Below are 53,604 nucleotides of genomic sequence, written 5' to 3'. Positions count from 1 at the left end.
TGATCTCGTCCATCCCCGAGGCGTCGATCAGCGCGCGTCGCTCGATCCCTTCGGCGTGGCGGGCGAAGAGGTCGGACAGCACCCCCCGCACCTGCCGCCCCTTCTCGGTCAGCCGGACCCGCACCGAGCGGCGGTCGATCTCGGACCGCTGGTGGTGCATGTAGCCGAGTTCGACCAGCTTCTTCAGATTGTAGCTGACGTTCGAGCCCTGGTAGTAGCCGCGCGACTTCAGTTCACCCGCCGTCACCTCGTTCTCGCCGATGTTGAACAGCAAAAGCGCCTGGACCGAGTTGATCTCCAGCATCCCAAGCCGTTCGAATTCGTCCTTGATCACGTCCAGAAGCAGCCGGTGCAGGCGCTCGACCAGGGCCAGGTTGTCAAGGTAGCAGGACAGGAAGGCCTTCTGCGACCCATCCAGCACCGGGGCATAGATTGTCATTCCGTTTCTCCACCGTTCTCACGGCGACAGAATCGGCACAAACAGAAAACATTCCGTAAACTTGCGCGGAACGTCCGTTAGTTTCCCGCCCTCAACCGGGCTTCGGCGAAGGCAGCGATCCGGTCCAGAAGCCCGGAGAAGGCTGCAGGCGGCGCGGCCTGGCCCAGGATCCAGGCCATCAGGTCCTGGTCGCTCTCGGCCAGAAGCGCGTCGTACAGGTCGAGTTCATCCGGAGTCAGCGCCGCCAGACGTGCGTCCGCGAAGGGGCCGAGCACCAGGTCCATCTCCTTGGTGCCGCGCCGCCAGGACCGCATCTTCATCCGCTTCAGGCGCGCTTCGGCCGTCTCGTCCATCTGCCGTCCGTTCCTGCTTGATCCCCGTCAGGCCGCAGCCTAAGTCAGGCCGGACCGAAACTCCACCACCGAAAGGCGCGGCAATGGCCTTCCTCTCCGACACGCTGGCGCGCGTGAAACCCTCGCCCACCATCGCCGTCACCACCAAGGCGGCGCAGCTGAAGGCCGAGGGGCGCGACGTGATCGGCCTTGGCGCGGGCGAACCCGATTTCGACACACCCGAGCACATCCGCGAGGCCGCGAAGCGGGCGATCGACGCCGGCAAGACGCGCTACACGGCGGTGGACGGCATCCCGGAGCTGAAGGCAGCGATCTGTTCCAAGTTCCTGCGCGAGAACGGGCTGACCTACACGCCGCAGCAGATCTCGGTCGGGACGGGGGGCAAGCAGATCCTCTTCAATGCGCTGATGGCGACGCTGAACCCCGGCGACGAGGTCATCATCCCCGCGCCCTACTGGGTCAGCTACCCCGACATGGTGCTGCTGGCCGGCGGCACGCCAGTGCCGGTGGTCGCCGGCATCGAGACCGCCTTCAAGCTGACGCCGGAACAGCTTGAGGCCGCGATCACGCCCCGCACCAAGTGGTTCATCTTCAACAGCCCTTCGAACCCCACGGGCGCGGGTTATACGCGGGCCGAGCTGAAGGCGCTGACCGATGTGCTGATGCGGCACCCCCATGTCTGGGTGATGTCGGACGACATGTACGAACACCTCGTCTTTGATGATTTCGAGTTCTGCACCCCGGCCGAGGTCGAGCCCGGCCTCTACGACCGCACGCTCACCTGCAACGGCGTGTCCAAGGCCTATGCGATGACCGGCTGGCGGATCGGCTATGCCGGTGGGCCGGTGTCGCTGATCAAGGCAATGGGGACGATCCAGTCGCAATCGACCTCGAACCCCTGTTCGGTCAGCCAGTGGGCCGCGCTGGAGGCGCTGTCGGGGCCGCAGGATTTTCTGGCCGACTGGCGGAAGGTGTTCCAGGGCCGGCGCGACCTGGTGGTGTCGATGCTGAACCAGGCGAAGGGCATCCGCTGCCCGAAGCCCGAGGGCGCCTTCTATGTCTATCCCGACATCTCGGCTCTGATCGGCAAGGCGACGCCGGCGGGCACCGTCATCAGCAACGACGAGGTCTTCGCGACCGCGCTGCTGGAGGAAACCGGGGTGGCTGTGGTGTTCGGTGCGGCCTTCGGTGTCTCGCCCAATTTCCGGATCAGCTATGCCACCAGCGACGAAGTGCTGCGCGAGGCCTGTGCCCGCATCCAGAGTTTCTGCGCAAGCCTGGTCTGACCCGGGCTTGACGAGTCGGCGCGGCTCGGGAAGGAATGGGCATGCACGCCGGGGTTGTCCGGGTTCATTTGGCAGGGCATAGTTTCAAGCATGACCGCTGACCTTCCCGACTACTATTTCCGGGTGCGCGAAAACGGAGCGGTCGTGTTCCGCGTCGGAACCGAGAATCGGCAGCGCCGGATCGAGATGGACGAGATCGCCACGGTCAACGTGAAGAACGGCAACATCAAGCCGCATGGCGAGGTGGAACTGACCGGGGCGGACCGGGCCGCGATCGGGGAATGGCTGGCCGCGCGCCAGGCGCAGCTTGCCGCGCGCGAGGTGGACGACATCCTGCGCACGGTCGATCACCTGAACCTGACGACACAATGGGCGCAGTCGCGGGCCACGGATGCGCAGCTCGAGGCGGTGACGGATGCGCTGTTGCTGGCGATGCACGACCTGCGCTCGATGCTGGTGAAGCGCAAGGCGGACCGGCTGGGCAAGGCGGAGTAGCTCCTCCTCGTTCGACTTCATCTCCTCGTCGGGATCGTGCGACGAGGAGACGAAGTCGAACGAGGAGCGGCAGATCAGATCTGCTTTTCGGGCATCTGCACTCGCAACCCGTCCAGCGCGTCGGTGACCTTCAGCTGGCAGGTCAGGCGCGAGCGGACCGGATCGGGATGCCAGGCGAAGTCCAGCATGTCGGATTCCATGTGGTCCTTGGGCGGCAGGCGGTCCACCCAGGCGGGATCGACATAGACATGGCAGGTCGAACAGGCGCAGGCGCCGCCGCAATCGGCCTCGATCCCCGGGATGCCGTTGTCGCGGGCACCTTCCATCACGGTCAGGCCGTTCGGGACTTCGACCACATGTTCGCGGCCATTGTGTTCGACATAGGTGATCTTAGCCATGACTCGTGCTCTCCCGGGATCGTCTGACGTGACATAGGCCAGTCCGGAGCGATTTGCCAGAGGGGCGGCGGGCTTGCCTTGCGCCGCGCATGTTCTAGTATTGTTCGCATGACCCTGGTGCTTTCCCCTGCCCCACGCGGCAGCTCATGGCCGCGCCCGCCCAAGGCGCTGCCGGCCGCCCGGCTGGGCGAGCCTCCGGCGGGGGCGCGGGTGACGGTGGCGGGGCTGGTGCTGGTGCGACAGCGGCCGGGCACGGCGAAGGGGGTGATCTTCGTCACGCTGGAGGACGAGACGGGCACGGCAAACGTGGTCGTCTGGGCGCAGGTCTATGAACGATTCCGCCGGGCGGTCATCGCGGGGCGGCTCTTGCGGGTCACGGGCCGGCTGCAACGCGAGGCCGGTGTGGTGCATGTGGTGGCCGATGTGATCGAGGACCTGTCGGGCCTGCTCGACCGGCTGCTTGACCCCGGCTTCCGGCCCGACGGGGTACGGGCGGGCGACCAGCCGTAACCCGCTTGCCGACATCAGATCGGGCCAGGGACCTTGCCGCTTGCCCGGCCGCCTCCCCCTGCCGTCCCGCTCTTGCCCCCGGCGGACGGCCGGCGGGATGCCTCCCACCGGCCATGAGCCGCCTGCGGCAGAACCTATTCGATCGACAGCGCCACGAAGCGCGGGTCGCCCCCGCGACGGACCAGCAGGAGGACCGACTTCCGTCCGCCGTCCTTCGCCTCCTTGATCCGGTCCTCAAGATCCTGCAGGCGCGTGACCTTCTGCTGCCCCACCTCGGCGATGATGTCACCCTCGACGAGGCCCTTGGTATAGGCCTCGGAGGCCGGATCCACCTTCATGATCACCAGACCCTGAGCGGAAGCGTCCAGTCCAAGCCGGGTCCTGGTATCGTCATCCAGCGGCGCCAGCGTCAGGCCAAGCGTCTCCATCTCCTTCGGGCCGGTATCGGCGGGGGCAGAGGCCGGTGTCGCCTTGCCTTCCGCCTCTTCGCGACGGCCGAGCGTGACCTGCAGGGTCTCGGTCTTGCCATCGCGCAGGACGATCACCGGCACCGCCTCGCCGATCGGCGCGTCGGCCACCCGGCGGGTCAGGTCGCCGGCATCCGCCACCTCCTGCCCGGCAAAGCGGGTGATGACGTCGCCCGGCCGGATGCCCGCCGCCTTGGCCGGGCCGTCCGGGACATCCGCCACCAGTGCGCCGGCGGCAGTATCGAGCCCCATCGATTCCGCGATTTCCGGCGAGATGTCCTGGATCTTGACCCCAAGCCAGCCGCGCCGGGTCTCGCCGAACTGCTTCAGCTGATCGACCACCTTGCTGACCACATTCGACGACATCGAGAAGCCGATGCCGATCGACCCGCCGTTCGGCGAGAGGATCGCGGTGTTCACGCCGATCACCTGCCCGTCCATGTTGAACAGCGGCCCGCCCGAGTTGCCACGGTTGATCGCCGCGTCGGTCTGGATGTAGTCGTCGTAGGACCCCTGAAGCTCGCGCCCGCGGGCCGAGACGATGCCGGCGCTGACCGAGAAGCCCTGGCCGAGCGGGTTGCCCACCGCCATGACCCAGTCGCCCACGCGCATCAGGTCGGAATTGCCGAAGCTCACGAATTCCAGCGGCTTGTCGCTTTCGACCTTCAACAGCGCGATGTCGGTCTTGGGGTCGGTGCCGACCAGCTTCGCCTTCAGCTTGTTGCCGGAGAAGAATTCGATGGTGATCTCGTCAGCGCCCTCGATCACATGGTTGTTGGTGACGATATAGCCGTCCTCGCTGATGACGAAGCCGGAACCCAATGCCTCGGACCGCTGCGGGCCACGCGGTCCCGGACCGCCGAAGTCCTTGAAGAAATCCTCGAAAGGGCTGCCTTCGGGCACAATGGGCATCCCGTCTGCCGGCCCGGCAACCATGGCGCTGGTGGTGATGTTCACCACGGCGGGGCTGATCTTCTGGGCCAGTTCGGCAAAGCTTTCGGGGGCACCGAAGGCCTGCACCTCGCTGGCAGGGGCAACACTCAGTCCAAAGCCCAGCACCAGCGCCAGAAGCGTGCTGGACCGCAGGGCAGAACGGATGGAAGGCGTGAGGTCGGGCACGATGCGAACTCCTGTTCTTCGGATCTGGCGAAAGGGAGGGAGGGGTCACCCCGGCCCTCGCTCGTCGCCGCAGACAAAACAGTTAGGCAAAGGGGTTCGCAATGCAAACCCCGTCGCGCTGTTTCAAAGGGATGTGAACACAATATTCGCGGCCGGACACACGTCAGGACGATTTCGCCAGCCAGACGACCAGAACGCCGATAGCAAGGGCTCCAAGCCCGACCATCCGCCGGCGATCCGGCGACAGCAATGCGATCAGGCGCAAAGCATCCTCCACGCGCCGAGGGGCCAGTGCCAGCACCAGCCCCTCGACCGCCAGCACCAGACCCAGTGCCAGGAAGAACTCGCTCACGGCACCGGCGGTGCCGCCGGTGCCGCGCCCGCACCCCGATCCGACCGCAGGTAGTGGAAGAATTCGCTGTCGGGCTGCATCACGATCGAGGAATTGGCCCCCTTGAGGCTGGCCTCGTAGGCCGCCAGCGAGCGGATGAAGGCGAAGAACTCCGGATCCTGGCCGTAGGCTTCCGCGAGGATGCCGTTCCGTTCGGCATCGGCCTCGCCGCGGATCACCTCGGCCTGGCGCCGGGCATCCGAGGTCAGTTCGATCACCGTCCGGTCGGCCGCCGCGCGCACGCGCTGCGCGGCCTCGCCGCCACGGGCGCGTTCGTCCGCGGCCTCGCGGTCGCGTTCGGCCCGCATCCGGGCGAAGGTCGCCTCGAGGTTCTGTTCCGGCAGGTCAGTCCGCGTCAGGCGGACGTCGATCACGTCGATCCCCAGCGCCGCGCCTTCGCGCTTGGCGATGGTCAGGATCTGGTTCATCAGCCCGGCCCGGTCTTGGCTGAGCACCTGGTCCTGGGTCGCATTGCCCAGCACCTCGGGGATCGCCTGGCTGAGGATGTTGCCGAGCAGTTGCTGCGCCCGGTCCTCGCCACCGGTGCCGACCGACTGGCGGAACTCGATCAGATTGACGATGCGCCAGCGTGCGAAGGCGTCCACCACCAGGCGGCGGTCGGACAGGAGGGTGACCTCGATCGGCTGGGTCTGCAGGCCGAGGATGCGGTCCTCGTACAGCACGACATCCTGAAGGAACGGGATCTTGAAGCCGAGGCCCGCATCCTCCTTGACCTGGACGACCTGACCGAACTGCAACACCAGTGCCTTCTTGCGTTCGTCCACGATGAAGAGCGAGGACAGGACCAGCACCAGCAGCACCACGAGGGCGGAAAGAGCATAGATCGCCCGCATCAGTTCGACCCTCCGGTAGCTGCGGCCCCGGGCGCCGCGGCCCCACGACCAAGCTCGTTCAGGGGCAGGAAGGGCACCACGCCCTGACCGCCGCCATCGGCCCCGGCCACGCCGTCGAGGATCACCTTGTTCATGCCGCCAAGCACCCGTTCCATCGTTTCCAGATAAAGTCGCCGCCGCGTCACGTCGGGCGCCTTCACATATTCGTTGTAGACCGAGATGAAGCGCGCCGCCTCACCCTGGGCCGAGTTCACGGCTTCGGCCCGGTAGGCTTCGGCCGCCTCCAGAAGGCGGGCCACCTCACCCCGGGCGCCCGCAGTCACCTGGTTGGCGTAGGCATCGGCCTCTTTTTCCAGCCGGTCGCGTTCCTGCTGCGCCGCCTGCACGGCGCGGAAGGCGTCGATCACCTCGCGCGGGGGCTGGGCAACCTGAAGGTTGACGCGGATCACGCTGATGCCGGCGTTGTAGCTGTCGAGCGTGGCCTGCACCGCCTTGCGCAGGTCCGAGGCGATGACGCCGCGGTCGCGGTTCAGGATCGGCGAGAGTTCCGACCGGGCAATGATGTCGCGCATCGCGCTTTCGCTGACCGCGCGGATGGCGACTTCGGGGTCGGCCAGGTTGAAGAGGTACTTCTCGGGGTCCGAGATGTTCCAGACCACCTGGAAGCCGATGTCCACGATGTTCTGGTCGCGCGTCAGCATCAGGCCGGAATCGGTGCGACCCGGGCCGGTGCCGATGTCAGTCGTCCGCTCGCCCGTCACCTGGACCTTTTCATAGGTCACGACCGGCCAGGGTGCGAAATTCAGGCCGGGATCGCCGACCCCCGCGCTTTCACCGAGGAACAGTTCGACCGAGCGTTCTTCGGGCCGGACGGTGTAGAAGGACATGAAGGACCACACCGCGACGATCGCCAGAAGGCCGAGGCCGACGCTTTGCCGGGTGAACAACGGGCCTTCCGGGTCGCCGCCCGGCCCACCCGTTCCACGGTTGCCCCGCCCGCCCATCAGCACGCGCAGCTGTTCCTGGCCGCGCTTCATCAGCTGGTCGATCTCGGGGATCTGCCCGCCGCCCGCTCCGGGCCGGCCGCCGCGGCGGTCGCCGTCGTCGTCGTTGTTGCCCCTGCCGCCCCGGTCATCCCCACCCGAGCCGCCACCGCCGCCCCAGGGACCGCCACTTCCTGCCATTGAACCGAACCTCTTCTTTCCGTTTCCCCTAAGCTGGTCATATCCAGCCGGAAATCAACCCGTCCCGGCTGCCTCTCAACCCGTCCGCACCGGTTTTCGCATCGTCACCAGCTCCTCGGCCATGGTCGGATGCACCGCGCAGGTGGCATCGAAATCCTCTTTCGTCGCGCCCATGCGGATCGCGATCGCCGCAAGCTGGATCATCTCTCCCGCCTCGGGCGCGACGATGTGGCAGCCAAGAACCCGGCGCGTCGCCTGGCTGACGATCAGCTTCATCATCACCCGGTCCTGCTTTCCTGCGAACAGAGTGCGCATCGGCCGGAAGGCGGTGGCATAGACCTCGATCGGCTCGCGCTCGCGAGCGGCCTCTTCGGACAGGCCCACCGTGCCCATCTCGGGCTGGGTGAAGACGGCCGAGGCGACGAGGTCGTGGTCGAAGGTCGTGGGTTTCGCGCCGAAAACGGTGTCGGCGAACGCATGGCCCTCGCGGATCGCGACTGGGGTCAGGTTGATGCGGCCGGTCACGTCGCCAACGGCAAAGACCGAGGGCACTGCGGTCTGGCTGTAGGCGTCCACCGGGATCTCGCCATTGCGGCCAAGGGTGATCCCGATCCCTTCCAGCCCGAGGCCGGCCGTGTTCGGGCGACGCCCGGTGGCGTAGAGGACGAGGTCGAACTCCCGCTCGCTGCCGTCGGTCGCCACGGCACGGATGCCGGAGGCCGCCTTTTCCAGCCGCATCACGTCGGTGCCGCAATGGATGGCGATGCCCGCAGCCTGCATGGCATTGGCGACATGGCCGCGCGTCTCGTCATCAAAGCCGCGCAGGATCTGGGCGCCGCGGTAGTACTGGCTGACCTCGACTCCCAAACCATTGAGGATACATGCGAATTCGCTGGCGATATAGCCACCGCCCACCACCAGAGCGCGTCGAGGCAGCGCGGGCAGGTGGAACATCTCGTTCGAGGTGACCGCCAGCTCGCGGCCCGGAATGTCCGGGACAAAGGGCCAGCCGCCGGTGGCGATCAGGATATGTTTCGCGGTGAACTCTTCCCCCGAGGCGAGGCGGACGCGGTGCGGGTCCACGATCACCGCGCGCGCGTCGTGGACGGTGACGCCCGCGTTCTTCAGCGTGTTGCGGTAGGCGCCTTCCAGCCGATCGAGCTCGGCCTCCAGCCGGCTGCGAAAGCGCGCCCAGTCGAAGCCGCCCGCCGTCACGTCCCAACCGTATTCACGCGCCTCGGCCATGGCTTCGGGATAGGCGCTGGCGAAGACCATCAGCTTCTTCGGCACGCAGCCCCGGATGACGCAGGTGCCACCCATCCGGCTTTCCTCGGCGAGACCGACCCGCGCACCATGCTCGCCCGCAGCGACACGCGCCGCCCGGACACCGCCGGACCCGCCCCCAATGACGAAAAGATCGTAGTCGAAGGCCATCTCCGCCACCCTGCCGTTGCCGCGCGACAGAGCTATGCGGTCTTGTCCCGGAACGAAAGCCCCCGCTGGCGCAATTCGGTTACCGGCTAGTCACGCGCTCAGTCGAGATCGGCAAAGATGTTGCGGCTTTCGGTCAGATCGACCGACCCGTTCTCGACCCGGCCCGAGTTGATGTCGCGCACCGTCACCCGACCGTCGCCCTGCCCGATCACGACCACGTCGCAGATGTCGATGAACAACCCGTTCTCGACCACGCCGGGAATCTGGTTCAGCACCAGCGCCAGCTGCCGCGGGTTGCCGATCCGCTTCAGGTTCAGGTCCAGCAGGAAATGCCCCTCGTCGGTGCGCAGCGGCACATCGCCCGCCATGCGCAGGCTGACCTCGCGGTTCATCACGTCGAGGCTGTAGAGCGTCTCCTCGATCAGCGCCTTGGTGGTCTGCCAGCCGAAGGGGATCACCTCGACCGGCAGCGGAAAGGCGCCAAGCTGGGCCACTTCCTTTGCCGCATCGGCAATGACGATCATCCGGTCGCTGGCCGTCGCCACGATCTTCTCCTGCAAGAGCGCCGCGCCGCCGCCCTTGATCAGGTTGAGGTTCTGGTCGAATTCGTCCGCCCCGTCGATCGTCAGGTCCAGCCACTTCACCTCGTCCAGGGCGACAACCCTGAGCCCGCAGGACCGGGCAAGATCCGCGGTGCGCGTCGAGGTCGCGACACAGGTCACGTCCAGCCCGTCGTCCCGCACCCGTTCGGCCAGGCAGCGAACCATCCAGGCGGCGGTCGAGCCGGTGCCGAGGCCCAGCTTCATCCCCGAATCGACGAAATCCACCGATCGCCGCGCGGCGACGAACTTGGCCTGGTCGATCGGTGACATCTCGGCAGCCATGTGACACTCCCCTCTTTGCCCCCGCCATACCGCAAAGCCGGCGGCAGGGCGAGTGTCTTGTGTGCCGGCGGCCGGGCTCCCGGCACTTCTCAGGTGTCTGACCCGGCCAGCGCCAACCCGCGCGAGATCTCTTCCCGGGTGACGCCACCATCGCCGTCCGCATCGAAGGCCAGAAGTCCACGCAAAAGCGCTGCTTCGTCCTCGTCCAGCGCCCGCAGCGCGGCTACCCGACCCGCCGCCACCAGTTCCGCAGGATCCACGCTACCGTCGCCATCCGCATCCGCGGCGAAGAAATCGCGATCCATCCGCCCGCGCTGCCCTGCCGCGGCCGCCCGCCGGGCGGTCGCCAGTTCCAGCCGGTCGATGGACCCGTCCGCGTCCAGATCCAGCGCCAGGTAGCGCCGAAGCACCGTCGCGCGCGCCGAGGCACGGGTCAGGGCGACATGCGCCTCGATGCCTTCGGCGGACAGCACCCCGTCCTCGCCATGGCCGGCGATCAGGTCCTCGATCATCGTTTCCACCCGTGCCGGTGCGCGGGCAATCGCCTCGGCCAGCGACGCGGCATCGGCCTGGGCGCATCGCGCCGCCGCAAGCAGTCCCACCGGGATCAGCATCAGTATCCGGATCATGCGACTCTCTCCCGACTTCCCATGAAGATTGGCCGAGCAAGGTTGACGGAAGGTGAACAGGATCGGGTTCCGAAGTGCGCCCCCGGATCGCGGAGAGTCGCTTTTTGCGCAGTCTTGTGCGCAGAGTTGCGTGATCCTGTGCCGGACCCGGAAATCGCCCGCCGATGTACACGCTGCACTATGCCCCGGACAATGCCTCGCTGATCGTCCGCCTCGTTCTGGACGGGGCCGGCATTCCCTACCGCACGGCGCTGGTGAACCGGGCGATCCGGCAGCAGGACAGCATCGCCTACCGCGCGCTGAACCCGACCGGTCTGATCCCGACCCTGGAGACGCCACAGGGCCCGATCGCGGAGTCCGGGGCGATCCTCCTGTGGCTGGCCGACCTGCACCGGCTGGGCCCTGTGCCGGGCGATCCCGACAGGCCGGTGTTCCTGCAATGGCTGTTCTTCCTGTCGAACACGGTCCATGCCGACCTGCGGCAGATCTTCTACCCCCACCAGTATGTCCCTGCGGACGCCCGGGCCGCGCATGCCGAGATCATGGCGGCCCGGATGCTGCGGCATTTCGGCCTTCTTGACACCGCTGCTGCCCGGCATCCGCGCCTCTTTGCCGCCGGCAAACCCCTCGGGGTCTACACCGCCATCCTGACCCGCTGGTCGGCACTCTATCCGATGGATGGCCCGCGCTGGTTCCGGCTGTCGGAGTTCCCCGCGCTCGCGGACCTCGCGCAGGCCCAGGAGGCGCGGGTAGAGACACCGGTCGTCGCCCGGGCAGAAGGGCTCGGCCCGCATCCCTTCACCCGGCCCGAACATCCGAACCCTCCTGAAGGAAGCGTGCTGTGACCCTGACCTTGCACCATGCGCCCGACTTCGCCTCGACCATCGTCCGCTTCGCGCTGGAAGAGCTGGAACTGCCGCATACCCTGGCCATCGTCGACATCGAAGGCGGAGCGCTGGCCAGCCCGGAATACCGCAGGGTGAACCCGGTAGGGCTGATCCCCGCGCTGGAAACCGACGACGGCCCTATGTTCGAGACGGCGGCGATCCTGCTGTGGCTTGTGGACCGGACGGGTCGACTGGGGCCGGGGCCGACCGAACCGGACAGGGGGGCCTTCCTGTCCTGGCTCTTCTTCACCTCGAACGCGCTGCACCAGGCGGCGCTGGCGATGTTCTACCCGCACCGGGCAGCCGGCGAGGCGAATTCCGCCGCCGCCCAGGCCGCCGCACAGGAACAGATCGTGGCGCGGCTGGGCCTGATCGAGGCGATGCTGGCCGCGCAATCACCCCGCTGGCTGTCGCCCGACCATCCGGGCGTGATGGGCTACTACATCGGCGTCCTCGTGCGTTGGCTGATCCTGTTGCCGCCCGCGCCCTACGGCATCCGCATCGACGATTTCCCGCATCTGAAAGCCGTCCTCGCCGCGCACGAGACGCGCCCTGCGGCCCTCCGAGTCGCGGCCTCGGACGGCCTCGGCCCCACCCCCTTCACCAACCCGGGTTCCTGATGTTCCTTTCCGTCTTCGACATGTTCAAGGTGGGGATCGGCCCCTCCTCCTCGCACACCATGGGCCCCATGGTCGCCGCTGCGCGCTTCCTCGAGGCGATGCGCGCCTCGCCCTTCCAGTTCCGGGGCCTGCGCGCCTCGCTGCACGGCTCGCTCGCCTTCACCGGGGTCGGCCACGCGACCGACCGGGCGACGATCCTCGGCCTCGCCGGGTTCGCGCCCGACACCTACGACGCCGACAAGGCCGAGGCCGCGCTGGCCCGGATCAATGAAACCAAGGTGATTGAGGCCCCGGGCCTCGGCACACTCGCCTTCGACCCCGCCAAGGACCTGACCTTCGACTACGGTCCCGCGCTACCCGGCCATGCGAACGGCATGATCCTCAAGGCCACCGACGCCCAGGGCGACGTGATCCTGGAAGAGACCTACTATTCCATCGGCGGCGGCTTCGTGCTGACCGCCGCCGAACTGGCCGAGGCCGGCGGCGCAATGGCCAAGGCGCGCGCCGACGTGCCCTACCCCTTCGAGACGGCCGCTGAGATGCTTGAGATGGCGCGCAAATCCGGCCTGACCATCGCCCAGATGAAGCGCGCGAACGAGCTGAAGTTCCGCTCTGCCGCCGAGCTGGACGCCGGGATCAGCCGGATCTGGCAGGTGATGGACGATTGCATCTCGCGCGGGATGAAGGGCGAGGGGATCCTGCCCGGCGGCCTGAAAGTCCGCCGTCGCGCCAAGGGCATCCATGACGCCCTTCTGGCCGAACGCGGGCTGAACCTGACGCCGCCCCACACGATCAACGACTGGATGTCGCTTTACGCCATGGCGGTGAACGAAGAGAACGCCGCCGGGGGCCAGGTCGTCACCGCGCCCACCAACGGGGCGGCCGGGGTCGTCCCCGCCGTCATCCGCTACTGGCTGGACCATGTGCCCGGCGCAAGTGTCACCAAGGTCGGCGACTTCCTCCTGACCGCGGCGGCGATCGGCGGACTTTGCAAGCACAACGCCTCGATCTCGGGCGCCGAATGTGGCTGCCAGGCCGAGGTCGGCAGCGCCGCCGCCATGGCCGCCGCGGGCCTCTGCGCCGTCCTCGGCGGCACGCCGGAACAGGTGGAAAATGCCGCCGAGATCGCGCTGGAACATCATCTCGGCATGACCTGTGATCCGGTGAAGGGCCTCGTGCAGGTACCCTGCATCGAACGGAACGGCCTTGGCGCGATCAAGGCCGTCTCCGCCGCCTCTCTCTCGCTGCGCGGCGATGGCCAGCATCTCGTCTCGCTGGATGTCTGCATCGAGACGATGCGGCAGACCGGACGCGACATGCACGAGAAGTACAAGGAAACCTCGCTCGGCGGCCTCGCGGTCAACGTCCCGAACTGCTGAGGCCGTGGAAGCCTCCGGCGGGAGTATTTGGATAAAGGGCAAATCAGCTTGCCCTTTCGCAAATACTCCGGGCGGTGCCGATGGCTTCGCCACCGGTTCGAGAAACCGGAGGCACGGGTGGAACCCCCATCGCCCGAGGAGGAGGGCGAAGGCCCGACGACGAGACGAAGGGCTCGCGCGTCAGCGCACCTTGCGGAACCCGCCCGAAGACCGGCGATGTCGCTTTCAGGCAGGCGAGGCGGGGCGGCAACTTGTAGTCAGGTCGGATGACCCGCGACACCACCCTCCAGGGCGTCCTCCTGATGCTCGCCTTCTGCGTGATCGCGCCGCTGCTCGATGTCGCGGCCAAGCTCGCCGCCGGGAACGGCGTGCCGGTGGGGCAGGTCACGGCGGCGCGCTTCGTGGTGCAGACCGCGCTGATGTTGCCGGTCGTACTGGTCATGCGCCTGCCGCTGCGGCTGGATGCGCGGGCGCTCGGCTACAGCGCGCTGCGCGCCCTCTTCCTCCTCGTCTCGACGTTCGCCTTCGTCTCGGGCATCCAGGTCATGCCAATCGCTGACGCGCTGGCCATCGTCTTTGTCGAGCCCTTCATCCTCCTGATCCTGGGGCGGTTCCTGTTCGGCGACCAGGTCGGACCGCGCCGCATCGCCGCCTGCGCCGTGGGCTTCGTCGGCGCGATGTTCGTGATCCAGCCCTCGCTCGCCGCCTTCGGTCTTGTCGCGCTCTGGCCGCTTGCGACGGCCTTCCTCTTCGCCTTCTACATGCTGGTCACCCGCGCCATCTCGGCCTGGATGCACCCGGTGACGATGCAGTTCCAAACCTCCTGGACCGGACTTCTGCTCTGCCTGCCGGTGATGATCCTGGCCGAGGGGTCGGGGATCGCGGCGCTCGACCCGATCTGGCCCGAGGGCTGGAACTGGCTCTGGCTCTTCGGGGTCGGCTTCTGGGCCGCGGTCAGCCACATGTGCATGACCTATGCCCTGAAGTTCGCGCCCTCGGCGACGCTCGCCCCGCTGCACTATTTCGAGATCGTGACCGCCGTGATCCTGGGCTACCTGATCTTCGACGACTTCCCGAACCGCCTGACCTGGATCGGCATCGCGATCATCGTCTCCTCGGGCCTTTACATCATCCATCGCGAGCGGAAGACCGCGCGCGACAAGGCCGCCGTTACGGCGCTGACCGCAGCGCCCTGATCGCCGCATCGAGCCGCCGCCGCGGCAGGATGACCAGCATCCCCGGCTGGTCGAACTCCAGCTCGACGCGCCGGGCAATCACCCGGTTCGACGTGCCGATCATTCCGGCAGGCGCGAAGCGGATGCCGGCGATCGGCCATTCCAGCCCCGTGCTGACACCACTCACCTGCGCCATCGGAAACAGGGAAAACGGCTCGCCCGGTTGCAGGTCCAGCGTCAGGCGCGACGGGGCGGCGAAGGCGAAATCCTTCGGCCCGAGCAGGATGCACCTCCGGTCCGCCCGCGCGATCAGCGTGGAAAAGGCCGCAAGGCCATGGTCCAGCCGCGCCCCCGCAAAGCCCAGCGCCAGGACGATAGGCGCCTCGATCAGGCGCAGCGCCTTGTCGAAATCCGTAGTCACCTGTTCGGCCACCAGATGCTGGCGCTCGGCAGGAATCACCTGCCTCGCCGCACCGGAGATCGAGTCCATGTCTCCGATCACCGCATCGGGCGTGACGCCGAGTTGCAGCAGCCGGTCGGCCCCGCCGTCCGCCGCAACCGCGACCGGCGCGCGGGCCAGCGCAAGCGCAAGATCTCGCGCGGGAATTGGCCCTCCACCCGCCAGTGTCACACCATGGGTTGACTGGACAATCGGCGATTTCATGTAAGACTGTATCCAATTAAGGCAGATTCCGCGGGCTGCGGCCACAATCAATCCATCAAATTACCCCGGTCTGTCCATGCAATAGGACGGTGTCCGAGACTATCGTGCGACGACCAAGGCGAAAGGCTGTCCAGTCATGACCAGTGAAAGCAAGATTCTGACCGTGTCCTACGGGACTTTCAGCTGCACGCTGGAAGGGTTCGAGAATCCCTTCGATACCATGAAGGCGATCGCCGAATATTTCCGGGACTTGGCCGCGCAGGATCGCCACTTCGGCGCCGAGCCGCCGCCGCCGGATGCCGCCATGCTGCACCGTCTGGCCGAGCGCGAGGTTGCGCGCCTTGCCGGCGCCGCCACCGCGCGCGACACCGGTCCGAAGGCCGAGGCGCTGGTCGATGCACCGCCTGCCGAACCCGCCGTTTCGCCGCGCATCCAGTTCAATGTCGCCCCCGAACGCCGTCGCAGCCGGCTGACGCAGGATGGCGGCGCGCCGGTCGAGGACGATGCCGCCGCGGCCGAACCCTCGCTCAAGGATGACATTCCCGAGGGAGTGGCGGCCAAGCTGGCACGGATCCGCCGGTCGGTGCCTTCGGCCGCAGCCGAACTGACCAACGCCCCCTCGGATGCCATAGCAGGAGACATCGCCGCGGCGGACAATCAGGTGCTGGCTTCGCCTGCCGTTCCCGACGAGTCCCGTGCCTGGTCCGAAGCGTCGGAAACCGACCTCGAGCCGACCGTTCAGGCTTTCGACCCGTTCGACACGTCTCTTGCCGAGGCTGCGGCAGATGACATTCCCGACGTTGCAAGCCGGCTCGGGGCGCTGGTCGCGGACGGGACGGAAGCTGCCCGGCCGATCCAATCCTTCGCCGATGCCTACGACCCGTTCGGTGACACCGAGCTTTATGCGGACCCGCAGGGCGAGGCTGCTGTCGATCCTGCCGACCTCGCGGATCTTGCCGCGCTCGACGGCGACACACCGGCCGATATCGCGCCCGAGGCGACCACCTTCACCGCGATGGCTGACGATCTCCTGCCCGAGGACCTTGATCCGGACGCGGACATCGGACCGGCCAACGCCATCGCGCTGACGACCGAGGATCCTCTGCCCGAGGATGCGCCGGCCCTCTACGACGTGCAGCCGGATGCGGACTTCGCCTTCGCCCATCACGATGCCGCCGATCCGACCCCGGCCGAGGTCGTGGACCTGGGTCGTCCCGACGCGAGCCCGGCCGCCCCGACCGAGGCGCCGGCCGAACCGGTCGCCGAGGTCGCGGCCAGCGAGGCCGGACCGGATGCCAAGGCCGCCAGGCGGTCGCGCAGGCTGAATTCGCGCGTCGTGCGGCTGCACCCGGATGAGGAAGGCTCGGCGGCCGACCCCTCTGCAATGCGGTCCCAGGCGCAGGAAAGCGAGTCCGACCAGATCGCCCGCCTGATGCAACAGGCCGAAGAGGTCATGGCCGAAGAGACGAACAAGCGCCGGCAAGAGGCATTGTCGCGTCTGAAGGCCGCCGTCGCCTCGACCGAGGCGGACCGCGCCGATCTGGACTACGAGGCGCCGCGCGGCGACACGAACCTCGACCCGTACCGCGACGATCTGGCCGAAGCGATCCAGCCCGACGAGGCCGAAGCGCCCCCAGCTCCGCCCGAGGTCAAGCCGACCCGCCGCAAGTCCGTCAACATCCGGCCGCACGAACCGCGTCCCGGCACCATCCGTCCCGGCATGATCAGCCCTCCCCCGCTGGTCCTGGTTTCGGAACAGCGCATCGACCGGGTGGCACCGGTTGTTGCGCCCGCCCCGGCCGCTCCCGCCCCGTCGCTGGCGCCGGCAGCCCCCGGAATCGCACCGGCCAATCCCGCCGGCCAGCCGATGGTGGCCCTGCGCACCGGCCGACTCTCGGGCGCCATCGGCGCCGGCGCCGCGGTTGCCGCCTCGGCCGCCCCTGCCCGCGGCATCGTGCTGGAAAAGCCGTCCTACGGCACCGCGGCCGAAGCCGCCGAGGATGAGGATCTGGCCGAGGACAGTGCAGAGATCGACGATGCCGGCCTTGCCGCCTTTGCCGATACGGTGGGCGCACGGTCGATGGCCGAACTGCTTGAAGCCGCTGCCGCCTACGCCACCTGCGTCGAGAAGCGGACGCAGTTCACCCGCCCGCAACTGATGCGGCGGATGGTCGCCAGCGCGGGCGGCAAGCCGGTCAGCCGCGAGGACGGCCTGCGCAGCTTCGGCACGCTCTTGCGCACCGGGCGGATCGAGAAGGTGACGCGCGGGCATTACAGCCTCGCGGAAACCTCGCCCTACCTGGCCGAGGCCCGGCGCCTTGGCTGACGGTTTTTTCCGCTAATTGAACTTGATCAGACGGATGGGCCCGGCCCGTCCGTCTTTTCCGTGACGGGGCCGGCCGCATCCGGGTCGGCTTGGCCTATGCCGCGGAAGATGAAACGGAAGGGCAAGGCCCAGGCAAAGCCGAGACCGACGTAGATCGCCAGCTCGACCAGGACCGTGGGCCGTTCGATCAGGCCCACCAGCGTCACCGCCGCCACGACATAGGCGGGCAAGCCGATCAGCAGGATCACGAGCGCCCAGCGCCGGCGGGCCTTGTAGCTCAAGGACATCTCGGGCCTCCCCTTCAGCCTGCCATCAGCGGGCACGACAGCAAGATAGGCGCCCGCGTCAATCGGCAAAGGGGTCGGTCACGAGGATCGTGTCGTCCCTTTCGGGCGAGGTGGACAGCAGGGCGACCGGGCATTGGATCAGCTCCTCGATCCGCCGGACATACTTGATGGCAGCACCCGGCAGATCGGCCCAGGACCGCGCGCTGGCGGTCGTTTCCGACCAGCCTTCCATCTCTTCGTAGATCGGCTTGCAGCGGGCCTGTTCGTCCGCCGCGATCGGCAGGTAGTCCATCCGTTTCCCGTCCAGGTCGTAGCCGACGCATATCTTCAGCGTGCGGAACCCGTCCAGCACGTCGAGCTTGGTGAGCGCGATTCCCGAGACCCCGGAGGTCGCGCAGGTCTGCCGCACCAACACCGCATCGAACCAGCCGCAGCGCCGCTTGCGCCCCGTCACCGTGCCGAACTCGTGCCCCCGCTCGCCCAGGCGCTGACCGTCCTCGTCGTGCAACTCGGCAGGGAACGGCCCCTCGCCAACGCGGGTGGTATAGGCCTTGACGATCCCCAGCACGAAGTCGATGGCCGTCGGCCCCAGCCCGGTGCCGGTCGCCGCCTGTCCGGCGATCGTGTTCGAAGAGGTGACATAGGGATAGGTCCCGTAGTCGATGTCCAGAAGCGAGCCCTGCGCGCCCTCGAAGAGGATCCGCTTGCCTGCCCGCCGCGCCTCGTTCAGGACCTTCCAGACGGGGCCGGCATAGGGCTTCAGCTTCGGCGCGATATCCAGCAGCTGCGCCTTCAGCGCCTGCGCGTCCACCGGATCCAGACCGAGGCCTGCCCGCAGCGCGTTGTGATGGGTCAGGAGGCGACCGATCCGGGTCTCCAGCGTCGCCGCATCGAACAGATCGGCGACCCGGATCGCCCGGCGGCCGACCTTGTCCTCGTAGGCCGGACCGATGCCGCGCCCGGTGGTGCCGATCCTTGCCACCGAGGTCTGCGCCTCGCGCCCGCGGTCCAGCTCGCCATGGATCGGCAGGATCAGGCTGGCGTTCTCGGCCAGCATCAGGTTCTCGGGGCCGATCTCGACTCCCTGCCCGCGCAGCTTCTCGATCTCGGTCACCAGGTGCCAAGGGTCCACCACGACCCCGTTGCCGATCACGGAAAGCTTGCCCGGCCGCACGATCCCCGAGGGCAGGAGCGACAGCTTGTAAACCGTCTCGCCGATCACCAGGGTGTGCCCTGCGTTGTGCCCGCCCTGGAACCGCGCGATCACGTCGGCGCGTTCGGACAGCCAGTCCACCAGCTTGCCCTTGCCCTCATCGCCCCACTGGGCACCCACCACGACGACGTTGGCCATGTCATTCCCCGAGTCAGTCCCGAAACCAAGCGGGGTATAGCGACAGGCAGGCGGGGGGGAAACCCTGCAATTCGACCACTTGCCTGCGCCGTGCGCCGGGGTAGCATGCCGGAACTGCAACCCTCCGGGACTGGACAATGGGCTTTCTCCTCCGCTGGCTCGGCGCCTTCCTCCTCCTCGCCGCGATCTTCAACCCGACGTCCTGGAACTATGTCGCCTGGGCACGGTCGGCCTGGGGCGAACAGACCCCGCTGATCGCCTTCACGGGCCTCGTCCTTGGCGTCGCGGCGATGGTCTACCTGGTCGCCACCATGCGCTCGATCGGCCTCCTCGGCGCCGCCGTCATCGCCGCGATCTTCGCCGCCGGCCTCTGGGTGCTGACCGACTGGGGTCTCCTCGGCCTTGACAATTCGGCGCTGAACACCTGGCTCGGCATCCTGGTCCTGTCGCTGATCCTCGGCGTGGGCATGTCCTGGTCGATCCTGCGCCAGCGCCTGTCCGGCCAGCAGACCACCGACGAGGTCGACGGCTGAGCTCTGCGCTCCAAACCCTTGCCCTTTCCCAAATACTCCCGCCGGAGGCACCCGCGCCGGCCAGCCGTGCGGGCCCGGCCAAGCGCGCGCGGCAGCGCCGTCCGCGCGGCCCGATGCCGCAAGGACGGCTCCTCCGTCCGGAAGCCGACCCTTGCGCCCCGGTCCCCTTCCGCCTAGATAGGCGCGTCAGCTTTCGGGACCCGCATGGAAAACGTCATCCTCACCATCCACCTGATCCTCGCGCTCCTTCTCATCGGCGTGGTGCTGCTGCAGCGCTCCGAAGGCGGCGGGCTCGGCATGGGCGGCGGCGGCGGCACGATGTCGGCCCGGGGCGCGGCGACGGCGCTGACCAAGTTGACCTGGATCTTCGCGGCGGCCTTCATCGTCACCTCGATCACCCTGACCATCCTGGCCACCCGCGGCGGCGAGGGCGGTTCGGTCGTGGACAGCGCGGCGACGACCGCGCCGGCGGACGCGCCCGCGACCACGGCCCCGGCAACCGGCGGTGGCCTCGCCGGCACCGACCTGACGCTGCCGGGAACGACGACCGGTGCCGGCGACGCGCCGGTCACGCCGCAGCGCGCGGATGAACCCGTCGCCCCGGCCACGGGCAACTGACCCACAACCGATTGCAGTTCCTTCTGGCTTTGCCCGCATGATCTAGCGGGCAAGGCGTTGCTAACCTCTGCGGGAGCGGCTATAGGTCAACTCCCGTGGTGCAGCGATTCCACCCCTGCCGAATCGCCGACAAACACGGGAGTCCGCCTTGGCGCGTTACATCTTCATCACCGGCGGCGTTGTCTCCTCTCTCGGCAAGGGCCTTGCCTCCGCCGCGCTCGGCGCGCTTCTGCAGGCCCGCGGCTACACCGTACGGCTCCGCAAGCTCGACCCCTACCTGAACGTCGATCCCGGCACGATGTCGCCCTTCGAACACGGCGAGGTCTTCGTGACCGACGACGGGGCCGAGACCGACCTCGACCTCGGCCACTACGAACGCTTCACCGGCGTCCATGCGCGGACGACGGATTCCATCTCCTCCGGCCGGATCTATTCCAACGTGCTGGAAAAGGAGCGCCGCGGCGATTACCTGGGCAAAACCATCCAGGTCATTCCCCACGTCACCAACGAGATCAAGGACTTCCTGCGCATCGGCGATGACGAGGTCGATTTCATGCTGTGCGAGATCGGCGGCACGGTCGGCGACATCGAGGGCCTGCCCTTCTTCGAGGCGATCCGCCAGTTCATCCACGAACGCCCGCGCGGCCAGTCGATCCTGATGCACCTGACGCTCTTGCCCTATCTTTCGGCCTCGGGGGAGCTCAAGACCAAGCCCACCCAGCACAGCGTCAAGGAACTGCAATCCATCGGCCTTGCTCCCGACGTGCTCGTCTGCCGTTCCGAGCATCCGATCCCGGACCGCGAACGGGAAAAGATTGCCCTCTTCTGCAACGTGCGCAAAGAGGCGGTGATCCCGGCCTACGACCTGAAGACGATCTACGAGGCCCCGCTGGCCTATCACCGCGCCGGCCTCGACCAGGCCGTGCTCGACGCCTTCGGCATCACGCCTGCACCCAAGCCCAATCTCGCCCGCTGGGAGGACGTGATGGACCGCATCACCCATCCCGAAGGCGAGGTGCGCATCGCCATCGTCGGCAAGTACACGCAGCTGGAAGACGCCTACAAATCCATCGCCGAGGCGCTGACCCACGGCGGCATGGCGAACCGCACCAGGGTCCGCGCCGAGTGGATCGACGCCGAGATCTTCGAGCGCGAGGACCCCGCCCCCTGGCTGGAGGATTTCCACGGGATCCTCGTCCCCGGCGGCTTTGGCGAACGCGGGACCGAAGGCAAGATCCGCGCCGCGACCTTCGCGCGGGAAAAGAAGATCCCCTATCTCGGCATCTGCCTCGGCATGCAGATGGCGGTGATCGAGGCGGCGCGGAACCTGGTCGGCGTGAAGAATGCCGGGTCCGAGGAGTTCGATCACGAGGCCGGCGCCAGGCGCTTCACCCCCGTGGTCTATCACCTGAAGGAATGGGTCCAGGGCAACCACACCGTCCGGCGCAAGGCCGACGATGCCAAGGGCGGGACCATGCGCCTGGGCGCCTATACCGCGAACCTGAAGGAAGGCTCGAAGGTGGCGCAGGTCTATGGCACCACTGTGATCGAGGAACGCCACCGCCACCGCTACGAGGTGGACATCCAGTATCGCGACGACCTCGAGAAATGCGGCCTGATCTTCAGCGGCATGTCGCCCGACGGCAAGCTGCCCGAGATCGTCGAGGTCAAGGATCATCCGTGGTTCATCGGCGTGCAGTTCCACCCCGAGTTGAAGTCGAAACCCTTCGCGCCCCATCCGCTGTTTGCCGATTTCGTGCGTGCCGCCGTCGAGGTCTCGCGCCTGGTTTGACGGGCGCTGATCTCCTGTACCTCCCTTGCAGTCGGTCGTCTGACCGGATCCTTGCCGTGATGTGGAAACGTCACAGCCGGAACGTAATTGCCGAAGCCAGGTATTCGAAGAATTGCAACAATCGTGCGACAGGCGCAGAGTCTGGAAACAATTCAGAAAGCCGCCCGCAAGGCGGTGCAAAAAGAGGCAGTGATCATGAAGAAGATAGCTCTTGCAGTCAGTCTGGTAACAATTGCCGGGCCTTCGGTTGCCCTTGCACAGGATGTAAGCGTATCCGGTGCCGTCACCCTTGGTCTGGGGTTTCACGATGTCTCGGACATTCCGCAGGATCTGCGGACGACCAGCCTGGACGGGCGTGCCAGCGTGGATTTCGGCAACGGCCTGGCCCTCGGGGTCGATGCGGGCTTCCTGGGCGTGAAGATCGATGACGTGCCCTTCGACCTGAATGCCGACTTCATCGGTCTTCGCGGCAGCTATGCCTTCGGCGGCGGCATGTCTGTGGGCCTTTACCACGAAAGGCTGACCCTCGGGGCGGATATCCTGCCGATCGACATCGCACTGAAATCCACCGGCGTTTCGGCCGGATATGATAGCGGCGACCTGTCCCTGGGCGGTTTCGTCGGCACGTCGGAGACCAGCCCCTCGCTGGGTCCGGATGTCGATTTCCGGGATGCCGGGCTGAGCGCAAAATACACGGTGATGTCGAACCTGACCCTCGGAGCCGCCTTCCAGCGCACCACGATCGACACGCCCGGCACGGATGTCGATCTCGACTTCCTCGGCCTTGCCACCACCTATTCGGTCAACGACAAGGTCTCGCTTTTCGGCGGGCTGAGCCGGACATCGCTGGACATTGTTGACCTTGACGCAACAACGATGGGCATCGGCGTCGGCTATTCGCTTGCCGACATGGTCGGCATGAACGCGACCGCATCGGTCGAGCTGGCGCGGACCGACCTTTCGGCCGGTGGACTGGGAGACGGCAATCTCGACACGCTGCGGTTCGGCCTGACCGTCCCGCTGGGCGGAAAGGGTTCGGAAGCGCCGCTGAATAGCGTGGCGGATTCGGTCTTCAACCCGCGGCACAGCGCGATCAATGCCGGGCTGACCTCGGCCTTCTGAGACAACCTGCGCGACCACATGGGCAAGGCGCAGAGCCTTGCCCGTCACATCACGGCCGGCACCTCATCCAAGGCAAACCGCCGCCGACCCGTCCTCGCGCGTGAGCCACAGCCCCTCGGGCGAGACGACAAAGCCCCGCACCTCCCCCAGCACCTTCAGGTAGGCGGCCTCCAGTTCCATCGTGCGTTCGTCGCAGGCCATCTGCGTTGTGGCCAGCGGGCCGAACACCAGCACTCCCGCATCCAGGTCCGCCCGTCCGACATACCGGTTGCAGCCCGCTCGGCCCGAGACCGCGCCTTCGGCCGTGATGGTCAGCCAGACATCCGCCGTGTCGGGGATCGGGTCTCCGTCGATCGTCCGCAACTCCCACTGGCGGTCGGTCAGCCGACCGACCGACAGCGAGGCGTCCTCGGGCAGGTCTCCGTCGAAGCCCGGCGGAAGCGGCTGGTCGCAGGCAAGCGCGGCAAGGGGCTGGAGGGCCAGCGCAGCGGCTAGGACAAGGGGAACGGCACGCGGCATCCGAGGACTCCCTGTGGCTTGACTCCAGTCTACTGCCTTGGGGCCGGCCACCAAACCGGAACTTTCGCGCCACCGGGCCGACAGGCAGGGCCCGGTTGCACCGGGCCGCACCGCGCCGCATAGTCTCGGCGTCCCGAGGAGCCCCGAATGCGTCTGTCCCTTGTCGTCATGGCCTACCGGCAGGAAGCCTTCATCGCCGACACCGTGGCCGCCGCCTTCGCGCAGGACCATCCCGATCTGGAAATCGTACTGACCGACGACTGTTCGCCCGACGATACCTTCCGCATCATGTCCGACATGGCCGCGGCCTACACCGGGCCGCACCGGATCGTCCTGAACCGCAATCCACAGAACCTCGGCCTGATCGGCCATGTGAACCGACTCTTCGACCTCACGACCTCGGACTGGCTGATCTACAATGCGGGCGACGACATCTCGGAAACCCGGCGCGCCCGCGTGATCGCCGAGGCCATCGCGCGGGACGATCCGCGCTATGTCTATTCCAACGTGACGGACATGGACGCCGCGGGCGTGGCGCTGGACAAGCAGCGCAACCGGACACGCCCCGAGGCCTTGCAGCAGAAATCCCTGCCTGACCTGGCCAAGGCCGTCTCGCATGCCCTCGGCGCCAGCAGCGCGTGGCACCGTGATCTGTTCGACCATTTCGGGCCGATCACCGAAAGCGAGGTCTTCGAGGACCAGGTGCTGATGTTCCGCGCCCGCCTGCTGGGCAGCGTCACCTGGCTGGAGGACCGGCTTCTGCGCTATCGTCGCAGCATCGGCCTGTCGTTCCAGTCCAAGGAGGACCGGGTGCGCAAGCTGCGGCAGGACCTGGCGATCATGCGGCAGCGGCGGGCAGACGTGCTGCATTTCTGCCCCGACCGCCGGGACATCCTGAAGGCCATCGCCCGGAAGGAAGAGAGGCGGCGGCGCGAACTCGAGGCCGTGCTCTCGGGCCGGCAATCCGACTTGCCCGCAGACGAGGATGACGCCTGACCGAGGCGCCTAGTGCAGCATTCCCAGTACGACCGGCTCGACCTGGTGCCAGCCTTCCCACATCATCTTCAGCGCGACGTAGAGGATGATGAGCAACCCGATGTAGGCGATCCAGCGGAAACGGTTCAAGAGATTGGCGATATAGCTGGCCGCAAGCCCCATCAGCGCGATCGACAGGATCAGACCGACCACCAGCACGGTCGGATGCCCGTGCGCGGCCCCGGCCACGGCCAGAACGTTGTCGAGGCTCATCGACACGTCGGCGATGACGATCTGGGTCACGGCCTGGGCCAGCGTCTTGCGCGGAGCGCCCCCCGCAACCGTGCCGTCGGCGTTCAGGTCGGCCTCGGCCAGCGCCTCGACGGCGGCGTGTTCCTCGGCATGGCTGGTCTGCAACTCGCGCCACATCTTCCAGCAGACCCAGAGCAGAAGCAGGCCGCCGACCAGGAGAAGGCCGATGATCTCCAGAAGCTGCGTGGTAATCAGCGCAAAGCCGATGCGCATGACCGTGGCGGCAAGGATGCCGACGAGGATTGCCTTCCTGCGCTGGTCCTTCGGCAACCCGGCAGCGGCGAGGCCGATGACGATGGCATTGTCGCCCGCCAGCACCAGATCAATGCCGATGACCTGCATCAGGGCGACCAGCCCCTGATAGGTGAAGATTTCCATCGCATCCTCCGCTTCCCCGGCGCGCCGCTCCTACGCCGTTCCGGAAAGGCCTGCAAGCGCGCCTCCGCTTCCCAAGCGGGCGAAAGCCGGCTAGGGCAAGGACATGCTTTCCTACCAGCACCTCTACCACGCCGGGAACCTGGCGGATGTCCACAAGCACGCGGCACTGGCCTGGGTGCTGGACTACCTGACCCGCAAGGACAAGCCGCTGACCTATATCGAGACCCATGCGGGGCGCGGGGTCTATGACCTCGGCGCCGCCGAGGCGGTCAGGACCGGAGAGGCGGCTGCGGGGATCGCGCTGGCCGAGGGGCTGTTTCCGCCCGATCACCCCTACCGGCAGCGGCTTGAGGAGGCGCGGGCGCAATATGGCGCTCGGGCCTATCCCGGCTCTCCCCTGATCGCGGCGCTGGGCCTGCGCGAAGGCGACAGCCTGCACCTGGCCGAGCTGCATCCGCAGGAACACGACGCGCTGGCCCGGGTCGCGAAGGACTGGGGCGCGCATGTCCACAGGCGCGACGGGTTCGAGCTGGCGCTCGCGCTGACGCCCCCCACCCCGCGCCGGGGGCTGATGCTGATCGACCCGTCTTACGAGGTTAAGGCGGATTACGAGGCGATCCCGCGCCACATGGCGAACATCCATCGCAAGTGGAACGTGGGCTGCCTCATCCTGTGGTATCCGATCCTGAAGGGCGGCGCGCATGGCCCGATGCTGAAGGCGCTGGAGGCCGCTTTCCCCGAGGGCCTGCGCCACGAGGTCCGCTTTCCGCCGGCGCGCGAGGGGCACCGGATGGAAGGCTCGGGCCTCTTCATCGTCAACCCACCCTACGGGCTGGCCGGGGAACTGGCCGGGATCACGTCCCGGTTTGCCCGGCTTTCCAAGCCCGCCGCAAAGCCCTAGGTTCGGCGCATGATCGAGCTTCTCCGCCGCCTTCTGGCCCCCGAACCCGCCCGCCTGCCGGAACCCGACGCCCAGCTGGCGCTGGCCGCGCTTCTGGTCCGCGTTGCCCGCACCGACGGGCTTTACGCCGCCGAGGAGGTCGAGCGGATCGACCGCGTGCTCGCGCGCCGCTACGGGCTTGACCCCTTCGCCACCGCGCGGCTGCGGACCGAGGCCGAGGCGCTGGAGGCCGAGGCGCCCGACACCGTCCGCTTTACCCGCGCGCTGAAGGAGGCGGTGCCGCTGGAGGACCGGGCGGACCTGATGACCGCGCTCTGGTCGGTGGCGCTGGCGGATGGTCTGCGCGAGGCGCAAGAGGACCGGCTGATGCGGCTGGTGGCGAATCTTCTGGGGCTGACAGATGTCGAATCCTCGCTCGCTCGGCAAAAGGCCGAACGGGAATGATCGCCAGCCTCGGGATGTATGACTTCGGCCCGGCGCAGGGGGCGAACGACCGGCTCTGGGCGCTGATCCGCACCGGGCTGCGCGGGCGGGGCGTCGCGGCGCCCGAGACGCTGACCCGGGGCGAACACGCCTATTGGGATGCCTGGACCGCGCCCGACCTCGTCCTGTCGCAGACCTGCGGCTATCCGTTCCGCGCCCGGTTGCACGACCGCGTGGCCTATGTCGGCACGCCGGACTACGGGGTCGCGGGCTGCCCGCCGGGCCACTATCGCTCGGTCTTCGTCGCCCGACCGGACGACCCGCGCCGCCACCTGTCCGAATTCCACGGCGCGCGGCTGGCCTACAACGAGCCCCTGTCGCAATCCGGCTGGGCCGCACCGCAGAGCCATGCGGCGAAATTGGGCATCAGCCTCTTGCCGGGGGTGCAGACGGGCGGGCATCGCCTGTCGGCACGGGCCGTCATCGAGGGCGCCGCAGACATCGCTGCGCTTGACGCGGTCACCCATGCACTCCTCTGCGACCTCGACCCCGAAGTTGCGGCGCTGCGCATCGTCGCGCTGACCGACCCGACCCCCGGCCTGCCCTTCATCACGGCCCGGGGACAGGACCCTGCCCCGATCTTCGATGCCGTCAGCGAGGCCGTCGCGGCACTGGCCCCGGACGACCGGACCGCCCTGCGGCTGAAAGGCTTCCTGCGTCTGCCGGTCGCGGATTACCTCGCCGTGCCCGATCCGCCCCCGCCCGAGCAGATTGCCGCCCTGATCTGATCAAATTGCCGTCGCGCGACCCGTCGAACGGCCAAATCGCCGTTGCAATGCCGCGGAATCTGCTCCCTACTTGCGGGCCAGACTGCCTGACACAGAAGAACTCATGCCAGACGCCACCGACACCCCGGTCATCGAAATCCGCGACCTGCACAAGAGCTATGGTCCGCTGGAGGTGCTGAAAGGGGTCGATCTGGTGGCGCCGCGCGGGCATGTGGTGTCGCTGATCGGCTCGTCCGGGTCCGGGAAGTCCACGCTTTTGCGCTGCTGCAACCTTCTGGAGGACAGCCAGCAGGGCGAGATCCGCTTTGAAGGCGAGGCGGTGCGCTGGAAGGGCGAGGGGCTGCATCGCCACCCGGCCGACCGCGAGCAGGTAACCCGGATCCGCACCAACCTGTCGATGGTGTTCCAGCAGTTCAACCTCTGGTCCCACATGACCATCCTGCAGAACGTGATGGAGGCGCCGGTCACGGTGCTCAAGCGCGACCCGAAGGAGGTCGAGGTCACGGCGCGCGAGTATCTGGCCAAGGTGGGCATCGGCGACAAGGCCGACGCCTGGCCGGCGCAACTGTCAGGCGGCCAGCAGCAGCGCGCGGCGATCGCCCGGGCGCTCTGCATGGAGCCGCGCGCGCTTCTGTTCGACGAGCCGACCTCGGCGCTCGACCCCGAACTGGAGCAGGAGGTGGTCAAGGTCATCAAGGCGCTCGCCGACGAGGGGCGGACGATGCTTCTGGTCACGCATGACATGAAGCTGGCGGCGGACTGTTCCGATCACGTCATCTTCCTGCACAAGGGCCGGATCGAGGAACAGGGCGCGCCGGCGGACCTGTTCGGCAACCCGCAAAGCGAGCGGCTGCGCGGGTTCCTCTCGGCGACGGCGGGCTGACGATGGCCTGTGCCGGGACCATTGCGCTTGTCCTGACCGGGCTCGTGCTCGCTGGCTCGGAGCCCGTGGTGATCGGCACCGACGCGCCGTTCCCGGCCTATACCTACCTGGACGAAGCCGGTCAGATCACGGGCTTCGAACGCGACGTGATGGACGAGGTCTGCGCCCGCGCCTCCCTCTCCTGCTCCTGGGAACTGGCGAACTTCGACCAGCTGATCCCGGGGGTGATGACGGGACGCTTCGACGTGGTCCTCGGCGGCATGGCGATCACGGACGACCGCCGTGCCCTGGTCGATTTCACCACACCCTACCACGGCACCGACCCCGAGGAATGGTACATCGGCCCGCCGGGTGCGCCGCCGCCTGCCACGGCCGAGATCGGCGTGCAGTCGGGCACGGTGCACGAGGCGCATCTGCGCCGGATGGGTTACAGCTATACCACCTTCCCGACCGAGCCGCAGGTGCTGGAGGCGGTCGCTTCGGGCAAGGTCGGCCTCGCGTTGGGTCCGTTCCAGTCCCGCGCCGACATCCACGCCTTCGTTACCGCCGAAGGGCTGGAGTTTCTCTATTCCGAAATGATCCCCGACGACGGCGTGGCGATGGCCGTCTGCAAGGGGAACGACGAGCTTCTGGGCCGGCTGAACGGTGCGCTTGACGCGATGCGTCGCGACGGCACGCTTGCCAGCCTGGAAAACCGCTGGTTCGAATGACCGGCACGGCAAGCATCCAACAGGGGAGACCAAGGATGAAACGACTACTGACCGCAACCGCCCTCGTGGCGATCGGCGGCGCTGTCCAGGCGCAGGACATCGTGCGTCTGGGCACCGAAGGCGCCTACCCGCCCTACAACTTCATCAACGACGCGGGCGAGGTCGCGGGCTTCGAGCGCGAACTCGGCGACGAATTGTGCAAGCGCGCCGGACTGACCTGCGAATGGGTGGTGAACGACTGGGACTCGATCATTCCGAACCTGCAGTCGGGCAACTATGACGTGATCATGGCCGGGATGAGCATCACCGAGGAACGCGAGGCGGTGATCGACTTCAGCCAGGGCTACCTGCCGCCGGCCTCCTCGGCCTATCTGGCACTCTCGGCGGATGTGGACCTGAAGTCCGGCCCGGTGGCCGCGCAGACCTCCACCATCCAGGCTGCCTTCGTGGCCGAGAACGGCATGCAGCTGGTCGAATACGCCACGCCCGAGGAAACCGTCGCGGCGGTGAAGAATGGCGAGGCGGTGGCGGTGCTGGCCGACAAGGACTACCTGGCGCCGATCGCTGCGGAATCGGGCGGCGCGCTGGTGCTGCTGGAGAAGGAAGAGTCGATCGGCGGCGGCGTGGGCCTCGGCTTCCGCGAAAGCGACAAGGAGCTGCGGGCCAAGTTCGACGAAGCGATCAAGTCGATGAAGTGCGACGGCACGCTGGACGCCATGATCGTCAAGCCGGAATATTTCGGACCCGAGGCCAAGACCTGGGGCGATGCCGGCAAGGAAGGCTGCTGAGGCCTGAACCGGGCGGGCCTCCGGGCCCGCCCCACCCTTGAAACGGGACCTGCGAATGTTCGAATTCTGCGCCGATCCGAAAGCCATCGAGGGCCTGACCTGGGCCGTCTGCTACCTGACATCGGCCAAGCATGTCCTGTTCTACTGGTCCTTCCTGACCGTCCTTTTTCTCCTGGCGATCACCGCCCCGGCGGCGCTGGCCATGGGCTTCGTCGGCGCCACCGCCGCCCGGTCGCACATCGCGCCGGTCAGCTGGCTGGGCAAGCTCTACATCTGGATGGTGCGCGGCGTGCCCGACATCATCTTCTTCCTCTTCTTCGTCATCGCGCTGGACCAGATCATCGAATACGGCAAGAGCCTGATGGTCTGCGAGAACCACGCCTGGCCCTGGCAGGGCCTCGAATTCCGCGTCTGCCCCGAGGCCAAGGTGCCGCTCGCCCGGTCCTCGGCCTTCTGGCACCAGGCCTACGGCTTCATGCTGGCCGTCGTCACCTTCGCCATAGTCTTCGGCGCCTTCGTGGCCAACGTCATCTACGGCGCGATGAACGCCGTCCCCCGCGCGCAACTGGAAACCGCCGAGGCCTACGGGATGAGCCGTTCCCAGGTCTTCCGCCGCATCCTCATCCCGCAAATGTGGATCTACGCGCTGCCGGGGCTGGGGAACCTGTGGATGATCCTCATCAAGGCCACGCCGCTTTTGTTCCTCCTGGGCGTCAAGGACATCGTCTACTACGCCCGCGAACTCGGCGGGTCCAAGACGCAGGCCTACGAATACCCGCATGGCGACTGGCGGCTGTGGTATTTCCTGGCGCTTATGGTCTTCTACCTCCTGTTCACCCGCATCTCGGAAATCGGCATCTCGCGTCTGACACGCCGTTTGAGCCACGGTCAGGCCACGGCCGGCGGCGAAGCCCTGCGGAGGGCCGGGGCATGAGCATGACCTGCTGGGAAACGATCCAGGCCTATGGCCTGCGCTCGATCGGGATCGGCGAAAACCTTCTGCCCCGGTCGGATTTCACGCTGTGCCAGCAGTTCACCCTGATCGGGTCGGGGATGATCTGGAACCTCTATTTCGGCATCCTGGCGCTGGCCGGGGGCTTCTTCCTTGCCAATGCCATCGCACTGGCCCGGACCGCCCGCAATCCCCTGATCCGCAAGCCCGCCGATTGGTTCGTCTTCGTCTTCCGCGGCTCTCCGCTCTTCATCCAGTTCTTCCTGGCCTATGAGGCGCTGGTCCTCCTGCCCAAGGGCGGTGTGGACATCCTGGGCATCCACCTCAACACCGCCTGGACCACCCGGGCCTGGGCCGGGGCGCTCCTTGTCCTGTTCCTGAACACCGCCGCATATTCCGCCGAGATCTTCCACGGCGCGCTTAAGTCGATCCCGAAGGGCGACCTCGAGGCCGCCGAGGCTTACGGCCTGACCGGCTGGAAGAAGTTCATCCGCATCGAATGGCCGACCATGCTGCGCCTGGGCTGGCCCGCCTACACCAACGAGGCCATCTTCCTGTTCCACGCCACGACGCTGGTGTTCTTCTCGGGCTTCCCGGCCTTCCAGCAGAAGGGCGACGCGCTCTACTACGCCAACTATTTCGCCGACAAGACCTTCAACCCCTTCATCCCCTATCCGATCGTCGCCTTCTATTTCATCCTGCTGACGCTCGCCGTGACCTACTTCTATGGTCTGGTGAACCGGCGCCTGAACCGGCACCTGCCGGCCAACACCCGCAGCAGAATCCGCTTGCGTCCGAACCTGATCCGGTAGTAGGCTACTTTTGATCAAATTATCCGGGCACCCGTCCGGACCCTGCGGCAAAGCCGAAAAGAAGGCCCGCGGGGGTAGGAGATCGAAACCAGGGGAAGGGCCAAGGGCATGGTCCCATCCTGCGCAAGGGGCAGCCATGGCTGGCTGCGGGCGCGGGCAGATCGTGCCTTGACCTAGCAACGACATGAACATGAAAGACTACCTCAGAAAGCACCCGGACGTGCGCACCATCCGCGTGGCCGCGGCTGACCTGAACGGCCAGGCGCGCGGCAAGCGCGTGCCCGCCCGCTTTGCCGAAAAGGTCGTGAAGGACGGAACGCGGTTCCCCTTCTCGGTCCTGAACCTTGACATCTGGGGCGAGGACATCGACGACAGCCCGCTGGTCTTCGAACAGGGCGACCAGGACGGGGTGCTGAAACCCACAGAACGGGGCTTCATGCCGATGCCCTGGCTCGAGGCGCCGACCGCCCTCTTGCCCATCTGGATGTTCCGCGAGAACGGGCAGCCTTACGAGGGCGACCCGCGCCATGCGCTGCGCGCGGTGGTTGACCGCTACAAGGCACGCGGCCTGACACCGGTCTGCGCGATGGAACTGGAATTCTTCCTGATCGACGACTCGGGCAAGACCCTTCAGGTCCCGCCCTCGCCGCGTTCGGGCAAGCGCCGCAAGGCGGCCGAGACGCTGTCGATCCGCGCGCTGGATGCCTTCGACACCTTCTTCACCGACCTCTACGACGCCTGCGAGGCGATGGACATCCCGGCCGACACCACCACCTCGGAAACCGGGCTGGGGCAGTTCGAGGTGAACCTGATGCATTGCGACGATGCCTTGCGCGCCGCCGACGATGCCTGGCTGTTCAAAATGCTGGTCAAGGGCCTTGCCCGCCGCCACGGCTTTGCCGCCAGCTTCATGGCCAAGCCCTATGCCGACTATTCCGGCTCGGGCCTGCACACGCATTTCTCGGTGATCGACGAAAAGGGCGACAACATCTTCGATTCCGGCGGCCCGAAGGGCACTGCGCAGCTGCGCCATGCCGTCGCCGGCTGCCTTGCGGCGATGCACGACTCCACGCTGCTCTTCGCGCCGCATCTGAACAGCTACGAACGCCTGGTGCCGGGCCGGCACGCCCCCACCGCGATCTCCTGGGGCTACGAGAACCGCACCGCCGCGATCCGCATTCCCGCCGGCAACCCAAGCGCCCGGCGGATCGAGCATCGCGTGGCCGGCGGCGACGTGAACCCCTACCTGATGCTGGCCGCGATCCTTGGCGCCGCGCTCACCGGCATCGAGGACGAGGTCGAACCCCCGCCCGCCGTCACCGGCAACGCCTATGCGATGGATCTGCCGCAGATCCCCGCGACCTGGGAAGCCGCGATCGATGCCTTCGAAAACTCGGACATCCTCTACCGTTTCCTGCCGAAGGAACTGATCCGCAACCTGGTGCAGACCAAGCGGCAGGAACTGCATTACATCGCCGAGCTCTCGCCCGAGGAACGGGTGGAGCTTTACCTCGACACCGTCTGACGGCTCCCCGGTCGCCTTCGGCCCTCGTCGCAGCATCCGCGAGGAGAAGCCGAAGGCGCACGACGAGCCCCCCTTGACCGGACCCACTCTCTGCTCCCACCTTGAGGAAAAAGGGATACGAAGCATGCAGATCGGCATCCTCCAGACCGGCGAAAGCCCCGACGCGCTGCGCGACCAGGGCGACTACCCGGATTTCTTCGAGACCCTGCTTGCCGGCAAGGGCCTGACCTTCCGCCGCTGGGCCGTGCTGCGGAACGAGTTCCCGGCTTCGGTGCACGAGTGCGACGGCTGGCTAATCACCGGCTCGCGCCATGGCGCCTACGAACCCCACGACTGGATCCCGCCGCTCGAGGATTTCATCCGTGCGGCCTATGCCGCCCATGTTCCCGTGGTCGGCATCTGCTTCGGCCACCAGATCATCGCGCAGGCCATGGGCGGCAAGGTCGAGAAATTCGGGGGCGGCTGGACCGTGGGCCCCACCGAATACGACTTCGGCGACCGCACCTACACGCTCAACGCCTGGCACCAGGACCAGGTGGTGAAGAAGCCGGAAACCGCGAAGGTCCTCGCCTCGACCGCGATGTGCGAAAACGCGGCGCTGCTCTACGACGACCGCATGTTCACCGTCCAGCCCCACCCCGAATTCCGCAAGGAGTTCATGGAGGGGCTCATCAAGGTCCGGGGGCCGGGTCTGGTCCCCGACGCGCTTCTTGCCGATGCCACCAAGCGGCTCGACACGACCCTCGACAGCCCGTCGATGGCCGACCGGATCGCGGACTTCTTCCTGACCCACCAAGCGAAGAAAACCGGGGCCGAGAAGCTCCGCGCCTGACCCTGTCGGCCGCGGGGGCCACCCCCAACCAATGTGTGACAGATGTCCAAGTGGACCGACCAGCTGCCCGAGGCAGCGCGCGACTACATCGGCAACCGCCGGGTGGACGAAGTGGAATGCATCATCGGCGACATCGCCGGCGTGGCGCGCGGCAAGGCGATGCCCGCGAACAAGTTCGCCAAGCAGACCAGCTACTTCCTGCCGAACTCGATCTTCCTGCAGACGATCACCGGCGAATGGGCCGACAACCCCTTCGACGCCTTCACCGAACCCGACATGATCCTGGAGCCCGACTGGTCCACCGCCACCGCCGCGCCCTGGACGGCGGACGTGACGCTTCAGGTCATCCACGACGCCAAGGACCAGCAGGGGAACCTCGTCCCCTTCAGCCCCCGCAACGTGCTGCGTCGCATCGTCGACCTATACGCCGCGCAGGGCTGGCGGCCCGTGGTGGCACCCGAGATGGAATTCTTCCTGACCGCCCGCAACATCGACCCCAACATGCCGGTGATCCCGCCCATGGGCCGCTCCGGCCGCCGCGCGGCAGGGAAACAGGCCTATTCGATGTCGGCAGTGGACGAATACGGCAAGGTCATCGACGACATCTACGACTATGCCGAGGCACAGGGGCTGGAGATCGACGGCATCCTCCAGGAAGGCGGCGCGGGCCAGATCGAGCTGAACCTCGCCCATGGCGACCCGGTTAGGCTGGCCGACGACGTCTTCTTCTTCAAGCGCTTGATCCGCGAGGCGGCGCTGCGCCACGACTGTTTCGCCACCTTCATGGCCAAACCCATCGCCGGCGAGCCGGGGTCGGCGATGCACATCCACACGTCGGTCGTGGACACGAAAACCGGCAAGAACATCTTTGCAGGACCCAAGGGGGTGGAGACGGAAGCCTTCCTCCACTTCATCGGCGGCTTGCAGAAGCACCTCGGCGCCGCCGTGGCCCTGTTCGCGCCCTATGTGAACAGCTACCGCCGCTACGTCCCCGACTTCGCCGCGCCCATCAACCTGGAATGGGGCCGCGACAACCGCACCACGGGCCTCCGCATCCCGATCTCGGGGTCCGCCGCCCGCCGGGTGGAAAACCGCCTGCCGGGGATGGACTGCAACCCCTATCTCGGCATCGCTGCCACCTTGGCCTGCGGCTACCTGGGCCTGATGAACAAGGTTCAGGCACGGCCCGAATTCACCGGCTCGGCCTATATCGACAGCGAGGACATCCCGGTGAACCTGGGCGACGCGCTCGACCTTCTCGACGAGGACGAGGCGCTGAAAGAGGTGATGGGGCAGGACTTCATCAAGGTCTACGACAGCGTGAAGCGCAACGAATACAAGGAGTTCCTGCAAGTCATCTCGCCTTGGGAACGCGAACACCTGCTTCTGAACGTCTGATGAACCTTTTGCACATCAACGACCGGCGCGGGGAATGGCCGCAAAGCTACTATGCCGCCACCGCCGCGCCCATCGACCGCTTCCCGGTCCTGAAGGGCGCAACCCGGGCAGATGTCTGCGTCGTGGGCGGCGGCTACACCGGCCTGTCCGCCGCGCTGCACCTGGCGCAGAAGGGCTTCGACGTGGTGCTCCTCGAGGCGCACCGCGTGGGCTTCGGCGCCTCGGGCCGCAACGGCGGGCAGGTCGGGTCGGGCCAGCGGCAGGATCAGGTCTGGCTGGAAAAGACCGTGGGACGCGAAAACGCCCACCGGCTCTGGGACCTGGCCGAGGAAGCCAAGGCCCTGGTCAAGGCGCTGGTGCGTGACCACGCCATGCCGGTCACCTTCCACCCCGGCATCGCCCATGCCTGCCGGACCGAGGCCGAGGTCTGCGACACCCATGCCTATGCCGAGAAGCTGCACCGCGACTACGGCTACCAGCACCTTGAAACGCTGGACAGAACCGGCATCCGCCGCCTCATCGGCTCGACCGAATATGTCGGCGGCGAGATCGACCGCGACGCGGGCCACCTGCACCCCCTGAACTACGCCATCGGCCTGGCGCAGGCGGCGGCGAAGGCGGGCGTTCAGATCCACGAACTCAGCGAGGTTCACCGCGTTGAACCGGGCGCGCGGCCCGTGGTCCGCACGCCCTCGGGCCAGGTCGATTGCGCCACGGTGATCCTTGCCGGAAACGGCTATCTTGGGCAACTCAGCCCCAGGGTTTCGGCAAAAGTCATGCCGATCAACAACTTCATCGTCGCAACTGAACCTTTGGGTGAAGCGGCCAAGGACCTTCTGTCCGAACCCGTCGCCGTCGCCGACACCCGCTTCGTGGTGAACTACTGGCGCCTCAGCGAGGACAACCGCCTGCTTTTCGGCGGTGGAGAAAGCTACGGCTACCGCTTCCCCGACATCATCCGCACCGTCTCGAAACCCATGCTGAAGGTCTATCCGCAACTGGCCAAGACCCGGATCGATTACGCCTGGGGCGGCACGCTCGCGATCACCGTGAACCGAATGCCCTGTTTCACGAGGCCCGGCCAGAACGTCCTGTCCGCCTCCGGCTACTCGGGCCACGGCGTCGCCATGGCCACGCTGGCGGGCAAGCTGATGGCCGAGGCCACGGCAGGCCAGATGGAACGCTTCGACCTGATGGCGAGCCTGCCGCAATACCGCTTCCCCGGCGGCGCGCTGCTGCGCTGGCCGCTCCTCGTTACCGCCATGACCTGGTACGCGATGCGAGACCGGCTGGGCGTCTGACCCCGGTCGGCGGCGGGGGTTTCACACCCCCGCACCCCCGTGGAGTATTTGCAAAAGGGCAAATGCACTTGCCCCTTGCACAAATACTCTCGGGAGGCCCCGGGGGGCGAAGCGCCCCCGGGGGGCTGCACCCGGCGCGCGATCTGGTATAAGCGGACCCATGTCCCTGCCGACCGGATTCCTCGACGAGCTGCGCACAAGGGTAACCCTGTCCTCCATCGTGGGCAGGAAAGTCACTTGGGACATGCGCAAGTCGAACATGGCCAAGGGCGATTTCTGGGCGCCCTGCCCCTTTCACCAGGAAAAGTCGGCCAGCTTCCACGTCGATGACCGCAAGGGTTTCTACTACTGCTTCGGCTGCCACGCGAAGGGCGATGCGGTCACCTTCGTGAAGGAGTCCGAGAACCTCGGCTTCATGGAGGCGGTGGAAATCCTCGCCCGCGAGGCCGGGATGCAGCTGCCCGCCCGCGACCCTAGGGCCGCCGAGCGGGCCGACCGCCGGACGCTTCTCCAGCAGGTGATGGACGAGGCGATCAGCTTCTACCGCCTGCAACTGAAGACCGCCGGAGGGGCCGAGGCGCGCACTTACCTTTCCCAGAAACGCCGCCTGACCGAGGCCGCCTGGGACCGCTGGGACATCGGCTGGGCCCCCGCTTCGCGTCACGCGCTGAAGGATGCGCTGGCAGCGAAGGGCATCCCGCCCGACCTGATGGTCGCCTCCGGCCTGATCGCCAGGGCGGACGACGGCAGCCTTTACGACCGGTTCCGCGCGCGCATCATCTTTCCGATCAAGGACACGCGCGGCCGCCCGATCAGCCTTGGCGGCCGCTCCCTCGACCCCAACGCCCAGGCCAAGTACCTGAACGGGCCTGAGACCGAGCTGTTCGACAAGGGCCGCACCATCTTCAACCACGCCCCCGCGCGCGAGGCTGCGGGAAAGGGCAAGCCCTTGATCGTGGCCGAAGGCTACATGGACGTGATTGCCCTGTCCGAGGCCGGCTTCACCGCCGCCGTCGCACCGCTGGGGACAGCCGTCACCGAGGACCAGTTGCGCATGATCTGGCGCATCGCGGACGAGCCGATCATGGCGCTGGACGGCGACAACGCGGGGCTCAAGGCCGCGCAGCGGGTGATCGACCTGGCGCTGCCGCTCCTCGAGGCCGGCAAGGCGCTGCGAATCGCGATCCTGCCCGGTGGCATGGACCCGGACGACCTTCTGAAGGCCCAGGGCGCGCCCGCGATGCAGGCGGTGCTCGACCAGGCCAAGCCCATGGTCCAGCTTCTGTGGCAGCGCGAGACCGAGGGCCGCGTCTTCGACAGCCCGGAACGCCGGGCTGCGCTGGACAAGACCCTGCGCGGCCACCTCGCCCGGATCACCGACCCCTCGATCAGGACCCATTACGCCGAGGAGATGAAACGCCTGCGGCTGGAGCTGTTCGGTGCCAATCAGGCCCGCCCCTTCCAGCCCGGCCCCTGGCGCGGCCGCAAGTTCGCGCCCCCCGGCGGCGCACTGGCCAGCACCCGCTCCTCGCTTCTGGCCCAGGCGCAAGGCCCGGTCGACGAAATCCTGCGCGAGGCGGTGATCCTGGCGACCCTGATCCTGCACCCGGCCCTGATCCACCGCTTCGAATCCGCGCTGGAACGGCTGGACCTGACGGGCGAGGACCACGACACCCTGCGCCAGATGATTCTTGCTGGCGCTGACATGCCCGATCTGCACGCAAAGATCGCCCAGTCCGCGCCCGCAGCCCTTGACGCGCTCATGTCGCGTCCCCATGTCGCCATCGCCCCCCCGGTCCGCAACCGCCAGGACGACGACCTCGCCGCGCTGTGTCTGGCCGAGGAACTGGCCAAGCTGGAAGCCCGAAGGGGCGCGCGCCGCGAGATCGAGGATGCGATGGAGGATATGGACGGCCTGCCCGACGAAGGCCTGACCTGGCGCCTGTCCCAGGCGGCCGAGGCCCGCCACCGCTCGGAACGGATGGCGCAAAGCGACAGCCAGGATCTCGGCGAAGACCGCGCCGCCCTGTCAAGACATCTGCAATCCCTCATCGATAGCCAGGTCTGGGTCAAGAAAAACCGCTGATTCGGCCTTTCCCCCAGCCTGATTCGCGTTATTGATTCGACCAAGCCACGCCCCGATTCGCGCCGATAGGAGACTCAATGGCCCTCAAGGACACCGACGACGCCAAGCCGGAAACCGACGACGCGGATGTCTCGCTCGACATGAGCCAGGCGGCGGTCAAGAAGATGATCGCCGACGCGAAGGAGCGCGGCTACATCACCTATGACCAGCTGAACACCGTCCTGCCGCCGGAACAGGTGTCCTCGGAACAGATCGAGGACGTGATGTCGATGCTGTCGGAAATGGGCATCAACATCATCGAGGACGAAGAAGTCGAGGAAGGCGAGGCGCCAGCCGGCGAGCTGGTGGAAACCTCGACCAGCCGCGAGATCGCGGTCGCAGGCACCACGACGGAAACGCTGGACCGCACCGACGACCCGGTGCGGATGTACCTGCGCGAGATGGGGTCGGTGGAACTCCTGTCGCGCGAGGGCGAAATCGCCATCGCCAAGCGTATCGAGGCCGGGCGCAACACGATGATCGCCGGGCTTTGCGAAAGCCCGCTGACCTTCCAGGCCATCATCATCTGGCGCGACGAACTTCTGAACGAGGACATCCTCCTTCGCGACGTCATCGACCTTGAAGCCACCTTCGGCCGCAGTCTCGATGGCGAGGAGGGCGAGATGGACGGCCCCGCGCTGGACGAGGTGGGCGTGGGCGAGGCCGCCCCGCGCCGGGCCTCCAGCGCCGAGCCGGAACTTGATGCCGACGGCAACCCGATCCTGCGCGAGATGGACGAGGACGAGGATGACGAAGCCTCGAACATGTCCTTGGCCGCGATGGAGGCCGCGCTGAAGCCGCGCGTGCTGGAAACGCTCGACCTGATCGCGCGCGACTATGACAAGCTGGCCGAGATGCAGGAAAGCCGGATGAATGCGACGCTGTCGTCGTCGCAGCGGTTTTCCACCGCCGACGAGGCCGCCTATCAGAAGCTGCGGTCGGAAATCGTGCTTCTGGTCAACGAGTTGCACCTGAACAACAGCCGGATCGAGGCGCTGATCGACCAGCTTTACGGGATCAACAAGCGGATCATGTCCATCAACTCGGCCATGGTGAAGCTGGCCGATGCGGCGCGGATCAACCGGCAGGAATTCATCCAGGAATACCAGGGCTACGAGCTTGACCCGACCTGGCTGGACCGCATGGCCCAGAAGTCCGGGCGCGGCTGGCAGGCGCTGATCGAGCGGAGCCGCGACAAGGTCGAGGAACTGCGCGCCGAGATGGCCCAGGTCGGCCAGTATGTCGGCGTGGACATCAGTGAATTCCGCCGGATCGTGAACCAGGTCCAGAAGGGCGAGAAGGAAGCGCGTCAGGCCAAGAAGGAAATGGTCGAGGCGAACCTGCGGCTGGTGATCTCCATTGCGAAGAAATACACCAACCGCGGGCTGCAATTCCTTGATCTCATTCAGGAAGGCAACATCGGCCTGATGAAGGCGGTGGACAAGTTCGAATACCGCCGGGGCTACAAGTTCTCCACCTACGCGACCTGGTGGATCCGCCAGGCGATCACCCGCTCCATCGCCGACCAGGCCCGCACGATCCGCATCCCGGTCCACATGATCGAGACGATCAACAAGCTGGTCCGGACGGGGCGCCAGATGCTGCACGAGATCGGCCGCGAACCGACGCCCGAGGAACTGGCCGAAAAGCTCCAGATGCCCTTGGAAAAGGTCCGCAAGGTGATGAAGATCGCCAAGGAGCCGATCTCGCTGGAAACCCCCATCGGCGACGAGGAGGACAGCCAGCTTGGCGACTTCATCGAAGACAAGAACGCGATCCTGCCGCTGGATTCCGCCATTCAGGAGAACCTGAAGGAGACGACGACCCGCGTCCTCGCCTCGCTGACCCCGCGCGAGGAGCGGGTCCTGCGGATGCGCTTCGGGATCGGGATGAACACCGATCACACGCTGGAAGAGGTCGGCCAGCAGTTCAGCGTGACGCGCGAGAGGATCCGCCAGATCGAGGCAAAGGCGCTGCGGAAGCTGAAGCACCCGAGCCGGAGCCGGAAGCTGCGGAGTTTCCTGGATCAGTGAGGGAGACTTCTGCTCAATCAAAGCTTCTGGGCGCTGCCGGTGAGCACTATGTGATGAGCCGTCTGCTGCTTATGGGAATTACGGCATGTCCGGCACCGGAGGGAGCAAAAGGCGTCGACATAGTTGTCACAAATTCAGAGGGACGATCCTTCGCTTCGCTTCAAGTAAAGACGAAGATTGGTCGTCGAGGACTACCTTGGCGGCTCACGCCACTTGCAGAACAATTGAGTGCACCCGAACTATTCTATGTCTTCGTCGGTTTTGAAGACAGTTACAAAGGCGTGGCAAGCGAACTACTCGTAATTCCAAGCAAAGTCGTTTCTGAATATGTGCGACTTGGGCATGAGGATTGGCTGAGGAGGCCAGGAAGGAAGGGCGAACCTCACAAGGACAGCACGGTCCGTGTATTTGCACCCAACCCGAAAACAATTGTGTTGAACGGTGTTGTGTACCGTAAGGGATGGGCGGACAAATATTCCGAAAACTGGAAACCCATAATTGATTTAGTTGCTGCAGCAGCAGGAAGCTGAGCGCAAGAACGTTCTTCCGAGGGCCCCGCCCTCCTGATCTTGCGCCCCCACCCCCTCTCGCCACACACTCTGCGCCAGACCTGAGGCCCCTCATGCGCACAGCCCTTCTCCTCATCGCCCTCGCGAGCCCCGCGGCCGCCTGCCCGACCAGCGCCGAGGTCTTTTCCTGCACGATCAAGGGCAAATCACTGCGGCTTTGCCATGAGATGGGCCGCCTGACCTACAGCTACGGCCCGGCGGAAAGGCCCGAACTTTCCCTCTCCCAGCCGCTCGACACCCTGGCCTTCACCCCCTGGCCCGGCATCGGCAGCGACATCTGGGAAACCGTCGCCTTCCAGAACCAGGGCTACGCTTACGAGGTCTGGACCAGCGTCACCCGCGACCCGGAATCGACGACCGGGCTCCGCGGCGGTGTCACAGTGTTGCAGGGTGAGGCCACGGTCGCGCGGCTGACCTGCGACCCGGGCACGCCCAGCCAGTCGCTGGACGTGATCTACGAGTTGAAGGAAGCCATCGGCCAGTGCTGGGATTTCGACAGCCGGTCCTGGCAGCGGGTCTGCAACTAGCCCCCGCGCCGCCCACCCGGCCTAGCCCACGCGGTTGCCCTGCACCCACACGCCCCGGATCGCGCCGGCCTGGCCGATCCGCGTCACCCGGACCAGATCGGCCCGATGGCCCTCTGCGATGGTCCCGCGGTCGTCGAGGCCCACCGCATTCGCCGGGGCCGCCGTCACCGTGGCGACGCCCCGTGCAAGGTCGCCCCAGAGATCGCCCAGCATCAGCGCCGCCGACAGAAGCGACGAGGGCACATAGTCCGACGAGACGATGTCGAGGAGGTCCGCCTCGGCCAGCTCCTGCGCCGCCACGTTGCCGGAATGGCTGCCGCCGCGGATCAGGTTCGGCGCGCCCATCATCACCTTGATCGCATGGTCCTGGCAGGCCTGCGCCGCCTCGACCGTGGTCGGGAACTCGGCGAAATGCGCGCCATGGGCGGCGGATTGCACCACATGTTCGGGCTCGGTGTCGTCATGACTGGCCAGAACCGCGCCATAGCGGCGAGCGGCCGCCACCGCCGCCGCTTCGTGCGCCGCGCCCAGCTTGTCGCGGAGCGCCTTCTGGGTGGCGACATGGGCCTCCCATTCGGTTTCCGAGATCCCGTATTTGCCGACGTAGTAATCCTTCAGTTTCGAGATGTCGCGGAACTGCCGGGCGCCGGGCGTGTGGTCCATAAGGCTGACGATGCCGATCCGGTCCTCGGGGCCGAACTTGTCCAGCTCCTCGATAAGGGTTTCGGAACAGACCTCGGCGCGCAGGTGCAGGAAATGGCTGATCCGCAGGACACCCTGTGCCCGCAGGCCCAGGATCTCGTCCGCCAGCGCCCGGGCATATTCGCCGTAGTTCATCTTGGCGTTCGACACGACCGACCCCACCCGCAGCGCATCGAACACCGTGGTGATGCCGACCGAGGCGAGCTCCGCGTCATGGGCGATGATCGCGGCGGCGTGCGGCCAGTCCACCTTGGGGCGCGGCTGGATGTGGCGTTCGAGGTTGTCGGTGTGCAGCTCGATCAGCCCCGGCATCACCAGGTCGCCGCCGCAGTCCACCGCCCCCGTCGGCACCGTCGTCCCTTCGGCGATGTCGGCGATGCGGCCGTCCCGGATGCGGACCTGGCCCCGCAGGGTCTCGGTCTGCAGGACCAGGGTGGCATTGGCCAGGATCGTCTCGGTCGTCATCTTCTACTCTCTTGTCTTGCGGCCCGCTTGCGGCTGGCGTCTGCTGACACGGATGCGTCACACGGATGTGACACAGCCCCGTTACGCCCGCGGCCATGGACCAGATGAAACGTTTCGCCGTCTATTACGCCCCGCGCCCCGGCGCCTTTGCCACCCGCGCGAATGAATGGCTCGGCTGGGATCCCGCGACCGGCGCGGAGCTGCCGCAACCCGGGGTGCCCGGCATCGCCGATCCCGCCGCAATCACCGCCGATCCCCGCCGCTACGGCTTTCACGGCACCATCCGCGCCCCCTTCCGGCTGGTCGAGGGCGTGACGCCCGAGACCGCCGCCGCCACGGTCGCCGCGCTCGCCACCCGCCTTGCGCCCGTCACCTGCGAGGGGCTGATCCTCGAAAACCTGCACGGTTTCCTCGCGCTGACGCCTCAGGGCTGCGAGGCCGCGCTTCTGGAACTCGGCGCCGCCGTGGTCGAGGGCACGAACGCCCTGCGCGCCCCGCTCAGCGAGGCCGAGATCGCCCGCCGCCGGCCCGAATCCCTCTCGCCCCGCCAGCGCGAGCTTCTGCACCGCTGGGGCTATCCTTACGTCATGGAGGAATTCCGCTTCCACCTGACGCTGACCGACCGGCTGGCCGATCCCGCACCCGCCATGGCGGCGCTCAGCGCGCATTTCGCCGATGTCCTGCCCCGGCCCTTCGAGATTCAGGACCTGTGCCTGTTCGGCGAGGATGCTGCGGGCCGGTTCCATCTTCTGCACCGCTATGCCCTGACCGGCTGAAGCGCGGCCAGCAGCCGGGCCACGCCGGCCTCCTGCGAGCCATCGTTGACCACCGTCTCGGCAGCGATGCCCTCCGGCAGGGTGAAGGCCGCGCGGGCCAGCCGCGCATGGATGTCGGCTTCGGTCTCGCGCCCTCGGGCGGCCAGACGGGCGGCCAGCACCGCATCGGGCGCTGTGACCAGGATCACCCGCAGGTCGGGGAAGACCCGGACCGCCTCTGGAAGCGCCGCGCGGCTGCCGTTGAAGATCACGTCGCCTGGCCCTTCCACCTGCGCCTTCGGGATGCCGTAGGACAGGCCATGCGCCTCCCACCACAGGGCGAACTCGCCCCGGTCGCGGCGCAGGGCGAACTCCGGCGCCGAGACCCCCTCGAATTCCTCGCCTCCCGCCTCGGCGGGCCGGGTGATGACGCGGCGCACCAGCCGAAGGTCGGGCCGCGCGGCGATCGCGCCCAGGATCAGCGTGTCCTTGCCTGCGCCCGATGGACCGACCACCGCGAAGATCATGCCGCGGCCTTCGGCGTGAACCCGGTCACATCGACCAGCCGGTCGCAGACGCGCGCGCGGGCCGCCTCATCATGGAAGATGCCCAGGATCGCCGCGCCGCGCGCCTTGGCTTCCTCGATCAGGTTCAGCACGACCTCGCGGTTCGCGGCATCGAGGCTGGCGGTCGGCTCGTCCAGCAGAAGCGCCGGATAGGCATGGGCAAAGCCGCGCGCGATGTTCACCCGCTGCTGCTCGCCGCCCGAGAAGGTGGTGGGCGACAGCGACCAGAGCCGTTCGGGGATGTTCAGCCGCCGCAGAAGCGACGCCGCCCGCTCGCGCGCCTGATCCGCCGGCGTGCCCAGCGCCAGAAGCGGCTCGGCCACCACCTCCAGCGTCGGCACGCGAGGGACGACGCGCAGGAACTGGCTGACATAGCCCAGCGTCTGGCGGCGCAGCGCGATGATCTGGCGCGGCTCGGCGGTCGCCACGTCAAGGTCGCCGACCATCAGCCTGCCCCCGGCGGCCAGGTAGTTGCCGTAAACCATGCGCATCAGCGTGGACTTGCCCGCGCCCGACTGGCCGGTCAGGCCCACGCATTCGCCGGGGCCGACGGTCAGGGCCGCGCCGGCCATCACCGGGATCACCGCGCCGCCCTGATTGTGGAGCGTGAAGGACTTCGACAGGTTCTCGATGCGGATCATGGGCTTACACCTGCAGGACGGAGGAGACGAGCAGTTGCGTATAGGCGTGCTGCGGGTCGTCCAGCACCTGGTCGGTCAGGCCCTGTTCCACCACCCGGCCCGATTTCATCACCATCAGCCGATGCGCCAGCAGCCGCACCACCGCAAGGTCATGCGTCACGATGATGACGGAAAGGCCGAGGTCGCGCACCAGCCCGCGCAGCAGGTCCAGAAGCCGCGCCTGCACGCTGACGTCAAGGCCCCCGGTCGGCTCGTCCATGAACACGAGCCTGGGCCCCGTCACCAGGTTCCGCGCGATCTGCAACCGCTGTTGCATGCCGCCCGAGAAGGCCGAGGGCCGGTCGTCGATCCGGTCGGCGGCGATCTCGACCCGGCCCAGCCAGTCCGCCGCCTGGCCCCGGATATCTCCGTAGTGCCGGGCACCGACGGCCATCAGGCGTTCGCCCACGTTGCCGCCCGCAGAAACACCCATCCGAAGCCCGTCGCGCGGGTTCTGGTGGACATAGGCCCAGTCGGTGCGGGAAAGCCGGCGACGCTCGGCTTCACTCATCGCCAGCACGTCGCGCCCGTCATAGGCGATGCGGCCGAGGTCCGGGCGCTGGTGGCCGGCGAGGCAGGACAGAAGCGTCGATTTCCCCGAGCCGCTTTCGCCGACGATCCCCAGCACCTCGCCGGGGTAAAGGTCGAAGGACACATCCGCGCAGCCGATTCTCTGGCCATAGCGTTTCGTCAGCCCCTCGACGCGCAGAAGCGGCTGGTCGGTCATGGTCATGCGCTCCATCAGGGTCATGCCGTGCCCTCCGGCCCGGCGCCCCCCGCCCCCATCCCCTCCCCACGAGGGGGAGGGGAGGCGAGAGGATCGTTCCCATGCACCACGGCATCGAGCGAAGCGCCTCCCTCCCCCCTCGTGGGGGAGGGATGGGGTGGGGGGGCCACTCCATCGCTGGAAAGCCGCCCGCGGTGCCCCTTCGCCCGCCGCCCGGCGCAGAAATCGGTATCCGAACAGACGAACATCCGCCCGCCTGCGTCATCGGTAATCACCTCGTCCAGATAGCTGTCCCCTGCCCCGCAGAGATCGCAGTGGTGCGGGGCCTTCGAGGCCTCGAACGGGTGGTCGTCGAAATCGAGGCTCTCGACCCGGCTCCAGGGCGGCACGGCATAGATCCGCTGCTCGCGCCCAGCCCCGAACAGCTGGATCGCCGGGTTGTTGCCCAGCTTGGGGTTGTCGAACTTGGGGATCGGCGAGGGGTCCATCACATAGCGCCCCTCGACCTTGACCGGATAGGCGTAAGAGGTCGCGATCTGCCCGTGCCGCGCGATGTCCTCGTAAAGCTTCACATGCATCAGCCCGTATTCCTCAAGCTCGTGCATCTTCCGCGTCTCGGTCTCGCGCGGTTCGAGGAACCGCAGGGGTTCGGGGATCGGCACCTGATAGACCAGGATCTGACCGGCCTTCAGCGGGGTTTCCGGGATGCGGTGGCGGGTCTGGATGACGGTCGCCTCGGCGGTGGCCTCGGTCGTGGCGAGGCCTGCGGTGCGCTGGAAGAAGCGGCGGATGGACACCGCGTTCGTCGTGTCGTCCGCGCCCTGGTCGATGACCTTCAGCCGGTCCTCCGGCACAAGGCAGGCCGCCGTCACCTGCACCCCGCCCGTACCCCAGCCATAGGGCATCGGCATCTCGCGGCTGGCGAAGGGGACCTGGTAGCCGGGCACCGCGATCCCCTTCAGGATCGCGCGGCGGATCATCCGCTTGGTCTGTTCGTCGAGATAGGCGAAATTGTAGGCCTGATCGGTCATCAGATCGTCCTCCACTCCGGGTGCGTCATCCAATCCGGCAGCTGAATGACGAAGTAGTTGCCACCGCCCGCTGGTTGGTCCTCGGACCGGCTGATCGCCCGGCCAAGGCAGGCGCAGCGCAGCAGAGTACCGACGGCGCCATGCGACACGATCAGGATGTCGCCCTGACTCGTCTCCAGTTCGGCTAGCGTACGGACAGCGGAGATGATGCGCGCCTGCGCGGCGCGCGCGCTTTCCCATCCACGCACCTGGCAGTCGGGGTTGGCGAAGAAGGTATTGGCCATGTCCTCGAATTCGGGCTGGGGCAGATAGCCCGTGGCGGAACGGTCATTCTCGCCCAACATGGTCAAGACCCTTGGCACCAGACCCAGATGGGCCGCGTGGATCTCGGCACCGTCGCGGGCCTTGCGTTCATCGCTGGAATAGATCGCGGTGACTCCCTGCAGGATGTCATGGTGCGAGAACGTTTCATGTCGCTCCCGACCGAGGGCGTTCAGCGGCCAGTCCTGCACCGGTCGGTGGGGGTCGATCTCGACCTCGGCGTGGGTGACGAAGATGATCCGTCGGGGCGCGGTCATTCCGCGGCCTCCTGCATGGTTTGCGCCTCGGCTCGCAGTCGGCGGACCAGCTCCAGCTCGGCCTGAAAATCGACGTAATGCGGCAGCTTGATGTGTTCGAGGAACCCCGTGGCCTGGATATTGTCGCAGTGCATCAGCACGAATTCCTCGTCCTGCGCCGGGGCTCCGGTGAAGTCCTCGCCCAGTTCCTTCCAGCGCAGGGCCCGGTCCACGAGGCTCATGGCGATGGCCTTGCGTTCCGACTGGCCCATGACCAGGCCATAGCCCCGGGTGAACTGCGGCGGCTCGGTTTTCGAGCCCTTGAACTGGTTCACCGTCTCGCATTCGGTCAGCTCGATCTCGCCGATCTCGACTGCAAATCCCAGTTCCGGGATGTCGACCTCCACCGCCACCCGGCCGATGCGCAATTCGCCGACGAAGGCGTGCGTCCGGCCATATCCGCGCTGGGTGGAATAGGCCATGCCGAGGACGAACCCCTCGTCCCCGCGCGCCAGCGCCTGCAACCGCAGCGCCCGGTCGGCGGGCAGTTCCATCGGCTCGCGCGTCAGGTCGGGGGGCGTCGCATCCGAGGGATGCGCTTCCTCGATCAGCCCGTCGCGGTTGAGAAAGCCCGTGACATGGGGGATATGGGGTGCCCCCCCTCCCCATCCCTCCCCCACCAGGGGGGAGGGAGGCGCCTCTTGCCTGGCCGCCGCGCCAGGAGCCTCCCCTCCCCCTCGTGGGGAGGGGATGGGGGTGGGGGGCTCGGTCACGGGCGCCTCACCCTCTGCCATCAGAGCGAAGTCCAGCAGGCGATGCGTGTAGTCGAAGGTCGGCCCCAGCACCTGCCCGCCCGGCAGATCCTTGAACGTCGCGCTGATCCGCCGGTCCACCGCCATCGCGCCCGTGTCCACCGGGCGCGAGCCCGCAAGACGCGGCAGAGTGGTGCGGTAGGCGCGGATCAGGAACACCGCCTCGATCAGGTCGCCCCGCGCCTGCTTGATCGCCAGCGCGGCCAGGTCGGGGTCGTAGAGCGAGCCCTCGGCCATGACCCGATTGACGGCCAGTTTCATCTGCTCGCGGATCTGGGGGATGGTCAGTTCGGGTACTGCGCGGTCGCCCCGGCGTTCCTCGGCCAGCCACTGGTGCGCATTGTCGATGGCGCGTTCGCCACCCTTGACGGCGACATACATCAGATCTTCTCCACGCGGGTGGACCTGGGCAGGCCGGCGATCCGGTCGCCGGCGGTGAACAGGCAGTCGAAGCCCAGGGGAAACAGCGCCCGGTTGGCGCGGAAGGCCGCCGTCTCGGGCAGGTTCAGCCAGGTCGCGGTCTCGATCCCCGGGCCGGTCAGAGCGGGCCCATGGTTGACCAGCCGCTCGCACTCGACGATCAGCGTGGCCGACCGATCGGGATAATCCGGCTGCCCGATGCGGAAGCGGGTGACGGGCTGCAACGCCTCCCAGGTGCCCAGCGCGAAATCCGCGGCCTCGGCGGCGACCAAGGGCGCGCCGACGTGGAAGGCCACCCAGTCGCGCACCATCGGGCAGTCGGCCGCGCCCGCCAGATGCAACCCCGTTGTCGGATCGCAGAGCGTCAGAAGCGCCACTCCCGCCGCGACCGACAGGGGCGCCGGCGGTTCCGCCCCCGCGACCCGGCGGATCGTGCCGGGGCGCGCCATGGCCTCGAGGATCTCGCGGAAGGCGCGGGCGGATTGGACGGGGGCCTCGGCAAACCCGCCTTGCAGCGCATGGGCCGTCATTGATCCTCTCCCCTGACCATGGTGAAGAATTCGACCTTCGTCCCGGCGGCCCTCGCGGCGCGGGCGGCGCGGTGGGCCTCGGCCTCGGCCCGGAGGGGGGCGAGGATGCGGGCCGACAGCTCCGGCGCGGCCTCGGTCTGCATCAGCGCGTCGATCACCGCGGCCCGGCGGGCATGGGCCTTGTCGCGGCCCTGCACCCAGGCATGGCCCACCGGCCCGTCGGCAAGCCGCACCGAACAGCGCGTGACTGTCATCTCGCCGAGGTTGAAGGCCGCCCCGGTTCCGCCCGTCCGGCCGCGCACCATCACCGCGCCGATCTCGGGCGCGCGCAGGAGGTCATGCGGCGGAAGCTCGGGCATCAGGTCGGCCAGACGCGCGGGCGGGGCCTTGGCAAGCGTGGCGATCCAGGCCTTGCGGGCCTCGGCATCCGGTGCGGGCATGGCTACCTCGACAACTGAATTGACTTGTCTATCTGACTAGACAACTATACAAATTCTACACCACCGGCGCCCTGGGGCCAACCGCAGAGTTGTGAAGTTTTCGTGACGGAACCCCTGATGAAGGATACGCTCTGGTCGGCCATTGCCGCCACCCTGAGGGACGAGATCGGCGCCGGCCACTACCGGCCCGGCGACCGGCTGCCGACCGAGGCGGCCCTCTCGGCCCGGTTCGGCGTGAACCGCCACACGGTCCGCCATGCGCTGTCATCGCTGGCCGAGGCGGGGCTGGTCCATTCCCGGCGCGGCGCGGGGGTCTTCGTCGCACAGCGCCCGACCGACTATCCGCTGGGACGCCGGGTGCGGTTCCACCAGAACGTTCTGGCCGCGGGCCAGACGCCCTCGCGCCGGATCAGCCGGGTCGAGACCCGCCCCTGCGACACCGAGGAAGCGCGGGCGCTGCGCCTGAAACCGGACGAGGCGGTGCATGTGGTCGAGGGTGTCTCGCTGGCCGATGGCCAGCCGGTCGCGGCCTTCCGCTCGGTCTTTCCCGCCGCACCCTTCCCCGGCCTGCCCGCCGCCCTGCGCGAGACGCAGTCAATCACCCGCGCGCTGGCTGCGCTCGGGCTGGCCGACTACACCCGTTCCGAGACGCGGATCACCGCGCAACTGGCCGATCCGGTGCTGGCGGTCACGCTCTCGGTGCGGAGCGGCGCGCCGGTCCTGCGGACGGTCGCGCTCAACGTCGATCCCTCCGGGCGGCCGGTGGAACACGGGACGACCTGGTTCGCGGGCGAACGGGTGACGCTGACGGTGGCCGATCAGCCCTGATACTTCTCCAGGAACGCCTCGGCCTTCAGCGCTCGGAAATCCATCAGCGCGGCGCGCAGGCGGTCGTGGCTCCAGTCCCACCAGGCCAGCGCCAAAAGCCGGTCGATCACGGCTTGCGGGAATCGGCTGCGGAGCGGCCGGGCCGGGCAGCCCGCGACGATCATGAAGGGGTCCACGTCCTTCGTCACCACGGCTCCGGCTGCGACCACGGCCCCGATGCCCAGCGTCACCTCGGGCTTGACGATCGCGCCATGGCCGATCCAGCAATCCGCCCCCAGCACGATGCGCCGCACGGCGCGGGCGGAGAAGAACACCGGGTCATCCTCGGCGTCGTCCCAGTAATAGCTGGAGCGGTAGAGGAAATGATGCTGCGCGGCGTGAGTGTAAGGATGGTCGGTCGGCCCGATCCGCGTCATCGCGGCGATGTTGGCGAACTTGCCCACCGTGGTGTTGGCGATGTCGGCCATCCGGTCGCAATAGGCGTAATCGCCGAAGTCGGAGTTGAGCACGCGGCTCCCCTCGCCCACCTCGCAGAAGGCGCCGAAGGTCGAGTTGACGATCTGGCAGCCGGGATGGACGAAGGGCCTCTCGGCCGAGAGTTTCGGCATGACCGGCCTATTCGCCCTTGATCAGCTTGCGCCGCAGCCAGCCCGACAGGCTGTCCATCAGCATCACCATCAGCACGATCAGGACCATGTAATAGGCCACTTCCTCCCAGTCCTTCTGGGTGATGATCGCCTGGGTCAGGAGAAGCCCGATCCCGCCGCCAACGATGGCGCCGATCACCGTGGCGCTGCGGGTGTTCGATTCCAGGTAGTAGAGCACTTGCGCCAGGAAAACCGGCATGATCTGCGGGATCACCCCGAACCGCGCCCGCTGGACCGCGTTCGCGCCGGTCGAACGCACGCCCTCGACCTGCTTCTCGTCGATGTTCTCCAGCGCCTCCGAGAACATCTTGCCGAAACTGCCCGAGTCGGTCAGCGCGATGGCGATGGCCCCGGTCATCGGCCCCGGTCCGAAGGCGCGGCTCAACACGATGGTCCAGATCAGCCCGTCCACCCCGCGCACGAAGTCGAACACCCGGCGCGCGGCAAAGCGCAGGGGGCCAAAGGACATGAAATTGCGCGCGGCCAGGAAGGACAGCGGCAGGGCGATGATCGCGGCCGTCATCGTGCCGAGGAAGGCCATCAGGATCGTCTCGAAGATCGCCCAAGCCACATCGCCATGGCGCCACATCTTGTTGGTCCAGAACTCCGACGCCATCAGCGCCAGGTTCGACCGCGCAGGGTCCAGCCTTTCGCCCGACACGGTCAGGGCCGCCAGCTCGCCGAAGGACTTGCCGTAAAGCGGGCTGTCGAGGGTGAAGAACCACAGCTCCCAGCCCGGCTCGTACTTGAAGGTCTCGACCTTGGAGCGGGTATAGTTGAACCGGCCCGCCGGCGTGGTGACGCCGATGCGGTTCTCGCCGACGCTGATCCAGTCGGGGATCGGCTCGGGCGCGGTGAGGACGGGTCGGCCCCCCTCCTCGCGGATGTCGATGGTGCCATAGCCGGGCACCACAAAGCGCGCGCCGTCGGCGTCATAGGTGACGATGTTGCCCTGACCCAGGTCGATCGTCGTCGTGTCGCCGCTGGTGCTGATCCAGTCGGGCAGACGGCCCTCGGGATAGGTGCCCTTGGCCTCGCCCTCTATGGCGACGGTCAGCTTGCCGGTGCGGTTGTCGCGGGTGACATGGGTCTTGTGCGACCAGAAGTCCGACAGAAGGATCGCCGCATTGTCGAAGCGCGCGCGGGCCATCAGGCTCGCAATGTCGAAGCTGATCGCGGCATAGATCAGGTAGGCAAGGATCGCGGCCGGAATGGCAAATGCGAGCCGCCGCTTGCGGTCGAAGGCGCGGGTCACGGTCTCGGCCAGCGCGGGGCCGGCAAGGGTGGCATCGGTCATGCGTCAAGCTCCGGGCTGGAGGCCCCCCACCCCACCCCTCCCCCACGCGGGGGGAGGGGTGGGGTGGGATGGCGAAGGAAGGGCCGGGGATGGGCCGGGCGGCGCCCCTCCCCCCGCGTGGGGAGGGGATGGGGGTGGGGGGCGCCTGCCGGATGGCGGGCTCTGGAGGGGCAGGACTGCATCGGTCAATGCCCCTTCACCAGCTTGTGCCGGTAGTGGTCGGACAGCTGGTCGATCACCACAATGGTCAGGAACAACAGCAGGAATATCGCCACGACCTCGTCATAGCGGCCCTGGCCCCACTGCATCGCCAGCTTCAGGTCATGGCCGATGCCGCCCTCGCCCACGAAGCCGAGGATCGCCGAGGCGCGTACGTTGATCTCGAAGCGGAGAAGCGCATAGCTCAGCCAGTTCGGCGCGACCTGCGGGATCACGCCCAGCCACATCCGCTGCGACCAGTTGGCCCCGACCGAGGCCAGGCCCTCGACCGGCTTCAGGTCGGCGTTTTCGGCCACTTCCGAGAACAGCTTGCCCAGCGCGCCGCCCGTGTGCAGCGCGATGGCAATGACGGCCGGCACCGGGCCGCCGCCAAGGATGAAGATCAGGACCAGCGCGATGACGATCTCGGGGATCGCGCGGAGCGCGTCCATGCTGCGGCGAAAGACCGGGATCAGCCGCGGCCAGCGTGCCAGACCTCGCGTCGCCAGAAGCGAAAGGCCCATGGCCATCAGCGCGCCGATCAGCGTGGCGACAGCAGCGATGTTCAGCGTCTCGATCAGGGCCGGGACATGGTCCCAGAACAGGTCAGGCAGATTCGCGCGCTTTTCCCAGGCCTCGGACAGGACCTCGGACGGAAAATCGAACACCTGATGCAGCCCGCTCCAGAACCCGCCGGCGTTGCGGTGGTCGGCCAGCATCCAGCCCGAGGCCATGAGCGCGACAAAGATGACCAGCAGGATGCCGCCATACATCCGCTTGCGGCGGACCATGTCGAGATAGGCTTCGCGATTGTCGGAGAGGTCCGGGCGCTGACCGCGCTCCGGGCCGAAGGCAACATCGACCATGGGATCATCCGGAAATGAAAAAGCCGGACCCCGGGGAGCGGCGGGGTCCGGCGAGGGTGTGGCTTACATGCCTTCCTGCATCTTGCGGGCGGCGATGATGCCCAGATAGTCCTCGTGCTTCACCGGCACGAAGTC

The 53,604-nt window shown here is 67.3% G+C and carries 57 protein-coding genes and 1 pseudogene (1 of these 58 only partly in view); 31 read left to right on the top strand and 27 right to left on the bottom strand.

The annotated features are described in order from the left end of the window. A protein-coding gene (locus ACK4IU_RS06070) for a MarR family winged helix-turn-helix transcriptional regulator (RefSeq protein ID WP_149589925.1) crosses the window boundary here: on the bottom strand, positions 1–439 show its 5' portion. 59 nt of this gene lie to the left of the window's left edge; only the first 439 of its 498 coding nucleotides appear in the window; the start codon lies at positions 437–439; its stop codon lies off the left edge, out of view. A gap of 77 nt (positions 440–516) precedes the next feature. Next, entirely contained in the window at positions 517–792 is a 276-nt protein-coding gene (locus tag ACK4IU_RS06065) for a succinate dehydrogenase assembly factor 2 (RefSeq protein ID WP_409732663.1), read from the bottom strand. Between the two features lie 83 nt (positions 793–875). Between ACK4IU_RS06065 and ACK4IU_RS06060 the strand changes: the two genes are divergently transcribed. Together ACK4IU_RS06060 and ACK4IU_RS06055 are read left to right on the top strand one after the other, a co-directional pair. Further along, positions 876–2,078 carry a pyridoxal phosphate-dependent aminotransferase gene (locus ACK4IU_RS06060; RefSeq protein WP_409732661.1) on the top strand — a complete coding sequence of 401 codons (1,203 nt, stop codon included), beginning with the start codon at positions 876–878 and terminating at the stop codon, positions 2,076–2,078. A 90-nt stretch (positions 2,079–2,168) separates the two neighbouring features. Continuing rightward, positions 2,169–2,573, top strand: a complete 405-nt coding sequence (locus tag ACK4IU_RS06055; protein WP_149589928.1) for a hypothetical protein — start codon at positions 2,169–2,171, stop codon at positions 2,571–2,573. A 74-nt stretch (positions 2,574–2,647) separates the two neighbouring features. On the opposite strand, the gene ACK4IU_RS06050 is transcribed toward ACK4IU_RS06055, so the two are convergent. After that, complete coding sequence (locus tag ACK4IU_RS06050; RefSeq protein WP_409732659.1) at positions 2,648–2,971, bottom strand: 2Fe-2S iron-sulfur cluster-binding protein; 324 nt, start codon at positions 2,969–2,971, stop codon at positions 2,648–2,650. Between the two features lie 108 nt (positions 2,972–3,079). Between ACK4IU_RS06050 and ACK4IU_RS06045 the strand changes: the two genes are divergently transcribed. Continuing rightward, positions 3,080–3,481 (top strand): OB-fold nucleic acid binding domain-containing protein, encoded by a 402-nt coding sequence (locus tag ACK4IU_RS06045; protein WP_409732657.1) that lies wholly within the window; start codon positions 3,080–3,082, stop codon positions 3,479–3,481. 134 nt (positions 3,482–3,615) lie between these two features. Here ACK4IU_RS06045 and ACK4IU_RS06040 read toward each other — a convergent pair whose 3' ends face one another. The 7 genes from ACK4IU_RS06040 to ACK4IU_RS06010 all read right to left on the bottom strand — a co-directional run bounded on the left by ACK4IU_RS06040 (position 3,616) and on the right by ACK4IU_RS06010 (position 10,443). Continuing rightward, the gene (locus tag ACK4IU_RS06040) at positions 3,616–5,070 is read right to left on the bottom strand and encodes a DegQ family serine endoprotease (protein ID WP_409732779.1); all 1,455 of its coding nucleotides are present in this window, start codon (positions 5,068–5,070) and stop codon (positions 3,616–3,618) included. A 160-nt stretch (positions 5,071–5,230) separates the two neighbouring features. Next, on the bottom strand, positions 5,231–5,419 hold the full coding sequence (locus ACK4IU_RS06035; protein WP_409732655.1) for a DUF2065 domain-containing protein: 189 nt from the start codon (positions 5,417–5,419) through the stop codon (positions 5,231–5,233). Beyond that, entirely contained in the window at positions 5,416–6,315 is a 900-nt protein-coding gene (hflC, locus tag ACK4IU_RS06030; RefSeq protein WP_409732777.1) for a protease modulator HflC, read from the bottom strand. The genes ACK4IU_RS06035 and hflC overlap by 4 nt, the downstream gene beginning before the upstream one ends. Continuing rightward, positions 6,312–7,496, bottom strand: coding sequence for an FtsH protease activity modulator HflK (gene hflK / locus ACK4IU_RS06025; RefSeq protein WP_409732653.1), 1,185 nt, complete (start codon positions 7,494–7,496; stop codon positions 6,312–6,314). The genes hflC and hflK overlap by 4 nt, the downstream gene beginning before the upstream one ends. Before the next feature lie 75 nt (positions 7,497–7,571). Beyond that, the gene (gene gor, locus ACK4IU_RS06020; RefSeq protein WP_409732651.1) at positions 7,572–8,930 is read right to left on the bottom strand and encodes a glutathione-disulfide reductase; all 1,359 of its coding nucleotides are present in this window, start codon (positions 8,928–8,930) and stop codon (positions 7,572–7,574) included. A gap of 98 nt (positions 8,931–9,028) precedes the next feature. Further along, the gene (gene rpiA / locus ACK4IU_RS06015; protein WP_409732649.1) at positions 9,029–9,814 is read right to left on the bottom strand and encodes a ribose-5-phosphate isomerase RpiA; all 786 of its coding nucleotides are present in this window, start codon (positions 9,812–9,814) and stop codon (positions 9,029–9,031) included. Positions 9,815–9,903: 89 nt separating this feature from the next. Next, positions 9,904–10,443 (bottom strand): hypothetical protein, encoded by a 540-nt coding sequence (locus ACK4IU_RS06010; protein ID WP_409732647.1) that lies wholly within the window; start codon positions 10,441–10,443, stop codon positions 9,904–9,906. 164 nt (positions 10,444–10,607) lie between these two features. Here ACK4IU_RS06010 and ACK4IU_RS06005 point away from each other — a divergent pair, with 164 nt between their 5' ends. From ACK4IU_RS06005 to ACK4IU_RS05990, 4 genes are all read left to right on the top strand, one after another. Further along, on the top strand, positions 10,608–11,288 hold the full coding sequence (locus tag ACK4IU_RS06005) for a glutathione S-transferase family protein (RefSeq protein WP_409732645.1): 681 nt from the start codon (positions 10,608–10,610) through the stop codon (positions 11,286–11,288). Further along, the gene (locus ACK4IU_RS06000) at positions 11,285–11,950 is read left to right on the top strand and encodes a glutathione S-transferase family protein (RefSeq protein ID WP_409732643.1); all 666 of its coding nucleotides are present in this window, start codon (positions 11,285–11,287) and stop codon (positions 11,948–11,950) included. The genes ACK4IU_RS06005 and ACK4IU_RS06000 overlap by 4 nt, the downstream gene beginning before the upstream one ends. Beyond that, the gene (locus tag ACK4IU_RS05995; protein WP_409732641.1) at positions 11,950–13,329 is read left to right on the top strand and encodes an L-serine ammonia-lyase; all 1,380 of its coding nucleotides are present in this window, start codon (positions 11,950–11,952) and stop codon (positions 13,327–13,329) included. Before ACK4IU_RS06000 ends, ACK4IU_RS05995 begins: the two co-directional genes overlap by 1 nt. Positions 13,330–13,595: 266 nt before the next feature. Continuing rightward, entirely contained in the window at positions 13,596–14,525 is a 930-nt protein-coding gene (locus ACK4IU_RS05990) for a DMT family transporter (RefSeq protein WP_409732639.1), read from the top strand. Here ACK4IU_RS05990 and ACK4IU_RS05985 read toward each other — a convergent pair. Beyond that, positions 14,500–15,168, bottom strand: a complete 669-nt coding sequence (locus ACK4IU_RS05985; protein WP_409732637.1) for a thiamine diphosphokinase — start codon at positions 15,166–15,168, stop codon at positions 14,500–14,502. The genes ACK4IU_RS05990 and ACK4IU_RS05985 overlap by 26 nt on opposite strands. 136 nt (positions 15,169–15,304) lie before the next feature. Here ACK4IU_RS05985 and ACK4IU_RS05980 point away from each other — a divergent pair, with 136 nt between their 5' ends. After that, positions 15,305–17,494, top strand: a complete 2,190-nt coding sequence (locus ACK4IU_RS05980) for a hypothetical protein (protein WP_409732635.1) — start codon at positions 15,305–15,307, stop codon at positions 17,492–17,494. A 26-nt stretch (positions 17,495–17,520) separates the two neighbouring features. Here ACK4IU_RS05980 and ACK4IU_RS05975 read toward each other — a convergent pair whose 3' ends face one another. Next, positions 17,521–17,781 (bottom strand): DUF2842 domain-containing protein, encoded by a 261-nt coding sequence (locus tag ACK4IU_RS05975; protein WP_409732633.1) that lies wholly within the window; start codon positions 17,779–17,781, stop codon positions 17,521–17,523. 58 nt (positions 17,782–17,839) lie between these two features. Next, complete coding sequence (locus ACK4IU_RS05970) at positions 17,840–19,132, bottom strand: adenylosuccinate synthase (RefSeq protein ID WP_409732631.1); 1,293 nt, start codon at positions 19,130–19,132, stop codon at positions 17,840–17,842. A gap of 137 nt (positions 19,133–19,269) precedes the next feature. Between ACK4IU_RS05970 and ACK4IU_RS05965 the strand changes: the two genes are divergently transcribed. The 4 genes from ACK4IU_RS05965 (at position 19,270) to ACK4IU_RS05950 (ending at position 23,197) form a co-directional block, all read left to right on the top strand. Continuing rightward, a complete protein-coding gene (locus ACK4IU_RS05965; protein ID WP_409732629.1) occupies positions 19,270–19,665 on the top strand; it encodes a DUF6524 family protein in 396 nt (131 codons plus the stop codon). A gap of 204 nt (positions 19,666–19,869) precedes the next feature. Further along, the gene (gene secG / locus ACK4IU_RS05960; protein ID WP_409732627.1) at positions 19,870–20,283 is read left to right on the top strand and encodes a preprotein translocase subunit SecG; all 414 of its coding nucleotides are present in this window, start codon (positions 19,870–19,872) and stop codon (positions 20,281–20,283) included. Between the two features lie 148 nt (positions 20,284–20,431). Continuing rightward, positions 20,432–22,075, top strand: coding sequence for a CTP synthase (locus ACK4IU_RS05955; RefSeq protein WP_409732625.1), 1,644 nt, complete (start codon positions 20,432–20,434; stop codon positions 22,073–22,075). A gap of 195 nt (positions 22,076–22,270) precedes the next feature. Beyond that, complete coding sequence (locus tag ACK4IU_RS05950; RefSeq protein ID WP_409732623.1) at positions 22,271–23,197, top strand: porin; 927 nt, start codon at positions 22,271–22,273, stop codon at positions 23,195–23,197. A gap of 63 nt (positions 23,198–23,260) precedes the next feature. On the opposite strand, the gene ACK4IU_RS05945 is transcribed toward ACK4IU_RS05950, so the two are convergent. Continuing rightward, a complete protein-coding gene (locus tag ACK4IU_RS05945; RefSeq protein ID WP_409732622.1) occupies positions 23,261–23,716 on the bottom strand; it encodes an META domain-containing protein in 456 nt (151 codons plus the stop codon). Between the two features lie 147 nt (positions 23,717–23,863). Between ACK4IU_RS05945 and ACK4IU_RS05940 the strand changes: the two genes are divergently transcribed. After that, on the top strand, positions 23,864–24,712 hold the full coding sequence (locus ACK4IU_RS05940) for a glycosyltransferase (RefSeq protein ID WP_409732620.1): 849 nt from the start codon (positions 23,864–23,866) through the stop codon (positions 24,710–24,712). Between the two features lie 9 nt (positions 24,713–24,721). Here ACK4IU_RS05940 and ACK4IU_RS05935 read toward each other — a convergent pair whose 3' ends face one another. Beyond that, a complete protein-coding gene (locus tag ACK4IU_RS05935; protein ID WP_409732618.1) occupies positions 24,722–25,381 on the bottom strand; it encodes a TerC family protein in 660 nt (219 codons plus the stop codon). 103 nt (positions 25,382–25,484) lie between these two features. Here ACK4IU_RS05935 and ACK4IU_RS05930 point away from each other — a divergent pair, with 103 nt between their 5' ends. From ACK4IU_RS05930 to ACK4IU_RS05855, 16 genes are all read left to right on the top strand, one after another. Further along, complete coding sequence (locus tag ACK4IU_RS05930) at positions 25,485–26,282, top strand: 23S rRNA (adenine(2030)-N(6))-methyltransferase RlmJ (protein ID WP_409732616.1); 798 nt, start codon at positions 25,485–25,487, stop codon at positions 26,280–26,282. 9 nt (positions 26,283–26,291) lie between these two features. Further along, the gene (locus ACK4IU_RS05925; protein WP_149588018.1) at positions 26,292–26,726 is read left to right on the top strand and encodes a TerB family tellurite resistance protein; all 435 of its coding nucleotides are present in this window, start codon (positions 26,292–26,294) and stop codon (positions 26,724–26,726) included. Then, positions 26,723–27,493 carry a phosphate/phosphite/phosphonate ABC transporter substrate-binding protein gene (locus ACK4IU_RS05920; RefSeq protein ID WP_409732614.1) on the top strand — a complete coding sequence of 257 codons (771 nt, stop codon included), beginning with the start codon at positions 26,723–26,725 and terminating at the stop codon, positions 27,491–27,493. Before ACK4IU_RS05925 ends, ACK4IU_RS05920 begins: the two co-directional genes overlap by 4 nt. 103 nt (positions 27,494–27,596) lie before the next feature. Next, a complete protein-coding gene (locus ACK4IU_RS05915) occupies positions 27,597–28,376 on the top strand; it encodes an ABC transporter ATP-binding protein (protein WP_409732612.1) in 780 nt (259 codons plus the stop codon). Positions 28,377–28,378: 2 nt separating this feature from the next. After that, on the top strand, positions 28,379–29,086 hold the full coding sequence (locus ACK4IU_RS05910) for a transporter substrate-binding domain-containing protein (protein ID WP_409732610.1): 708 nt from the start codon (positions 28,379–28,381) through the stop codon (positions 29,084–29,086). A 35-nt stretch (positions 29,087–29,121) separates the two neighbouring features. Then, the gene (locus ACK4IU_RS05905; protein ID WP_409732608.1) at positions 29,122–29,874 is read left to right on the top strand and encodes a transporter substrate-binding domain-containing protein; all 753 of its coding nucleotides are present in this window, start codon (positions 29,122–29,124) and stop codon (positions 29,872–29,874) included. 55 nt (positions 29,875–29,929) lie between these two features. Continuing rightward, positions 29,930–30,808 carry an ABC transporter permease gene (locus ACK4IU_RS05900; RefSeq protein ID WP_409732606.1) on the top strand — a complete coding sequence of 293 codons (879 nt, stop codon included), beginning with the start codon at positions 29,930–29,932 and terminating at the stop codon, positions 30,806–30,808. A 2-nt stretch (positions 30,809–30,810) separates the two neighbouring features. After that, entirely contained in the window at positions 30,811–31,638 is an 828-nt protein-coding gene (locus ACK4IU_RS05895) for an ABC transporter permease (RefSeq protein ID WP_149588054.1), read from the top strand. Between the two features lie 190 nt (positions 31,639–31,828). Beyond that, entirely contained in the window at positions 31,829–33,163 is a 1,335-nt protein-coding gene (locus ACK4IU_RS05890; RefSeq protein ID WP_409732775.1) for a glutamine synthetase family protein, read from the top strand. A gap of 124 nt (positions 33,164–33,287) precedes the next feature. Continuing rightward, positions 33,288–33,995 carry a type 1 glutamine amidotransferase gene (locus ACK4IU_RS05885; RefSeq protein WP_409732604.1) on the top strand — a complete coding sequence of 236 codons (708 nt, stop codon included), beginning with the start codon at positions 33,288–33,290 and terminating at the stop codon, positions 33,993–33,995. A gap of 42 nt (positions 33,996–34,037) precedes the next feature. Beyond that, a complete protein-coding gene (locus ACK4IU_RS05880; protein WP_409732602.1) occupies positions 34,038–35,393 on the top strand; it encodes a glutamine synthetase family protein in 1,356 nt (451 codons plus the stop codon). After that, positions 35,393–36,694: an NAD(P)/FAD-dependent oxidoreductase gene (locus ACK4IU_RS05875; protein ID WP_409732600.1), complete on the top strand. Its 1,302-nt coding sequence runs from the start codon at positions 35,393–35,395 to the stop codon at positions 36,692–36,694. Before ACK4IU_RS05880 ends, ACK4IU_RS05875 begins: the two co-directional genes overlap by 1 nt. A gap of 160 nt (positions 36,695–36,854) precedes the next feature. Next, positions 36,855–38,780, top strand: a complete 1,926-nt coding sequence (gene dnaG, locus ACK4IU_RS05870) for a DNA primase (RefSeq protein ID WP_409732598.1) — start codon at positions 36,855–36,857, stop codon at positions 38,778–38,780. Positions 38,781–38,857: 77 nt separating this feature from the next. After that, a complete protein-coding gene (gene rpoD / locus ACK4IU_RS05865) occupies positions 38,858–40,852 on the top strand; it encodes an RNA polymerase sigma factor RpoD (RefSeq protein WP_409732596.1) in 1,995 nt (664 codons plus the stop codon). Between the two features lie 53 nt (positions 40,853–40,905). Next, the gene (locus tag ACK4IU_RS05860; protein WP_409732594.1) at positions 40,906–41,382 is read left to right on the top strand and encodes a hypothetical protein; all 477 of its coding nucleotides are present in this window, start codon (positions 40,906–40,908) and stop codon (positions 41,380–41,382) included. Between the two features lie 92 nt (positions 41,383–41,474). Then, the gene (locus tag ACK4IU_RS05855) at positions 41,475–41,948 is read left to right on the top strand and encodes a hypothetical protein (protein WP_409732592.1); all 474 of its coding nucleotides are present in this window, start codon (positions 41,475–41,477) and stop codon (positions 41,946–41,948) included. A 21-nt stretch (positions 41,949–41,969) separates the two neighbouring features. On the opposite strand, the gene ACK4IU_RS05850 is transcribed toward ACK4IU_RS05855, so the two are convergent. After that, a complete protein-coding gene (locus ACK4IU_RS05850; RefSeq protein ID WP_409732590.1) occupies positions 41,970–43,115 on the bottom strand; it encodes an alpha-D-ribose 1-methylphosphonate 5-triphosphate diphosphatase in 1,146 nt (381 codons plus the stop codon). Positions 43,116–43,210: 95 nt separating this feature from the next. Between ACK4IU_RS05850 and ACK4IU_RS05845 the strand changes: the two genes are divergently transcribed. Then, positions 43,211–43,891: a DUF1045 domain-containing protein gene (locus ACK4IU_RS05845; protein WP_409732588.1), complete on the top strand. Its 681-nt coding sequence runs from the start codon at positions 43,211–43,213 to the stop codon at positions 43,889–43,891. On the opposite strand, the gene phnN is transcribed toward ACK4IU_RS05845, so the two are convergent. From phnN to phnG, 8 genes and pseudogenes are all read right to left on the bottom strand, one after another. After that, positions 43,873–44,397, bottom strand: a complete 525-nt coding sequence (gene phnN / locus ACK4IU_RS05840) for a phosphonate metabolism protein/1,5-bisphosphokinase (PRPP-forming) PhnN (protein ID WP_409732586.1) — start codon at positions 44,395–44,397, stop codon at positions 43,873–43,875. The genes ACK4IU_RS05845 and phnN overlap by 19 nt on opposite strands. After that, positions 44,394–45,077, bottom strand: coding sequence for a phosphonate C-P lyase system protein PhnL (gene phnL, locus ACK4IU_RS05835; RefSeq protein ID WP_409732584.1), 684 nt, complete (start codon positions 45,075–45,077; stop codon positions 44,394–44,396). The genes phnN and phnL overlap by 4 nt, the downstream gene beginning before the upstream one ends. A gap of 4 nt (positions 45,078–45,081) precedes the next feature. Then, complete coding sequence (phnK, locus tag ACK4IU_RS05830) at positions 45,082–45,843, bottom strand: phosphonate C-P lyase system protein PhnK (protein WP_409732773.1); 762 nt, start codon at positions 45,841–45,843, stop codon at positions 45,082–45,084. Positions 45,844–46,007: 164 nt separating this feature from the next. Then, positions 46,008–46,874: pseudogene (locus ACK4IU_RS05825) on the bottom strand (alpha-D-ribose 1-methylphosphonate 5-phosphate C-P-lyase PhnJ); the annotation flags it as partial. After that, the gene (locus tag ACK4IU_RS05820; RefSeq protein WP_409732582.1) at positions 46,874–47,452 is read right to left on the bottom strand and encodes a histidine phosphatase family protein; all 579 of its coding nucleotides are present in this window, start codon (positions 47,450–47,452) and stop codon (positions 46,874–46,876) included. The gene ACK4IU_RS05820 and the pseudogene ACK4IU_RS05825, both read right to left, overlap by 1 nt. Then, positions 47,449–48,624, bottom strand: a complete 1,176-nt coding sequence (locus ACK4IU_RS05815; RefSeq protein WP_409732580.1) for a carbon-phosphorus lyase complex subunit PhnI — start codon at positions 48,622–48,624, stop codon at positions 47,449–47,451. The genes ACK4IU_RS05820 and ACK4IU_RS05815 overlap by 4 nt, the downstream gene beginning before the upstream one ends. Further along, on the bottom strand, positions 48,624–49,193 hold the full coding sequence (phnH, locus tag ACK4IU_RS05810) for a phosphonate C-P lyase system protein PhnH (protein ID WP_409732578.1): 570 nt from the start codon (positions 49,191–49,193) through the stop codon (positions 48,624–48,626). Before phnH ends, ACK4IU_RS05815 begins: the two co-directional genes overlap by 1 nt. After that, positions 49,190–49,633, bottom strand: a complete 444-nt coding sequence (gene phnG, locus ACK4IU_RS05805; protein ID WP_409732576.1) for a phosphonate C-P lyase system protein PhnG — start codon at positions 49,631–49,633, stop codon at positions 49,190–49,192. The genes phnH and phnG overlap by 4 nt, the downstream gene beginning before the upstream one ends. 114 nt (positions 49,634–49,747) lie before the next feature. Between phnG and phnF the strand changes: the two genes are divergently transcribed. Further along, positions 49,748–50,461, top strand: coding sequence for a phosphonate metabolism transcriptional regulator PhnF (gene phnF / locus ACK4IU_RS05800; protein WP_409732771.1), 714 nt, complete (start codon positions 49,748–49,750; stop codon positions 50,459–50,461). Here the strand turns inward: phnF and ACK4IU_RS05795 are convergent. The 3 genes from ACK4IU_RS05795 to phnE (ACK4IU_RS05785) form a co-directional block, all read right to left on the bottom strand. Continuing rightward, a complete protein-coding gene (locus ACK4IU_RS05795) occupies positions 50,452–51,069 on the bottom strand; it encodes a chloramphenicol acetyltransferase (protein ID WP_409732574.1) in 618 nt (205 codons plus the stop codon). The two genes, phnF and ACK4IU_RS05795, sit on opposite strands and share 10 nt — an antisense overlap. A 7-nt stretch (positions 51,070–51,076) precedes the next feature. After that, positions 51,077–52,405 (bottom strand): phosphonate ABC transporter, permease protein PhnE, encoded by a 1,329-nt coding sequence (gene phnE, locus ACK4IU_RS05790; RefSeq protein WP_409732572.1) that lies wholly within the window; start codon positions 52,403–52,405, stop codon positions 51,077–51,079. Positions 52,406–52,590: 185 nt separating this feature from the next. Next, positions 52,591–53,394 carry a phosphonate ABC transporter, permease protein PhnE gene (gene phnE, locus ACK4IU_RS05785; RefSeq protein ID WP_409732769.1) on the bottom strand — a complete coding sequence of 268 codons (804 nt, stop codon included), beginning with the start codon at positions 53,392–53,394 and terminating at the stop codon, positions 52,591–52,593. Positions 53,395–53,604: the final 210 nt, after the last annotated feature.

Source organism: Tabrizicola flagellatus (assembly GCF_046295235.1).
Lineage (GTDB): Bacteria > Pseudomonadota > Alphaproteobacteria > Rhodobacterales > Rhodobacteraceae > Tabrizicola > Tabrizicola flagellata_A.
The sequence above is the reverse complement of the archived record's forward strand: the minus strand, read 5'-3'. Positions and strand labels throughout refer to the sequence as shown.

Excerpts from the sequence above, each read along its gene's own strand:
- ACK4IU_RS06065 (WP_409732663.1), bottom strand. The coding sequence starts at position 792 with ATGGACGAGACGGCCGAAGCGCGCCTGAAGCGGATGAAGATGCGGTCC.
- ACK4IU_RS05820 (WP_409732582.1), bottom strand. The coding sequence starts at position 47,452 with ATGACCGCGCCCCGACGGATCATCTTCGTCACCCACGCCGAGGTCGAG.
- ACK4IU_RS05880 (WP_409732602.1), top strand. The coding sequence starts at position 34,038 with ATGTCCAAGTGGACCGACCAGCTGCCCGAGGCAGCGCGCGACTACATC.
- rpoD (WP_409732596.1), top strand. The coding sequence starts at position 38,858 with ATGGCCCTCAAGGACACCGACGACGCCAAGCCGGAAACCGACGACGCG.
- phnH (WP_409732578.1), bottom strand. The coding sequence starts at position 49,193 with ATGACGGCCCATGCGCTGCAAGGCGGGTTTGCCGAGGCCCCCGTCCAA.
- ACK4IU_RS05940 (WP_409732620.1), top strand. The coding sequence starts at position 23,864 with ATGCGTCTGTCCCTTGTCGTCATGGCCTACCGGCAGGAAGCCTTCATC.
- ACK4IU_RS05945 (WP_409732622.1), bottom strand. The coding sequence starts at position 23,716 with ATGCCGCGTGCCGTTCCCCTTGTCCTAGCCGCTGCGCTGGCCCTCCAG.
- ACK4IU_RS05860 (WP_409732594.1), top strand. The coding sequence starts at position 40,906 with ATGAGCCGTCTGCTGCTTATGGGAATTACGGCATGTCCGGCACCGGAG.
- phnG (WP_409732576.1), bottom strand. The coding sequence starts at position 49,633 with ATGCCCGCACCGGATGCCGAGGCCCGCAAGGCCTGGATCGCCACGCTT.
- ACK4IU_RS05890 (WP_409732775.1), top strand. The coding sequence starts at position 31,829 with ATGAAAGACTACCTCAGAAAGCACCCGGACGTGCGCACCATCCGCGTG.
- ACK4IU_RS05795 (WP_409732574.1), bottom strand. The coding sequence starts at position 51,069 with ATGCCGAAACTCTCGGCCGAGAGGCCCTTCGTCCATCCCGGCTGCCAG.
- ACK4IU_RS05975 (WP_409732633.1), bottom strand. The coding sequence starts at position 17,781 with ATGTCCTTGAGCTACAAGGCCCGCCGGCGCTGGGCGCTCGTGATCCTG.
- phnE (WP_409732769.1), bottom strand. The coding sequence starts at position 53,394 with ATGGTCCGCCGCAAGCGGATGTATGGCGGCATCCTGCTGGTCATCTTT.
- ACK4IU_RS05875 (WP_409732600.1), top strand. The coding sequence starts at position 35,393 with ATGAACCTTTTGCACATCAACGACCGGCGCGGGGAATGGCCGCAAAGC.
- ACK4IU_RS05845 (WP_409732588.1), top strand. The coding sequence starts at position 43,211 with ATGGACCAGATGAAACGTTTCGCCGTCTATTACGCCCCGCGCCCCGGC.
- ACK4IU_RS06060 (WP_409732661.1), top strand. The coding sequence starts at position 876 with ATGGCCTTCCTCTCCGACACGCTGGCGCGCGTGAAACCCTCGCCCACC.
- ACK4IU_RS05905 (WP_409732608.1), top strand. The coding sequence starts at position 29,122 with ATGAAACGACTACTGACCGCAACCGCCCTCGTGGCGATCGGCGGCGCT.
- ACK4IU_RS05815 (WP_409732580.1), bottom strand. The coding sequence starts at position 48,624 with ATGTATGTCGCCGTCAAGGGTGGCGAACGCGCCATCGACAATGCGCAC.
- secG (WP_409732627.1), top strand. The coding sequence starts at position 19,870 with ATGGAAAACGTCATCCTCACCATCCACCTGATCCTCGCGCTCCTTCTC.
- hflK (WP_409732653.1), bottom strand. The coding sequence starts at position 7,496 with ATGGCAGGAAGTGGCGGTCCCTGGGGCGGCGGTGGCGGCTCGGGTGGG.
- phnK (WP_409732773.1), bottom strand. The coding sequence starts at position 45,843 with ATGACCGACCAGCCGCTTCTGCGCGTCGAGGGGCTGACGAAACGCTAT.
- ACK4IU_RS05970 (WP_409732631.1), bottom strand. The coding sequence starts at position 19,132 with ATGGCCAACGTCGTCGTGGTGGGTGCCCAGTGGGGCGATGAGGGCAAG.
- ACK4IU_RS05980 (WP_409732635.1), top strand. The coding sequence starts at position 15,305 with ATGACCAGTGAAAGCAAGATTCTGACCGTGTCCTACGGGACTTTCAGC.
- ACK4IU_RS06005 (WP_409732645.1), top strand. The coding sequence starts at position 10,608 with ATGTACACGCTGCACTATGCCCCGGACAATGCCTCGCTGATCGTCCGC.
- ACK4IU_RS05935 (WP_409732618.1), bottom strand. The coding sequence starts at position 25,381 with ATGGAAATCTTCACCTATCAGGGGCTGGTCGCCCTGATGCAGGTCATC.
- ACK4IU_RS05985 (WP_409732637.1), bottom strand. The coding sequence starts at position 15,168 with ATGAAATCGCCGATTGTCCAGTCAACCCATGGTGTGACACTGGCGGGT.
- ACK4IU_RS05920 (WP_409732614.1), top strand. The coding sequence starts at position 26,723 with ATGATCGCCAGCCTCGGGATGTATGACTTCGGCCCGGCGCAGGGGGCG.
- ACK4IU_RS05850 (WP_409732590.1), bottom strand. The coding sequence starts at position 43,115 with ATGACGACCGAGACGATCCTGGCCAATGCCACCCTGGTCCTGCAGACC.
- ACK4IU_RS05930 (WP_409732616.1), top strand. The coding sequence starts at position 25,485 with ATGCTTTCCTACCAGCACCTCTACCACGCCGGGAACCTGGCGGATGTC.
- ACK4IU_RS05965 (WP_409732629.1), top strand. The coding sequence starts at position 19,270 with ATGGGCTTTCTCCTCCGCTGGCTCGGCGCCTTCCTCCTCCTCGCCGCG.
- ACK4IU_RS05895 (WP_149588054.1), top strand. The coding sequence starts at position 30,811 with ATGACCTGCTGGGAAACGATCCAGGCCTATGGCCTGCGCTCGATCGGG.
- phnL (WP_409732584.1), bottom strand. The coding sequence starts at position 45,077 with ATGATCCGCATCGAGAACCTGTCGAAGTCCTTCACGCTCCACAATCAG.
- ACK4IU_RS05915 (WP_409732612.1), top strand. The coding sequence starts at position 27,597 with ATGCCAGACGCCACCGACACCCCGGTCATCGAAATCCGCGACCTGCAC.
- ACK4IU_RS05995 (WP_409732641.1), top strand. The coding sequence starts at position 11,950 with ATGTTCCTTTCCGTCTTCGACATGTTCAAGGTGGGGATCGGCCCCTCC.
- ACK4IU_RS06010 (WP_409732647.1), bottom strand. The coding sequence starts at position 10,443 with ATGATCCGGATACTGATGCTGATCCCGGTGGGACTGCTTGCGGCGGCG.
- dnaG (WP_409732598.1), top strand. The coding sequence starts at position 36,855 with ATGTCCCTGCCGACCGGATTCCTCGACGAGCTGCGCACAAGGGTAACC.
- ACK4IU_RS05925 (WP_149588018.1), top strand. The coding sequence starts at position 26,292 with ATGATCGAGCTTCTCCGCCGCCTTCTGGCCCCCGAACCCGCCCGCCTG.
- ACK4IU_RS05910 (WP_409732610.1), top strand. The coding sequence starts at position 28,379 with ATGGCCTGTGCCGGGACCATTGCGCTTGTCCTGACCGGGCTCGTGCTC.
- ACK4IU_RS05900 (WP_409732606.1), top strand. The coding sequence starts at position 29,930 with ATGTTCGAATTCTGCGCCGATCCGAAAGCCATCGAGGGCCTGACCTGG.
- ACK4IU_RS06050 (WP_409732659.1), bottom strand. The coding sequence starts at position 2,971 with ATGGCTAAGATCACCTATGTCGAACACAATGGCCGCGAACATGTGGTC.
- ACK4IU_RS06055 (WP_149589928.1), top strand. The coding sequence starts at position 2,169 with ATGACCGCTGACCTTCCCGACTACTATTTCCGGGTGCGCGAAAACGGA.
- gor (WP_409732651.1), bottom strand. The coding sequence starts at position 8,930 with ATGGCCTTCGACTACGATCTTTTCGTCATTGGGGGCGGGTCCGGCGGT.
- ACK4IU_RS05885 (WP_409732604.1), top strand. The coding sequence starts at position 33,288 with ATGCAGATCGGCATCCTCCAGACCGGCGAAAGCCCCGACGCGCTGCGC.
- ACK4IU_RS05855 (WP_409732592.1), top strand. The coding sequence starts at position 41,475 with ATGCGCACAGCCCTTCTCCTCATCGCCCTCGCGAGCCCCGCGGCCGCC.
- ACK4IU_RS05990 (WP_409732639.1), top strand. The coding sequence starts at position 13,596 with ATGACCCGCGACACCACCCTCCAGGGCGTCCTCCTGATGCTCGCCTTC.
- ACK4IU_RS06045 (WP_409732657.1), top strand. The coding sequence starts at position 3,080 with ATGACCCTGGTGCTTTCCCCTGCCCCACGCGGCAGCTCATGGCCGCGC.
- rpiA (WP_409732649.1), bottom strand. The coding sequence starts at position 9,814 with ATGGCTGCCGAGATGTCACCGATCGACCAGGCCAAGTTCGTCGCCGCG.
- phnN (WP_409732586.1), bottom strand. The coding sequence starts at position 44,397 with ATGATCTTCGCGGTGGTCGGTCCATCGGGCGCAGGCAAGGACACGCTG.
- phnE (WP_409732572.1), bottom strand. The coding sequence starts at position 52,405 with ATGACCGATGCCACCCTTGCCGGCCCCGCGCTGGCCGAGACCGTGACC.
- ACK4IU_RS05950 (WP_409732623.1), top strand. The coding sequence starts at position 22,271 with ATGAAGAAGATAGCTCTTGCAGTCAGTCTGGTAACAATTGCCGGGCCT.